Genomic DNA, 56,658 nt, shown 5'->3' on the forward strand with positions numbered 1-56,658 from the left:
CCAGCGCGGCGCATTCTACTCGAATCCGCCACCGATGCACCCCTTTTTTCTAGCTAACCACTTGATTTACAAGAGGTTTTGCTTGAGGACTGCGCCGGAAGTGGTGCGCATTATAGGCACCTGAAAACGGGCGTCAACCGTTTATTTTGGTTCTCGTTCGTCAAGGGAGTACCGGCCATACATTCTATGGCCCGACGAGCAAGCCATCCTTCATACGTGTGGCTTTCTTCAAACCAGTCCGGCCTGCCATTACACTATCGATCTTATCCATCCCTAGCTACGGCCTCCCATGCCCCATCCAAGTGACACCCCGTTCGACCTGCTTCTATTACCAACGTGGCTCGTTCCGGTAGAACCTGCAGGGGTCGTGCTTAGGGAGCACGGGCTCGGCATTAGAGATGGGCGCATAGTACTTATCGCTCCCCAAGCCGAAGCACTCAAATACGGGGCGAATGAGATCCGACATCTCCAAGGTATGCTGCTCGCCCCCGGCCTCATCAATGCACATGGTCACGCTGCCATGACCTTGTTTCGAGGGCTGGCCGATGATCTATCGCTGCAGCGCTGGCTGCGGGAGCATATTTGGCCGGCTGAGTCACGCTGGGTCGATGAAGACTTCGTGCGATGCGGCACCGAACTTGCGATCGCCGAGCAGCTGAAAAGCGGGGTCACGTGCTTTTCGGATATGTACTTTTACCCCAAGGTCATCAGCGAGCTTGTACACCGGCATGGGGTACGCGCGCAGATAACCATTCCCGTACTGGATTTCCCTGTTCCGGGCGCACGCGATGCAGACCAAGCACTGCGCACCGGTGTAGCTCTATTCGACGATCTCAAGCATCACCCGCGCATTTCGATCGCCTTCGGGCCACATGCCCCTTATTCGATTACGGACGACAAGCTTGAGGCGATCCGGATCCTGGTAGCGGAAATGGACGCCGGTATCCACATGCACATTCATGAAACGGCGCAAGAAGTTCAGGAAGCGTTGCGCAAGCATGGCGAGCGCCCGCTGGCGCGTCTCGCGAGGCTGCAGCTGCTCGGCCCTCGCTTTCAGGCCGTGCACATGACTCAGGTTGATGAGTCCGATATTGCACTGCTCACCGAGCACAACTGCAGTGTCATCCACTGCCCGGAATCCAACCTCAAGCTCGCTAGCGGTTTCTGCCCGATCGAGCGGTTATGGGAGGCGGGAATCAACGTAGCAGTGGGGACCGATGGCGCTGCGAGCAACAATGACCTGGACCTTCTCGGGGAAACCCGCACCGCGGCCTTGCTGGCGAAGGCTGTCGCGGGCTCCGCGACAGCTCTGGATGCCCATCGCGCGCTACGCATGGCTACCCTCAATGGCGCCCGAGCCCTGGGTATAGACGACCAGACCGGCTCTTTGGAGATCGGTAAGTTCGCAGACCTCGTTGCATTTGATCTTTCCGGTCTGAGCCAGCAACCGATATATGATCCAGTATCCCAGCTTATCTATTCCACCGGCAGAGACACGGTCCAACACGTATGGGTCGGAGGCAAGCAGCTGCTCGAGAAAGGACAACTGCTCCGAATGGATGAACAACGGATAATCACCGAGGCGTGTCGCTGGGGAGAACGCATCGCAAGTACGAACAATGGCTAAAGCCCTCGGACGGCCCCAGAGGCCAACCTACGCGACAACCTGACATAAGAATCCAGGCGGCAATTGCACCACCTTTCCAGCCGAAGCTGGCAACATGCGCATTTGCAGTTCGAACTTTTCCACAAGCCTTCTAACGGACCGGACCATGAGCAATGTCGACCACGCTGAAATCGCCAAATTCGAAGCCCTTGCCCATCGCTGGTGGGATCGTGAAAGCGAGTTCAAACCATTGCACGAGATCAATCCGCTTCGCGTGAATTGGATCGACGAACATATCTCGCTGGCAGGTAAAAAGGTCATCGACATCGGATGCGGAGGCGGCATCCTCAGCGAGGCCATGGCGCACCGTGGGGCCGAAGTCACGGGTATCGACATGGGCGAAGCCCCTCTGTCCGTTGCCCGTTTGCATCTTCTTGAGTCCGGACTCGAGATCGATTATCGGCAGATCACCGCCGAAGCCATGGCCGCAGAGGCGCCGGAGCAATTCGACGTGGTCACCTGTCTCGAGATGCTCGAACACGTACCGGACCCGGCCTCAGTCATCCGGGCCTGCGCCACACTGGTCAAACCGGGCGGCCAGGTGTTCTTCTCCACCATCAACCGCAACCCGAAAGCCTACGCGTTCGCCATCATCGGCGCGGAGTATGTGCTGCAGCTGCTTCCGCGCGGCACACATGATTTCAAGAAATTCATCCGCCCTTCCGAGCTCGGCGCCTGGAGCCGTGATGCCGGCTTGGCCGTGAAGGACATCATCGGCCTTACCTACAACCCGCTGACCAAGCACTACAAGCTGTCAGCGGACGTCGACGTAAACTACATGGTCCAGACCGTCAAGGAGTCCTGATGCGCCTGCGCGCTGTTCTGTTCGACATGGACGGTACCCTGCTCGACACCGCTCCCGATTTCATCGCCGTGGCCCAGGCCATGCGGATTGCACGCGGTCTCGAGCCCGTGCCGGATCACCAGATTCGTGACGTGGTGTCCGGTGGTGCCAGAGCCATGGTGCTCGGCGCCTTCGATGTGGACCCCATGTCGGACGAGTTCGAAGGATTGCGCCTGGAGTTTCTTGCGCGCTACCAGGAGCATTGCGCCGTGCATAGCCGCCTCTACGACGGCATGGCGGAACTACTGGACGAAATCGAGCGGTCCAACCTGCGCTGGGGTGTGGTAACCAACAAGCCGCTGCGTTTCGCCGAACCGATCATGCAGCAGCTGGGCCTCGCGTCCCGTTCCGCCGTGCTGATCTGTCCTGACCACGTCGCCAACAGCAAGCCCGACCCCGAGCCGATGCTCCTCGCGTGCAAGCAGCTCGACCTTGACCCGTCTACGGTGCTGTTCGTCGGCGATGACCTGCGCGATATCGAATCGGGCCGCGCGGCCGGCAGCAGGACCGCCGCGGTGCGCTATGGCTATATCCATCCACAAGACAACCCGAGCAACTGGGGCGCGGACGTAGTGGTGGATCACCCGCTGGATCTGCGCCAGGTCCTGGACAGCGCCCTGTGCAGCTGCTGAAGCAGCGATAGCGCCACCAACATAGAGTTATCGCTCGGCAACGGCTGCCGAGCACCCATCAATTTCGATCTACGAGGCAAACGATGTTCGAGTACTCCGCCCGCCCCGACCTCCTCGCAGGGCGCATCATTCTGGTCACCGGCGCTGGCCGTGGCATCGGCGAAGCTGCTGCCAAGGCCTACGCGGCCCACGGAGCAACCGTGCTGCTGTTGGGCAAGAATGAAGACAATCTGAATCGGGTGTACGACGAAATCGAAGCAGCCGGCCATCCGCGCCCCGCTGTCATCCCCTTCAATCTGGAGACAGCCCTGCCACATCAGTACGACGAGCTGGCAGCCATGATCGAAGGGGAGTTCGGACACCTCGACGGGCTGCTGCACAACGCTGCGATCGTTGGCCCTCGCACGCCGATCGAGCAGTTGTCCGGCGACAACTTCATGCGAGTCATGCAGGTCAATGTGAACGCGATGTTCATGCTGACCAGTACCCTGCTGCCGCTGCTCAAGCTCTCCAAGGACGCCTCAGTGATCTTCACCTCCAGCAGCGTCGGACGTAAAGGACGCGCCTATTGGGGTGCCTACGCCGTATCGAAGTTCGCCACGGAAGGACTGATGCAGGTCTTGGCCGACGAACTGGATAACACCGCACCGGTGCGTGCCAACAGCGTCAATCCGGGCGCTACCCGTACCGATATGCGCGCCAAGGCTTATCCAGGCGAGAACCCACTGGTCAATCCGTTGCCCGAAGAAATTATGCCGGTCTATCTGTACCTGATGGGCCCGGATAGCGCCGGTATCAACGGCCAGGCGCTGGACGCGCAGTGAAGCCGTGCAGCGCAGCCGGCCATCCGCTGCGCTGCAGACGGGCCGATCAGGGACGCTTGCTACGCTCGCGGCCGAACCCGGGCCGCTGACCCTCTCCGGCCGGCTTCCTCGCCGGGCCAGATGAGGGCCCGCTTCCTTCGCGGCGCTTGCCACCCTTGCGGTTATCCCCCGGACGCTCGGCGACCGGCGTTCCACGAGGCTTGTCGCTGCTCCGCGGCTTGCGCTCGCTCTTGTCGTCTCGAGCCACCCGCGTTTTTTCCGCTACAGGCGCGTCGGCCTCATGGGCCGGACGAAGGACGCGTGGCCGCCGCTCGCCCCGCCCCATTGGCTTGGCTACCTTGCGCTGCATACGGTCGATTTTCTCCTTGGCCTTGGCCTTCATGCTCGGCAGCGCGACCGGCTTGAGGCCGACCTCCTCGCTGAGAATGTCCACCTCGGCTTGCGACATCTCGCGCCAGCGCCCCATGGGCAGGTCTGACGTCATGAAAACTGGCCCGAAACGAACACGCTTCAGCCGACTGACGACCAGCCCCTGAGACTCCCAAAGCCGACGAACCTCACGGTTGCGGCCTTCCATGACCACGCAGTGATACCAATGGTTGAAGCCCTCGCCACCAGGCGCTTCCTGGATATCGGTGAAGCGCGCCGGGCCATCCTCCAGCATCACACCGGTTTTCAAGCGTTCGATCATCTCGTCGTCGACCTCGCCACGCACACGCACTGCATACTCGCGGTCCATTTCGTACGAGGGGTGCATCAGACGATTGGCAAGCTCACCGTCAGTAGTGAACAGCAGCAGCCCCGTCGTGTTGATGTCGAGCCGGCCGATATTGATCCAACGACCCTCTTTGGGACGTGGCAGGCGATCGAACACCGTAGGGCGGCCTTCGGGGTCGTTGCGGGTGCAAATCTCGCCGTCGGGCTTGTTGTAGATCAACACACGCCGCACCACCTGGCTGGCTTCGTCCCGCTTGAGCAGACGGCCATCGACCGCGATGGCGTCGTGGGAATCGACACGCTGGCCGAGTGTGGCAACCGCGCCATTGACCTTGACGCGGCCCTCGACGATCCACTTTTCGACGTCGCGACGCGACGCGATGCCCAGACGGGCAAGGACTTTCTGCAACTTCTCGCCGTGCGTGGCGTGGATCGTGGTTTCTTCGTGCTCGGTCATCTGGGCACCTCCCGGTGTGGCAATCCGATTGAAAGGGCGCGAATCATACGCGGATCGCGCCGGCTGCGCACCTCGCGGCGGCTGGACGGAGGCGCCAATTAGCACTAGGTCAGAGCGGCTAGCGCCTGCGCGGTACGCTGCTGGATGCCCGCCCAGTCCCCGCGCTCCAGCGTTGCGCTGTCGATCATCCAGGTGCCGCCGACGCACATGACGTTCGTCAGCGCCAGGTACTGAGCGGCATTGGCAGCGCTCACCCCGCCAGTCGGGCAGAACCGAACGTCCCCGAACGGTCCGCCGAGGGCCTTGAGCGCGGCGATGCCGCCACACACCTCGGCCGGGAACAGTTTGAAGCGGCGATAACCCAGCGCGTACCCTTCCATGACGTCGGACGCACTGCTCGTGCCCGGTAGCAAGGGTACCGAGCAGCTCACCCCGGCTTCGAGGATGTCGCGGGTAGAGCCCGGCGTGACGATGAACTGGGCGCCGGCCGCCTCCACTTCGTCCATCATGCGCCGGTCCAGGACGGTTCCGGCGCCGATGCAGAGGTCCGGTCGTTCCTGGCGCAACCGCTGAATAGCGGTCAGACCATGACGCGAGCGCAAGGTGATCTCCAGGGTACGGAGGCCACCCGCCGACAAGGCATCGGCAAGCCGCAGGATCTGCTCTTCGCTGCCAATGGTGATGACCGGCAGAATCCGCGCCGCAACGCAGATCTGTTCGATCAGGGCATTCTTCTGGTCCATGGTCATGCAGGAATCCTCGGGCCTCATGGGCACCAGTAGATTTCGAGCGGAGCGTGCAGGAATGCCCGGATGGGCATCTGCAATGGGTCGGCACTCAGCGCTACACGCAGGGTTTCAAGCTTTTCGCTGCCTTGAATGGCCAGACACTGCATCCTGGCGCAGGCCAGTAGAGGATAGGTCATCGTCAGGCGGGCCTCGGGTGCGACCGGCGCGTGCATAGCCACACAGCGCTCGGGACAATCCTCCCGCAGGGCGTGTGCCAAGTTGGCGCTGCCAGGGAACAGCGAAGCGGTATGGCCATCGTCGCCCATGCCGAGCACGAGCACATCGATCGGCTGATGCAATTGGTCGAGCGCCGCAGTGGCGAGGTCCGCAGCCTGCTCGAGCGAGTCGGCGGACTGGTAGAGACCGATCAACCGGGCGGCGTTCGCGGCATTCTGCAGCAGGTGGCGCCGCAGCAGGCCTTCGTTGCTGGCCGGATCGGTTGGCGAGACCCAGCGCTCGTCGGCCAGGCTGACCTGAATCTTCGCCCAGTCCAGCTCTCGCCGCGACAGGGACTCGAAGAACGCAACCGGGCTGCGCCCGCCGGATACCACCAGACTTGCGACGCCGTGTGTCTGCACCGCATAGCGCAGCGCCTTGGCCACGCTGTCGGCCATTAGTTCGGCCTGCCGCTGCGCGTCGGCCGAGCTGTGAGCGACCACTCCGGTGGGTAAATCGAGCTCAGAGATCGCCATACCACGCCCTCCCATCACGTGTAATGAGCGCTATCGAAGCGACCGGCCCCCAGGAGCCGGCTGGATAGAGCTTGAGCTCTGCACCGAGCCGACTCCAGCCTTCGATGAGCTGATCGCACCATTGCCAGGCATATTCGATTTCGTCCCTGCGCACAAACAGATTCTGGTTGCCCTGCATGACTTCGAGCAACAAACGCTCATAGGCGTCGGGAATGCGCGCGCTCTTATAAGTTTCAGAGAAATTCAACTGCAGCGGGCCGCTGCGCAAGTGCATTCCCTTGTCGAGCCCCTGCTCCTTGGTCATCACCTGCAGAGATATACCCTCGTCTGGCTGCAGGCGAATGATCAGGCGATTGCTGATCAACGAGCGCTGTTCGGGCGCAAAGATATAAAAAGGCGGCTCCTTGAAGTGGATGACGATCTGCGACAGCTTCTGCGCCATGCGCTTGCCGGTACGCAGGTAGAACGGCACGCCGGACCATCGCCAGTTGCAGATGTCTGCTCGCAACGCGACGAAGGTTTCCGTGCTGCTCTGGGCATTGGAATTCTCCTCGTCCAGATAACCCGGCACCCTCTCGCCGCCAACGTTACCGGCCGCATACTGTCCGCGCACTACTCGCTGATGAATCGCTTCGGCGGTGATGGGCGCGAGCGCCTTGAGCACCTTCACTTTCTCGTCACGGATGCTGTCAGCGGTGAGATTGCTCGGCGGGTCCATGGCAATCAGGCAGAGCAGCTGCAGCAAGTGGTTCTGCACCATGTCGCGCAGCTGACCGGCCTGATCGAAGTATCCCCAGCGCCCCTCAATGCCAACAGTTTCGGCGACAGTGATCTCCACATGGGAAATGTGGTGTTGGTCCCACTGCGTTTCGAACAGGCTGTTGGCAAATCGCAATGCGATCAGGTTCTGTACGGTTTCCTTGCCAAGATAATGATCGATTCGATAGATCCGGCTTTCGGGAAAGTGCTCGGCCACCGCGTCGTTGACGGTGCGCGAGGACTCGAGGTCATGCCCGATGGGCTTTTCCAGCACGACCCGCGTCTGCTCGGCAAGCCCGGCCGAGGCAAGGAACCGGCAGATATCGCCATAAACGGCAGCCGGCGTAGCGAAATAGGCAATGAGCGGCTGGCCGGCCGGTACGCTCTCAGCCAGCACCCTGTAGCCCTCGCCTTGGCGAAAGTCCATACCCAGGTAGCGCAAGCGCTGCCCGAAGCGTTCGAATGCTCGCTCATCGACTTCATTGGCTGGAATGCGCGCCCGCAGCGCCTGCTCTATACGCGACTTGTGCGCCGACGGGTCGGCGCTCTCGCGCGATAGCGCCACTATTTGCGTATCGGCGTGCAACAGACCGGCACGATCCAGCTGATACAACGCCGGAAATAACTTGCGCAGCGCCAGATCTCCCAGGGCGCCGAACAAAGCGAATGTGATGGGCTCGACGGTGATGCCAGGCATGATCCGCTCGCTTGAATGCAGGTGTCCGGTGAGCGCGGATTGCGCACTGCGTCGAACCGGCGGGCGCGCATGATGAACGCAGACCGCACCAGAATCAGACGCCATACTGAACAGACCACTGACACAAGCAAATGCTCAGCGCGAGACGTGTTTTCACCGTCTTATCGGACGTACTGCTCTGCAGGTTCCGATCTTCCGGACAATCAGCTGCGATTCAATCGTGCTCGAAACAGCGCCTGATGCTCGCGGCATTGCTGGGCTGCCAGCAGAAACACGCCATGCCCGCCACGAGCGAATTCCAGCCAGGTGAAATCCACTTCGGGATACAGCGCCTGGACATGAACCTGGCTGTTGCCGACCTCCGCGATAAGCACGCCGTCATCGGTCAGGTGGTCGGCGGCCTCAGCGAGCATACGGCGCACCAGATCCAAACCATCCTCCCCACAAGCCAAGCCGAGCGCAGGTTCATGCTGGAACTCAGCTGGCATGTCGGCGAAGTCTTCGGCATCGACATAGGGAGGATTCGAGACAATCAGATCGAAGCGCTGCTTGGGCAGACCGTCGAACCCGTCGCTCTGAACGGTATAAACCCTATCTTCGAGGCCATGCTGCTCAATGTTGCGGTTCGCCACTTCCAGCGCATCAAACGACAGATCAGCGAGAACCACCTCTGCCTCGAGAAATTCATAGGCGCAGGCGATGCCGATGCACCCCGATCCTGTACACAGGTCGAGTATCCGCGCAGGCGTCTTGGGCAACCATGGCTCGAAGCGATGCTCGATGAGTTCGCCAATGGGGGATCGTGGAATGAGCACGCGCTCATCCACGAAGAACGGCAGTCCGCAAAACCACGCCTGTTGCAACAGATAGGCAGTCGGCACGCGCTCATCGATCCGCCGACGCAGCAAGTTCTGTAGGTGTTCGCACTCATCCGCTTCCAGGCGACAGTCCAGATAGCTGTCAGACATCTCCCACGGCAGATGAAGTGCACCCAGAACCAGCTGACGCGCGTCGTCCCAGGCGTTGTCAGTGCCGTGACCGAAGAACAGTTGCTCCGCCTGGAATCGACTGACGGCCCAGCGGATGTAGTCGCGCAGGGTGCGCAAGCGGGAAAGCGAAGCGGTCAAGAGCGAATCTCCTGTAAAAGGACGCGAGTTTAACAGGCAACCGGAAATGCCAACCACGTGTGCGATCGTCTGCGGGGTGGCGACACCCAAACTTGCGCATTTGTAAATGCGCGATTCGTTTCATGCGCACACGGCCGGTGCGCATTACTCTGCCTGCCCACGTGAAGATGTACCGCGCCTCGGCAATCGACGCGCATGTATCGTCTCGTTCGGCTCGAGGCCAGCGAAACACGGCGCAGGCGGTTCACAACCGGCCATTCTGGCGCCACAATCACCCCCCTCACAGTACAAGGAGTCGACAATGACCAAGCCACAGACCATGCTCCAGCTCAGTGGCCGCAGCTATAATCCGGCGGCGCTGACAAACGCCACCGTGCTGGTCATCGACGTACAGGAGGAGTACCGCAGCGGCGTGCTCGCCCTGCCAGCCCTGAACCGGGCATTGCCGGAGATTACTCGCCTGCTGGCGGCCGCAAGGGAGGCCGGCGCACCGATCGTCCATGTACATCACCTGGGCATTAGCGGCGGCCTGTTCGATCCGCAGGGCTTTCGTGGGCAGATCATGCCCGAAGCCGCGCCCCAGCCCGGCGAATCCATCGTGGCAAAACGACTGCCCAATGCGTTCTCCGGCACCGAGCTGCACGAACTGCTGCAGAAGCTCGGGCGGCTCGATCTGATCGTGTGTGGATTCATGACTCACTCAAGCGTGAGTACCACTGTACGGGCGGCAAAGGACTATGGCTATCGCTGCACCTTGGTTGACAGTGCCTGCGCCACGCGTGATCTACCGATGGGCGATGGCAGCATCGATGCCGACCAGGTCCACCGCATCGAAATGACGATCCTTGCGGACAATTTCGCCGTTTGCGTTCCGAATGTCGACGCGCTGAAGCGCTGACTTGCATCGCTCGGTTCGGAGGCTCCATGCAAGACGACGACTTCTCTCTTTTCCAATCGGCGGTCCGCGGAGTCAGGCCGATCAAGCACGACCGTGCTGAAACAGGTAAAGCGCGCAGCAACCGCGAGCAAATTGCGACTCGTCGCAGCAATGCCACGACCAACAATGAAACGAATCGAGTCGACGGCCTTTCCGACCAGTTCGTCATAGACGTTGGCGCAGAGGATGAGCTGTACTGGGCTCGAGATGGCGTTCAGGACAGCCAGTTGCGCAAACTGAAGGCGGGCCAGATCCCGTTCGAAGGCAGCCTGGACCTGCATGGCATGAGCGTGGAAAAAGCCCGCGAACAGCTCTGGGATTTCATAGCCGAAGCCACGAAGCTCGAGGTTCGTTGCGTGCGCGTGACGCATGGTAAGGCGGCCAGACTCGACGGCAAACGTCCCCTGCTCAAGAGTCACGTCAACACCTGGCTTCGGCAGCACCCACAAGTGCTGGGCTTCACGTCCTGCCTGCCGCGCCACGGTGGGACTGGAGCACTTTACGTGATGCTCAAGCGCACCATGCTCGAAGGCCGCGACGAATAAAGCGTGCAGATCAGTCACCTGACTACGCGGCACACTTGCCAGCGGGGCGGGCGCACCCTACCCTTCGCCTTCGCTATGTACCCGACAGGTAGCTCAATGTCCCTGGAACAACACTACACCGCGATCCTTGGCCAGCTTGGCGAGGACGTTAACCGCGAAGGCCTGCTCGACACGCCCAAGCGCGCCGCCAAAGCCATGCAGTACCTGTGCAAGGGCTACCAGCAGACGCTGGAGGAAGTGACCAACGGCGCACTGTTCAGCTCCGATAACAGCGAAATGGTGCTGGTCAAGAACATCGAGCTGTATTCACTTTGCGAACATCACATGCTGCCGTTCATCGGCAAGGCGCATGTCGCGTATCTGCCCAATGGCAAAGTGCTCGGCCTGTCGAAGGTCGCGCGGATTGTCGAGATGTACGCGCGCAGGCTGCAGATTCAGGAAAACCTGACCCGCGAGATCGCCGAAGCGATGCAGCAGGTCACCGGAGCCTCCGGCGTTGCCGTGGTCATCGAGGCCCAGCACATGTGCATGATGATGCGCGGCGTCGAGAAGCAGAACTCGTCCATGGTCACCTCGGTGATGCTGGGCCAATTCCGCGACAATGCCGCTACTCGCAGCGAGTTTCTCGGGCTGGTGAAGTGACGCGATAAAGAGACAGGGCCTTCACGGCCCTGCTCTGTCTTCAGTCAATCGTACATGCCGACATGCCGTGGATGGCTCGCAACGCGCTGCAGCCACTGGCGAATCGCAGGATATCCGCCCAGATCAAAGCCGCCTTCTTCCGCGACATGGGTGTACGCGTAGAGCGCAACGTCGGCGATCGAATAGTGGTCTCCCACCAGATAAGGCGTGCGCAGCAGCTGCTGCTCCATCACGTTGAGTGCATGATAGCCGTCGAGTTGCTTGGCCTCGTATTCCTCGCGTCGCTCCTCCGGCATACCCAGATAGACCTTGATGTACCGCGCCACGGCGATGAACGGCTCGTGGCTGTACTGCTCGAAGAACTGCCACTGCAGCACCTGGGTGCGCAGGCGCGGATCGGTCGGCAGGAACTCGCTACCCTCTGCCAGGTAATTCAGGATGGCGTTGGACTCCCATAGACAGGAGCCATCCTCAAGCTCCAGCACTGGGATCTTGCCGTTCGGATTCTTCTTGAGGAAATCCTCCGAGCGCGTCTCGCCTCGAAGGATGTTAATCGGAACCCACTCGTACGGCTGGCTCAGCAGGTGCAGCATCAGCTTGATCTTGTAGCAATTACCTGACCGGTAATCGCCATAGACTTTCAACATGGTCTCCCCTCCCGATCGACCCGCGGCGCGGGTCAGCAATTACTCCTCAAGCAGCTTCCAGCGCACCGGCGTCGCGAATGACCTGCGCCAACCTGCGCAGCCCCTCGCCCATGCGCTCGGCCGCGACATGGCTGAAGTTCAGCCGCAGGTAACCGGGATTCGCATCCGGGTCGACGAAGAAGGGCTCGCCGGGCATGAAAACGACGTCTTCGGCCAGCGCCTGATTGAGCAGCGTCCGCGTGTCCAGCGGCTGCTTGAGGGTCAACCAGAAGAACAGCCCGCCCTGCGGCAGCTCCCAGGTCGCCAGATCACGGAAGTGCTCGTCCAGCGCCTCCTGCATGGCATCGCGGCGGACTCGGTAGAACTCGCGCAACCGTTCGAGATGCGCCAGGTAACGGTCGCTGCCCAGCCATTGCAGGGCCTGCCATTGCCCGACCCGATTGCTATGCAGGTCGGCCGACTGCTTCAGGCGCAGCAGATAAGGAAACAGGTCCGCAGATGCGATCAGGTAACCAACCCGCAGGCCGGGCAGCAGTGTCTTGGAAACCGTGCCTGTATATATCCAGCTGGCCCGCTTGAGGCGCGACACGATGGGCCTGGCGCTACCCTGATCGAACACCAGCTCACGGTACGGCTCGTCCTCCAGCAAGGTCACTCCGAACTCATCCAGCAAACCGGCAACCGCCTCACGTTTGGCTTCGCTGTAACGCACCGCAGAAGGATTCTGGAAAGTCGGAATCAGGTAAGCGAAAGCTGGCGCATGCTGCTCCAGGGTGTCACGCAATGCCGCGAGGTCCGGTCCATCAGCCTCTTGTGGAACGGCCAGGCACTGAGCGCCGAACAGCTGGAACGATTGCAGCGCGGCAAGGTAAGTCGGCGCCTCGACCAGAACCTCGGTGCCCGCGTCGATGAACAGCTTCGAGGCGAGATCCAGCGTCTGCTGCGACCCGCTGACGATCAGCACCTGGCTGGCCTCGCAAGGCACGCCCAAGGCCCGGGCCTGGGCGGCGATCGCTTCGCGAAGTGCAGGCTCGCCTTCGCTCATCCCGTACTGCCCCATGCTTGCAGGTAGTTCGGTCCAATCCACTGCAGGCAACATCGCCTCAGCCGGCAACCCACCGGCGAAGGACATCACTTCAGGACGCTGGGCTGCAGCGAGAATTTCACGAATCAGGGAGCTTTTCAGGCGAGTAATGCGTTCGGAGAAGGCCATTTCCATACCAGGTGCGAGGCGTTGCAAAATAAGTCAAACTTCTTGACCGAAATTACGCCTCTCATAATAAATACGTCAATATGCCTGACCTAAAAAAAAGCGCCGTGCAGCGCCAGATAATGGAAAGCTTCTTTCTCGGCTATCAGGCTTTCACGGCAAAGCCTGACGAGATGCTGGCCCGTCGCGGCCTGTCCCGCGTGCACCACCGCATCCTGTTCTTTATCGCCAGCTATCCCGACCTGAGCGTCAAGGAACTGCTGAGCTACCTGGGCGTTACCAAGCAGGCGCTGAACACACCGTTGCGCCAGCTGATCGAAATGCATCTGGTGGAAAGCCTCACGGCGGAGGACGACAAGCGCAAACGCATGCTGCGCTTCACCGCCGAGGGAGCGAAGCTCGAGCAAGCACTGCGCCGGGAACAGGTCAGACTGCTGCAACGCGCCTTCGATGATGCAGGGGAACAAGCGGTGGACGGCTGGCTCGCGGTCAACCAGGCGCTCGCTGTGGAAAAGGCCAGGGGCTGATAACCCTCGCAGCGCCGGGGGCTTCACTTCGCCAGAACCGCGGGCACAAAAAAGGGCGACCGAAGTCGCCCTTTTTTCATGAAGAACCCGAACTTAGTTCTGGTTTTCCATCTGAGCACGGATCAGATCACCAATGGTGGTCGGGCCGGTGCTTTCAACTTCCTGCTTAGTGCGCAGCTCTTTCATCGCGTCCTTCTCGTCTTCGACGTCTTTGGACTTGATGGACAGGCTGATCACGCGGGACTTGCGGTCGATGCTGATGATCTTGGCTTCAACTTCGTCGCCTTCCTTCAGCACGTTGCGCGCATCTTCAACACGGTCGCGGCTGATTTCGGACGCCTTCAGGGTCGCTTCGATATCGTTGCCCAGATCGATGATGGCGCCTTTGGCGTCAACTTCTTTCACGGTACCGCGAACGATGCTGCCCTTGTCATTGACGGCGGCGTAGTTGGAGAACGGATCGTCTTCCAGCTGCTTGATGCCCAGGGAGATACGCTCACGCTCCGGATCGACCGACAGGATGACGGTGTCCAGCTCATCGCCCTTCTTGAAGCGGCGAACGGCTTCTTCACCCGGCTCGTTCCAGGAGATGTCGGACAGGTGAACCAGACCGTCGATGCCGCCATCCAGACCGATGAAGATACCGAAATCGGTGATCGACTTGATGGTGCCGGAGATACGGTCGCCCTTGTTGAACTGGCTGGAGAAATCTTCCCACGGGTTGGATTTGCACTGCTTGATGCCCAGGGAGATACGACGACGCTCTTCGTCGATGTCCAGAACCATGACTTCCACTTCGTCGCCGACCTGAACGACCTTCGACGGGTGAATGTTCTTGTTGGTCCAGTCCATTTCGGAAACGTGCACCAGACCTTCGACACCTTCTTCCAGCTCGGCGAAGCAGCCGTAGTCGGTCAGATTGGTGACGCGGGCCTGCACGCGGGTGCCTTCCGGGTAACGAGCCTTGATGGCAACCCATGGGTCTTCGCCCAGTTGCTTCAGGCCCAGCGATACGCGGTTGCGCTCGCGGTCGAACTTCAGCACCTTGACATCGATCTCGTCGCCAACGTTGACGATCTCGGACGGATGCTTGATGCGCTTCCAGGCCATGTCGGTGATGTGCAGCAGACCATCGACGCCGCCCAGGTCAACGAACGCACCGTAGTCGGTGAGGTTCTTGACGATACCCTTGACCTGCTGGCCTTCCTGCAGGGATTCCAGCAGAGCTTCGCGCTCGGCGCTGTTCTCGGCTTCCAGCACGCTGCGACGGGAAACGACAACGTTGTTGCGCTTCTGATCGAGCTTGATGACCTTGAACTCGAGCTCTTTGCCTTCCAGGTGAGTGGTGTCGCGCACAGGGCGGACATCGACCAGCGAACCCGGCAGGAACGCGCGGATGCCGTTGACGTCGACGGTGAAGCCACCTTTGACCTTGCCGTTGATGACGCCCTTGACCACTTCTTCTGCAGCGAAAGCCGCTTCCAGAACAATCCAGGATTCCGCGCGCTTGGCCTTTTCACGGGACAGCTTGGTTTCGCCAAAGCCATCTTCAACCGCGTCCAGAGCAACGTGGACCTCGTCACCCACCTTGATGGTCAGCTCGCCCTGCTCGTTGTAGAACTGCTCGACCGGGATGACGCCCTCGGACTTGAGGCCGGCATGCACGGTGACCCAGTCACCGTCGATGTCGACCACGATGCCGGTGATGATGGCGCCCGGCTGCATGTCGAGGGATTTAAGGCTTTCTTCAAAAAGTTCTGCGAAGCTTTCGCTCATGTTGATTCCTGCTGTTTTCGGGCGAGGATCCGCCCAATCTCCACATTCCAGACAATGTGGGTTCATTCATATAAAAAAAGGCCTGCGGGACTGGATCTGGTCTCCCACATGCCTCCTTGTTAACGGCTCGAGGTGCGCAACCTACTGGCTGCGCTGACTTCGAAGTCCGTTTGGCCGCCTTTCGGCGTTCCGATCATCCAGCCAAGTCGCGATCGGCGACTTCGCTAAGAATCCTTTGCAGCACTTCTTCAATAGAGAGTGTAGTGGAATCCAGCTGAATGGCATCGTCTGCCGGCTTCAGTGGCGCTACCGCTCGCTGGGTATCGCGCTCGTCGCGCTCCCGGATCTCCTCAAGAAGACTCGCGAGATTAACATCATCACCGCGCGCCTTCAACTGCAAGTAGCGTCTGCGGGCACGCTCTTCAGCGCTGGCGGTAAGGAATATCTTCAGTGGCGCATCGGGGAACACGACGGTTCCCATGTCGCGTCCGTCAGCGACCAGGCCGGGCGCCTCGCGAAAGGCTTTCTGTCGCTGCAACAGCGCAGTCCGAACCACCGGCAATGCCGCGACCTGGGAAGCACCCGCACCGACGGTCTCGTTGCGAATGGCCTCGGTGACTTCCTCGCCCTCGAGGATGATGATCATACCGTGCCCATCGCGGGCAGCGCCGAACTGCACATCCAGATGCTCGGCAAGCACCTTCAGGGATTCCTCGTTGGTCAGGTCGACACCATGATTGCGCGCAGCGAAGGCCAGCAAACGGTACAGGGCGCCGGAATCGAGGAAATTCCAGCCGAGCTTGCCGGCGAGCAACGCGGCGACGGTTCCCTTGCCCGAGCCGCTGGGCCCGTCGATGGTGATGACTGGTACCGGCTTGATCATGAGGCGCCCTCCGCCTGAACCTGCATCCCGGCCCGCTGAGCCAGGTCGAGGAAATTGGGGAACGAGGTCGCCACGTTCGCGCAATCGTGGATGCGGATCGGACCGCTGGCGCGCAGCGCAGCGACGCTGAACGACATGGCGATACGATGATCACCGTGCGCCCAGACTTCACCGGAACCGATCATGCCACCCTCGATGACGATGCCATCGGGTGTCGGTTCCGCCTTGATACCCAGCGTCTGCAGGCCGTCAGCCATAACCTGGATACGATCCGACTCCTTGACGCGCAGCTCCTCGGCACCGCGTAGGGTCGTACGTCCCTGGGCACATGCCGCGGCAACGAAGAGCACGGGGAACTCGTCGATGGCCAGCGGCACCAGATCCTCGGGAATGTCGATGCCCTTGAGCTGCGCACCACGAACGCGAATATCAGCGACTGGCTCGCCGCCCACCTCGCGAAGATTTTCCAGGACGATATCGCCACCCATCAGCTTGAGGATGTCGACCACGCCGGTGCGAGTCGGGTTGATCCCCACGTGCTCGAGTACGATCTCGGAGCCCGGTGCAATGCTGGCCGCGACCATGAAGAAGGCTGCCGAGGAAATATCCGCCGGCACCTCGATATGGGTGCCATGCAGCTTGTGCCCGGGCTCGACGATCGCGGTGCGCCCCTCGACTGTCACCGGATAGCCGAAACCACGCAGCATGCGTTCGGTGTGGTCACGCGTCGGTGCGGGCTCGGTCACGGAGGTCTGGTCGGCCGCGTACAGGCCGGCCAGCAGCAGGCAGGACTTGACCTGCGCGCTGGCCATCGGCATGTCGTAATGCATTCCGGACAGACGCTGGCCGCCGCGAATGGTCAGCGGCGGACGCCCTTCCGGTGCAGTCTCGATGACCGCGCCCATCTCGCGCAGCGGCTTGGCGACGCGATTCATCGGGCGCTTGGACAGCGAGGCATCGCCGGTAAGGGTGGTATCGAACGGCTGCGCCGCGAGCAAGCCGGACAACAGGCGCATGGAGGTGCCAGAGTTACCCAGATAGATCGGGCCAGGCGGCGGCTTCAGACCATGCAGGCCAACGCCATGGACGGTCACCCGCCCCTGCTGCGGGCCTTCGATGACCACACCCATGTCACGGAACGCCTGAATCGTGGCGAGGGCGTCTTCACCTTCGAGAAAACCCTCGACTTCGGTGGTCCCTTCCGCCAGGGAACCCAGCATGATCGAACGATGCGAAATGGATTTGTCGCCTGGGACACGCAGATGGCCGGTCAGGCTGCCGCCAGGATTGGCGAGGAAAACGAGGTCATTGGAATGCATAACGTCCACATAGGCTCGGCGAGCCAGTATTTTGCTGAAATGTTCCCGGGCAGCCCGGGCGCGCGTGAACACGCCCAACAACCTGTGCCCGTCTCCTTCATCGACCGCGGCGCGCAGGGCGTCGAGGTCGGCACGAAAATCATCCAGGGTATGCAGCACCGCCTCGCGATTGGCGAGGAAGATGTCGTGCCACATCACCGGGTCGCTACCGGCAATACGGGTGAAATCACGAAACCCACCCGCCGCGTAACGGAAGATCTCGAGATTCTCATGGCGCTTGGCGAGCGAATCAACCAGACCGAAGGCCAACAGGTGCGGCAGGTGACTAGTGGCGGCCAGCACCTCGTCGTGGTGCGCCACGTCCATGTGCTCGACATCGGCACCGAGCGCCGCCCAAAGCCGGGTCACCAGCGCAAGCGCCTGCGGATCGGTGTTCTTCAGCGGAGTCAGTATGACCTTGTGGCGGCGGAACAGCGTGCTCTTGGCCGCCATGACACCACTGAGCTCCGACCCGGCGATGGGATGGCCGGGAACGAAACGCGACGGCATCTCGCCGAACACGTTGTGCGCGCAGCGCACCACATTGCCCTTGGCGCTGCCGACATCGGTGATCACGGCGGAGCCCAGGTCGAGCTTCGCCAGCTCGCCGAGCAGTCGTTCCAGGGCGAGGATGGGTGTGGCGAGCTGAATAACGTCGGCGTCACGGCAGGCTTCGGCCAGCGTGTCGGCACAGCGATCCACCACGCCCAGCTCGACCGCCAGTTCACGCGAGCGGGCGTCCAGATCGAAGCCGACCACGTCGCGGCAACGGCCGGACTCACGCAGCCCCTTGGCAAACGAACCGCCAATCAACCCGAGCCCGATCACCACCAGACGATCGATGACAGGTGTCGCACTTTTTTCCACGGGGGCTGGGCTCACTGTTGCAGCACCTGCGCCAGCACGTCCAGAAAGCGCGCGTTCTCACGCTCGGTACCAATGGAAACCCGCAGGAATGTCGGCATCCCGTACCCGGCGACCGGACGCACGATCACGCCCTCGCGCAAGAGTGCCTGATTGATCGGTGCAGCATCGCGGGCGAAATCTACCGCGATGAAATTGCCCCGCGAGGGAATCCACTCCAACCCCAACTGGCGGAAGCCGCGCTCCAGCTGAACCATCCCTGCATCGTTCGCCTTGCGACTGGCGGCCAGATAATCGACGTCATCCAGCGCCGCGCAGGCGGCGGCCAGCGCCAGACTGTTCACGTTGAAGGGCTGGCGAACACGGTTCAACACGTCGGCGATCACCGGCGAACTGATGGCGTAGCCGACGCGCAGGGCCGCCAGGCCATAGGCCTTGGAGAAGGTGCGCGAAACCAGCAGATTGGGATAGTCGGCGAGGAAGGCCAACCCATCAGGCAGCTCCTGACCTTCGGCGTATTCGATATAGGCCTCGTCCAGCACCACCAGTACATGGGCTGGCACGCGCGCGAGGAAAGCACCCAACGCAGCGGCATCGAACCAGGTCCCGGTGGGGTTGTTGGGATTGGCGACAAAGACGACCCGGGTGTTCTCGTCGATCGCAGCGGCCATCGCGTCGAGATCGTGCCCCCAGTTCTTCGCCGCGACAGCGCGCCCCTCGGCGCCGACAGCCTGGGTCGCGATCGGATAGACGGCGAAGGCATGTTCGCTGAACACGGCGTTGAGCCCCGGCGCCAGATAGGCACGGGCGACCAGCTCGAGGATGTCGTTGGAACCATTGCCTAGCGTGACCTGGTGAACACCCACCGAATAACGCTGGGCAAGGCGCTGCTTGAGCGCGAAGCCGTTACCGTCGGGGTAGCGGGTCAGCTCGGAAAGCTCGGCCTGGATCGCTGCCAGCGCCTTCGGGCTGGGCCCCAGAGGGTTCTCATTGCTGGCCAGCTTGACGATCCCGGCGGGATCCAGATTCAACTCGCGCGCCAGCTCATCGACCGGCTTGCCTGGTACGTAAGGCGACAGCTTCTGCACGCCCGGCTGCGCCAGGGCAAGGAAATCACAACTCATTGGTTAGGCCTCAGGCTGCAGGCTCAGGCCGCAGGCACAAGCCTGTCGCCTGCCGCCTGCTCCTGAAGCCCGGAGCCGCAATTAAAGTACTGCCTTGGGGTAGGAACCCAGCACCTTCAGCGCCACGGCTTCCTGGCCAATCTTCTCCAGCACGTCCTTGATCAGCGGATCCTGGTGGTGGCCGAGGAAGTCGATGAAGAACACATAAGTCCACTTGCCACTGCGCGACGGCCGCGTCTCGATCCGGGTAAGGTCGATGCCATTGGTGTGGAACGGCACCAGCAGCTCGTGCAGCGCACCCGGCTTGTTGCGCATCGAGACAATGATCGACGTCTTGTCATCGCCGGTCGGCGGCACTTCCTGGTTACCGATGATGAGGAAGCGGGTGGAGTTGTCCGGGCGGTCTTCGATCTTCTCCGCCAGCTTGGTCAGGCCGTACAGCTGGGCTGCCATGTCGCCGGCAATGGCGGCCGAGTTCCACTCGCTCTTGACCCGCTTGGCCGCATCCGCATTGCTGGAAACCGCCACCCGCTCGACGTTCGGATAATGCGCATCGAGCCACTTGCGACACTGCGCCAGCGATTGGGCATGGGAGTAGATGCGCGTAATGCGATCGGTCTTGGTGGTTTCGCCCACCAGCAGATGATGGTGGATGCGCAGCTCCACCTCGCCACAGATAACGATGTCGTGCTCGAGGAAGCTGTCCAGCGTGTGGTTGACCGCGCCTTCGGTGGAGTTCTCCACCGGCACCACGCCGAAGTTCACCGCACCGGCGACCACTTCGCGGAACACCTCATCGATCGCCGCCATCGGGGTGCTGATCACCGCATGGCCGAAATGCTTGAGCGCGGCGGCCTGAGAGAACGTCCCTTCCGGCCCCAGATAGGCCACGCGCAGCGGCTGCTCGAGCGCCAGGCAGGAGGACATGATCTCGCGGAACAGGCGGGCCATCTCTTCATTGTCGAGCGGCCCACGATTGAGTTCCATGATGTGCTTGAGCACCCAGGCTTCGCGTTCCGGGCGGTAGAACACCGCCGACTCACCCTCGGCCAGAGCAGCGGTCTTGACCCGGGCCACTTCCTGGGCGCAGCGGGCGCGCTCGCTGATCAGCTCGAGAATACGCTCGTCGAGACTGTCGATTCGAACCCGCAGCGCCTTCAGCTGATCGGCGTCGCTCATCAGCCGTGCTCCTTCTCGAACTCGGCCATGTAGGCCACCAGCGCCTCGACCGCATCCAGGTCGACAGCGTTGTAGATCGAGGCGCGCATGCCGCCCACGGAGCGATGACCTTTCAGGTTCAGCAGTCCACGCGCGTCGGCACCAGCCAGGAAGGCCTTGTCCAGGCGCTCATCGGCCAGGCGGAACGGCACGTTCATCCACGAGCGCGCGTTGACGGCGATCGGATTGGTGTAGAAATCGCTGGCATCGATGGCGCCGTAGAGCATGTCCTTCTTCGCGCGATTGCGCTTTTCCATCGCCTCGACGCCGCCCTGCTCCTTCAGCCACTCGAAAACCAGCCCCGAGAGATACCAGGAGAAGGTCGCCGGGGTGTTGTACATCGAGCCATTGTCGGCGGCGATCTTGTAATCGAGCATGGTCGGGCAGACGGAACGTGCGTGGCCGAGCAGGTCCTCACGGACGATGACCACCACCAGCCCGGACGGGCCGATGTTCTTCTGCGCCCCGGCATAGATCAGGCCGAACTTCGATACGTCGATCGGCCGCGAAAGGATGTCCGACGACATGTCGACGACCAGCGGAGTATCGCCCAGCTCCGGCACCCAATCGAACTGCAGGCCGCCGATGGTCTCATTGCTAGCGTAGTGCAGATAGGCTGCGCCATCGCTCAGCTGCCAGTCGTTCTGGCCGGGAATCGCGAAGTAGTCGTAAGGCTTGGCACTCGCAGCGACGTTGACGTTACCGAAGCGACGCGCTTCCTCGATCGCCTTGCGCGACCAGATGCCGGTGTCTACGTAATCGGCCACACCACCTTCAGGCAGCAGATTCAGCGGAATCTCGGCGAATTGCTGGCTGGCCCCACCCTGCAGGAACAGCACCTTGTAGTTCGACGGAATCGCCAGCAGATCGCGCAGATCCTGCTCCGCCTTTTCGGCGATGGCAGTGTAATCGTCGCTGCGATGGCTCATTTCCATGACCGACAGGCCCTTGCCATGCCAGTCCAGAAGCTCCGCCTGGGCGCGCTGAAGGACGGCTTCGGGAAGCGCAGCCGGACCGGCACAGAAGTTAAAGGCGCGTTTGCTCACTGCTGTTCTCTCGCTCTTGCTCGATATTGAATCCCGGGCTCGACGGCCGGCTTCGTTTACCGACCGCCTCGCTACCGTCTGCCCGGTGTGCTGCTTTCTAACGGATGGCGTTATCGCCAATCAGTCTTCGTCGTCGGTCGGCACCACGTCCGGCGACACGTCGCCGCCACCGCCTAGCAACTCGTCCTCACTCGGCTCGGTACTGACGACCGGCATCTCCTTCTCGAGGGCATCGTCATCGAGCAGCGCCTCGATTTCTTCCAGCACCTCTTCCTCGGACGGCTCCTGCACCCGCTCCAGACCGACCAGGTGTTCGCCTTTGCTCAGCTTGATCAGCGTGACGCCCTGGGTGTTGCGGCCCAGCGAGGAAACTTCGTCGACACGGGTCCGCACGAGCGTGCCCTGATCGGAGATCAGCATGATCTCTTCACCCTCGAGCACCTGCACAGCACCGACCAGCGGACCGTTGCGCTCGTTGGTCACCATGGCGATTACGCCCTGACCACCGCGACCGCGCCGGGGGAATTCTTCCATCGCGGTGCGCTTGCCGTAGCCGCGTACCGAGGCGGTTAGGATCTGCGCGTCGGGCTCTGGAATCAGCATCGAGATGATCCGCTGCCCTTCCGGCAGACGCATGCCACGTACACCGCGGGCATTGCGGCCCATGATGCGAACCTTGCTTTCCTTGAAGCGGATGACCTTGCCGCCGTCGGAGAACATCATCACTTCCTGGGCACCATCGGTCACGGCGGCGGCGATCAGGGTGTCGCCCTCCTCCAGCTTCAGTGCGATGAGACCGGAGGTACGAGGCCGACTGAACTGCACCAGCGGTGTCTTCTTGACCGTCCCCTTGGCCGTCGCCATGAAGATGTAGGCACCGGTGGGTTCGTCCTTCTCATCGCTGTCGTCGTCGCCCTCGACATCGTCGACGTCGACGTCGTCATGCTCGATCACCAGACCTTCGGCGTCGTCCAGCTCCTCGTCACCCTCGGCAGCCTGCTTGCGCAGGGCCTCGAGATCGACCTGAAGCATGGCGGTGATGCGCTCGCCCTCGTCCAGCGGCAGCAGGTTCACCAGCGGACGCCCACGCGAAGTGCGCGAGGCCTCGGGAATCTCATAGGTCTTCAGCCAATACACCTTGCCCTTGCTGGAGAACAGCAACAGCGTGGTATGGCTGTTGGCGACCAGCAGATGCTCGACGTAGTCCTCTTCCTTCACCCCGGTCGCGGCCTTGCCACGGCCGCCGCGGCGCTGCGCCTGATAGGCGGCCAGCGGCTGGGATTTGGCATAACCACCATGGGAAATGGTGACGACGCGCTCTTCTTCGGTGATCAGGTCGGCCAGAGTCAGGTCGAGACGGGACTCGAGGATCTCGGTGCGCCGCGCATCGCCAAAGTCGCGCTTCACGCCCTCCAGCTCCTCGCGGATGACTTCCATCAGCCGCACCGGGTTGGTCAGGATACGGATCAGCTCACCGATCTGGGTGAGGATTTCCTGGTATTCGGCGAGCAGCTTCTCGTGCTCGAGACCGGTCAGGCGGTGCAGACGCAGGTCGAGGATCGCCTGGGCCTGCTCCGGCGAGAGGAAATACTTGCCGTCGCGCAGACCGTATTGCGGGTCCAGATTCTCTGGACGGCAGGCGTCTGCCCCGGCGCGCTCGACCATCGCCTCGACCGCGCTCGACTCCCAGGCAGTGGAGATCAGCGCATCCTTGGCTTCGGCCGGCGTCGGCGAGGCCTTGATCAGGGCAATCACCGGATCGATGTTGGACAGCGCAACTGCCTGGCCTTCGAGGATGTGCCCGCGCTCGCGCGCCTTGCGCAGTTCGTACACGGTACGCCGGGTGACGACTTCGCGGCGGTGACGGACGAAGGCTTCCAGCAGTTCCTTGAGGTTCAGCGTGCGCGGCTGGCCATCGACCAGCGCCACCACGTTGATGCCGAACACGCTCTGCAGCTGGGTCTGGGCATAGAGGTTGTTGAGGATCACCTCCGGCACCTCGCCACGACGCAGCTCGATGACTACACGCATGCCGTCCTTGTCGGACTCGTCACGCAGCTCGGTGATGCCTTCGATCTTCTTCTCTTTCACCAGCTCGGCGATCTTCTCGATCAGCCGCGCCTTGTTCAGCTGATACGGCAGCTCGGTGATGACAATCTGCTGACGGCCGCCGACCTTGTCGATGTCCTCGATATCGGCGCGCGCACGGATATAAATGCGGCCACGACCGGTGCGATAGGCCTCGATGATGCCGGCGCGGCCGTTGATGATGCCCGCGGTGGGGAAATCGGGGCCGGGAATGAACTGCATCAGCTCATCGATGGTGATATCGGCGTTGTCGATCAGCGCCAGGCAGCCGTCGATGACTTCGCCCAGGTTGTGCGGCGGGATGTTGGTGGCCATACCGACCGCGATACCGCTGGAACCGTTGACCAACAGGTTGGGGATCTTGGTCGGCATGACTGCCGGAATCTGCTCGGTGCCATCGTAGTTGGGCACCCAGTCGACGGTTTCCTTGTCCAGGTCGGCCAGCAACTCGTGCGCCAGCTTGGCCATGCGCACTTCGGTGTAACGCATAGCCGCGGCACTGTCGCCATCGACCGAACCGAAGTTGCCTTGACCGTCGACCAGCATGTAGCGCAGCGAGAACGGCTGCGCCATACGCACGATAGTGTCGTACACCGCGGAGTCGCCGTGCGGGTGGTATTTACCGATCACGTCACCGACCACACGGGCGGATTTCTTGTACGGCTTGTTCCAGTCGTTGCCCAGCTCGCTCATGGCGTAGAGCACGCGACGGTGCACCGGTTTCAGGCCATCGCGCGCGTCCGGCAGCGCACGGCCGATGATCACACTCATGGCGTAATCAAGGTAGGACTGCTTGAGCTCGTCTTCGATATTGACCGGGAGGATTTCTTTGGCCAGTTCGCCCATGGAAGCCTGGTTCCTTATAGTCAGCAGGGTCCTGCGATAAGCGCGGGATGGTAACACAGACGGCGGCTATAAGCTGAGCCTTGCGCACGGCTGCGGCTTGTCTGCATGGCCCGCTCGCGGGCCGATCGATTCAGGTTCAATGCAAGCGTTTGCGGCTCATCAAATCGGCCATCTTCGCCGCGGTCGGGCGCTCGACCACCCCTTTCTCGGTGACGATGACATCAATGAGATCAGCCGGTGTTACATCGAACACTGGATTGAATGCCTCGACATCAGCTGCGAAACGCTGGCCATTGACCTCGAGCAGCTCGCTGCCGGCACGCTCTTCGAGGGGAATCTCATCGCCGCTTTCCAGCGTCATGTCGATAGATGAGCTCGGCGCCACCACCATGAAACGCACGCCGTGATGCATCGCTAGAACCGCGAGCTGGTAGGTACCGATCTTGTTCGCCACATCGCCATTGGCGGCGATGCGATCGGCTCCGACGACCACCCAGGAGATCCCCCGCGTCTTCATCAGATGGGCCGCGGCCGAATCGACGTTCAGCGTGGTCGGCACGCCATCGCCCAGCAATTCCCAGGCAGTCAGGCGGGAGCCTTGCAGCCAGGGACGGGTCTCGTCGACGTAGACGCGCTCCACCAACCCATCGAGATGCGCCGCGCGGATGACACCGAGCGCGGTACCGAAACCACCGGTCGCCAGGGCACCGGTGTTGCAGTGAGTAAGCAGGTTCTGCGGATTGCCCTGATGGCGACGAATGAGGTCGACACCGAACTGCGCCATGGCCAGATTGGCCTCCCGATCGCTCTCATGTATCGAGATGGCCTGGGCCTCCAGTGCCGCGCAAGGATCCTCGCCTGGCTTGAGGCGTTCGAGACGTTCGCGCATCTGCTTCAGCGCCCAGATCAGATTGACCGCCGTGGGACGCGATGCAGCAAGGAGCGCGACATCTTCCTCCAGCGCCTGCCGCCAATCACCACCGGCCGCCATGCGCGTACGGGCAGCCAGGACCAGCGCATAGGCCGCACTGATGCCGATGGCAGGCGCGCCGCGCACGACCATGTCGCGAATGGCGCCAGCGACCGCAGCGGCAGAATCGCAACTGTGCCAGACCTCTTCGGTCGGCAGCTTGCGCTGATCGAGCAGGCTCAGGCGATCGCCATGCCACTCGATCGACTTCACCTTTTCCGCAGCCAGCAGTCGCTCACGCACGGTATTTCCCTCGTTCAGCTTCGTCGAAGCAGGACCCATGATGCGCCCCGCACAGCAAAGAAAAAGCCCGGATCGCGGGCGAACCGGGCTTCTATATCAAATATGACCGGGAAACAGCGGTGCGACGCCTCGGCCGCCGCAACCCGGGCGCGAATGCTAATGCACTGATTTTCCAAGCACAAGCAACGCTATTGATACCTAGGTCATGTCAGTTCCCATCGAATAGCGGGGCGCGCCCTGCCGCCAGATCACCGGATGCGCGCGCCTATCCGGGTCAGCTTGACCAGTGCATGACAGCCTAATACTGTATCCATATACAGTAATTTTGGATGTTTCTTTCATGTCTTCCGTGGTCGCCCTAGACCGCCTGCTGGATGCTCGCTGCATCTGGCGTGGCCAGGCCGTTGCATCTCCCAAGGCCACCCAACCGACCGGGCATGCCATGCTGGATGCGCTCCTGCCCGCTGGCGGCTGGCCGGATTCGGCGCTCAGCGAGATCCTTTTCGCAGCCCCCGGTATCGGCGAACTGCGCCTGCTTTGGCCGACCCTCGCCAGGCTGACCCGCGCCGGTGAACGTGTCGTGCTGGTCGCCCCACCCCATCGCCCCTGCCCCCAGGCCTGGCTTGCGGCTGGAGTGGATCTGCGCCATCTGGTCATCGTCCAGGCCAAGGACCGTGATGTCTTGTGGAGCGCCGAACAGTGCCTGCGCTCCGGCAGTTGCGCCGCCGTGCTGTGCTGGCCGCGACGGGCCGACGACCGCGCCCTGCGGCGACTGCAGATAGCCGCCGAAACCGGCCAGACCCTGGCCTTTGCCTATCGCCCGCTGCGCGAAGCGGAAAATCCGTCGCCTGCGGCATTGCGCCTGACCCTCGAGGCACAACCGGTGCAGTTGCGTGTCATCAAGTGCCGCGGTGGCCTGGCTCCGGCCCGGTCGCTACCGGCCAGCGCCTGGCAATAGGTGCGACGATGCTCTGGGCCTGCATTCTGCTGCCGCAACTGGCCATGGACGGCATCCTGCGCCACCGCGACGATACCGCCGCGCCACTGGTTCTGCTCGCCGGCCCGCCACAGCGCCGCGTGCTGCAGGCCGTCAACGCGGCCGCCCGCAAACTCGGCCTCAAGCCAGGGCAATCGCTGGTCGCAGCCCAGGCATTGACCCACGACTTCGCCACCGCCGATTACGACCCGCTGATGATCGAACGCTGGCAGCAGTTCCTGGCGGCCTGGGGTTACGGCTACAGTGCCCAGGTCAGCCTGCACTACCCGCGCTGCTTGCTGCTGGAGGTGCATTCCAGCCTCGGCCTGTTCGGCCCCTGGCCACGATTCGAGACGCGCCTGCGCGACGAGCTCACGGCCCTGGGCTTCCGCCACCGCATCACCCTGGCACCCAACCCGGCGGCCGCGCGCATCCTTGCCAATGCCCACGACGGGCTGGCCGTGACCGATACAGCCACGCTGCATCAGGCGCTCGGGGTACTGCCGATAGAGCGCCTCGGCCTGCCCCGTGAAGTCAGCACATCGCTGGTACGCATGGGCCTGCGCCATCTTCATCAACTGCTCGCCCTGCCGCGCGACAGCCTGGCCAGACGCTTTCCGGCCGAAGTGCTGGCCCAGCTCGACACCCTGCTCGGGCATCGGCCGCTGCCTCTGGAGTTCTACCGCCCGCCGGATGTCTTCGACACCCGCATCGAACTGAATTTCGAGGTGGAGTCCCACCAGGCTCTGCTGTTTCCATTGCGCAGGCTGACCGCCGACCTGGCCGCCTTTCTCGCCGGGCGGGACAGCGGCGTCCAGCATTTCAGTCTGTACCTGGAACATCGCACCCTGCCCGACAGCGAGGTGCCGGTCGGCCTGCTCAGTACCGAACGCGAGCCCGCCATGCTGTTCGAACTGACCCGTGGCCGCCTCGAGCATCTGCAACTGCCTGCCCCCGTCCTGGCCGTGCGTCTGCTGGCTCGTGATTTGCCAGCCTTCACGCCGGCTCATCAGGCCTTGTTCGACGAGCGCCCGCAGCAGAATGTGCCCTGGGAGCAACTGCGCGAACGCCTCCGCGCCCGACTGGGTGACGACGCTGTAGTCTCGCTGAGCGCACGAGCGGACCACCGCCCGGAATGCGCCTGGCGGGAAAGCAGCCTCGCCCACACCGAACCCTTGCCTCAAGTAGGTTTGCGCCCCGGCTGGCTGCTGAACACCCCGCAGCCCTTGCGCGAAGAGGGTCTGCTCACCCTGGCTGGTCCCGAGCGCATCGAGTCCGGCTGGTGGGATGGTGCTGACGCGCGACGCGACTACTATCGGGTGCAAACCACTTCCGGCCAACAGGGTTGGGCGTTTCGCGCCCTTACCGGAGGGCCGCTGCTGCTGCACGGCTGGTTCGCATGAACGCCGAATATGCCGAGCTGCACTGCCTGTCCAACTTCAGCTTCCAGCGGGGAGCATCCAGCGCGCGCGAACTCTTCGAGCGCGCCAAGCGCCAGGGCTATCACGCTCTGGCGATCACCGACGAATGCAGCCTGGCCGGTATCGTGCGCGCCTGGCAGGCCTCGAAGGACACCGGTCTGCCGCTGATCATTGGCAGCGAGGTGCAGATCGAGGGCGGGCCCAAACTGGTCTTGCTGGTGGAAAACCTGACCGGCTACCAGGCCTTGTGCCAGCTGATCACCCGTGCCCGCCGAAGGGCCGAGAAAGGTCGTTACCAGGCACTGCGCGAAGACCTGAGCGAGGGGTCGCTAGAGGGACTGCTGGCGATCTGGCTGCCCGGTCACGCCGGCGCCGACACCGACGGTCGATGGCTGCTCGAATGTTTTCGCGAGCGGCTGTGGCTCGGCATCGAACTGCATCGGGGGCCGGACGACGCGCTGCATCTGCGGCAATCCCTGACCCAGGCTTCACGCCTGGGCATACCCGCCGTGGCCTGTGGCGACGTGCACATGCATGCCCGCGGTCGACGGGCATTGCAGGACTGCATGACCGCCATCCGCCACCATCTGCCGGTCGCCGAGGCCGGATGCCACCTCTTCCCCAATGGCGAACGCCACCTGCGGTCGCGCGAGGAGCTGGCCCAGCTCTATCCAGCCGCACTGCTCAGCGAAACCCTTCGCATCAGCCAGCGCTGTCATTTCCAGCTCGACCAGCTGAAATATCACTACCCCCACGAACTGGTCCCGCCTGGACATGACACCACCTCATGGTTGCGCAAGCTGGTCGAGGATGGCGCACGCTGGCGCTGGCCGGACGGCATCCCGGAAAAGGCACGCGCGCAGCTCGAACATGAACTGGAGCTGATCGGCGACCTGCATTACGAAAGCTATTTCCTGACCGTGCATGACATCGTTCGCTTCGCCCGCGAGCGGGGCATTCTCTGCCAGGGTCGGGGCTCGGCGGCCAACTCGAGCGTCTGCTTCGTACTGGGCATCACCGAACTCGACCCGGTGCGCAGCAAACTGTTGTTCGAGCGTTTCCTCTCCCGCGAGCGCAACGAGCCGCCCGATATCGACGTGGATTTCGAGCACGACCGCCGCGAGGAGGTCATCCAGTACGTCTTTCAGCGCTACGGGCGTAATCGCGCCGCCCTCACCGCCGTCGCCAGCAGCTACCGCGCCACCGGCGCCCTGCGGGATGTCGCCAAGGCGCTGGGCCTGCCGCCGGACCAGATCAACGCCCTGGCTGGCTGCTGTGGACGCTGGAGTGAGCACATACCCGACGACTCGCGACTGCGCGAGGCCGGCTTCGATCCGGACAATCCGGTTCTGCGCCGGGTCCTGGTGCTGACCGATGCGCTTATCGGCTTTCCCCGTCACCTGTCCCAGCACCCTGGCGGCTTCGTGATCTCCGAACAGCCGCTCGACACCCTGGTGCCGATCGAGAATGCCAGCATGGCCGACCGCACGGTGATCCAGTGGGACAAGGACGACCTCGATGCGGTCGGTCTGCTCAAGGTCGACGTGCTGGCACTGGGCATGCTCAGCGCGATACGTCGCTGTTTCGACCTAATCGAACACTATCGCGGCACGCGCTGGACCATCGCCACGCTGCCCGCGGAGGACAAGCCCACCTACGAGATGATCAGTCGGGCCGATACGATCGGCGTGTTCCAGATCGAATCACGTGCACAGATGGCCATGCTGCCACGTCTGCGCCCGAAGACCTTCTACGACCTGGTCATCCAGGTCGCCATCGTCCGCCCCGGACCGATCCAGGGCGACATGGTGCATCCCTACCTGCGTCGACGTAACGACGAAGAAAAAGTGGATTACCCGTCCGAAGAACTGAAACCGGTGTTCGAGCGCACCCTTGGCGTGCCCCTTTTTCAGGAACAGGTGATGGAACTGGCGATCGTGGCGGCTGAATACACTCCAGACGAGGCCGACAAGCTGCGCCGTGCCATGGCCGCCTGGAAGCGTCACGGCAGCCTGGAACCCCACCGCGTGCGACTGACCGAGCGAATGCTCGCCAAAGGCTACCAGCCCGACTTCATCGCGCGGATCTTCGAGCAGATCAAAGGGTTCGGCAGCTACGGTTTTCCCGAATCACACGCGGCGAGTTTTGCCCTGCTCACCTATGCCAGCTGCTGGCTGAAACGTCACGAGCCGGCTGCATTAGCCTGCGCCCTGATCAACAGCTGGCCGATGGGCTTCTACAACCCTGACCAGATTCTCCAGGACGCCCGTCGCCACCGGCTGGAAATCCGCCCGGTGGACGTTCGCCACAGCGGCTGGGATTGCAGCCTCGAGCCAAGCCGCCAGGCACAGCCGGCGATCCGCCTGGGGCTACGCATGGTGCGCGGCTTTCGGGAAACCGATGCCCAGCGTATCGAAGCCGCACGCCTACGCCAGCCATTTACGAACATCCATGACCTGTGCCTGCGCGCCGAGCTCGAACCGCGTGCGCGTGAGCAGCTCGCCGATGCCGGCGCCCTGCGCGGCCTGGCCGGCCATCGACATCGAGCGCGTTGGGCCGTCGCCGGAATCGAACCACAGCTGCCGCTGTTCGCCAGCCTGCCCGCACCGGAGGAAACCTCCATCAACCTGCCACTGCCTTCGGTGAGCGAAGACCTTTTCAACGACTACGCGACCCTCGGCACGACACTGGGACCGCATCCCCTGGCCTTGCTGCGGGAAGAATTGAAAGCCCGGCGCTGCCGAAGCTCGCGGGAACTGGCCACTATCGAGCATGGCCGGCCGGTCAGCGTCGCCGGCCTGGTGATCGGCCGGCAACGCCCACAGACAGCCAGCGGTGTCATCTTCGTCACCTTGGAAGACGAGTTCGGCATGGTCAATGTGGTGGTCTGGCGCGACCTGGCCGAGCGCCAGAGGCGGCCCTTGATCCAGTCGCAACTGCTTCGCGTGGATGGCCATCTGGAGTCAGCCAGCGGCGTACGACATCTGATCGCCGGCCGCTTGAGCGACCTCACGCCCCTGCTCACCGGGCTTGATGTGCGCAGCCGGGATTTTCAGTGATCGTGCGCAGAACGGTTTCGCCGGGATTGGAAGCCGGGCCGTGCACCAGCATACTTTCAAGCCATATGAATTGATGTCGATATGGCCTGAAAAAACTTTCACATTTTCAGATGCTTAATGTATAGTTCCATCCGCTTTCAGCAGTGCTGATAGCGACCGTCGGGGCGTAGCGCAGCCTGGTAGCGCACTTGCATGGGGTGCAAGGGGTCGAGTGTTCGAATCACTCCGTCCCGACCAAAACACATAAAAATCCAATCACCTAGCGGTGATTGGATTTTTTTTGGTCGCTCCGAACTCAACAGCGTGAGGACTATTTTATCCTCCCCAACTCCTTTTGAGCATAATCACCGCCAGATCTCGAATCCATTCAGATCGACTACTTCCTCAGCACCTGAAGCACTTCTTCCAACTCCGAGATCATCTGACGGATCAGTTGCTTGTACTGCGTCGTGTCTTCCCGTGCTTCCTCGCCTGACATACGCTGGCGGGCTCCTCCGATCGTGAAGCCCTGCTCGTAGAGAAGCGAACGAATCTGACGAATCATCAGGACGTCCTGACGCTGGTAGTAACGTCGGTTACCACGGCGCTTCACTGGGTTGAGCTGGGGAAATTCCTGCTCCCAATAACGCAAAACGTGAGGCTTCACCGCGCAGAGCTCGCTGACCTCTCCGATAGTGAAGTAACGTTTGCCCGGTATCGTCGGGAGTTCGTCGTTATGACTTGGTTCCAGCATATGCTTCGACCCTGGCTTTGAGCTTCTGCCCTGGACGGAACGTTACAACACGACGTGCCGTGATAGGAATTTCCTCTCCAGTTTTAGGATTACGTCCTGGGCGCTGTCGCTTGTCGCGCAGGTCGAAATTGCCGAAACCGGATAGCTTGACCTGTTCATTGTGCTCGAGCGCCTGACGAATCTCCTCGAAAAACAGCTCGACCAGTTCCTTGGCCTCGCGCTTATTCAAGCCCAGCTCTTCATATAGACGTTCCGCCATTTCAGCTTTCGTCAGAGCCCCCATACGCTATTTCCTTAACGTGGCATTGAACCTTTCTTCCAAGGAGGTGAGGATCTTCTGCATCGTTTCGTTCACCTCATCGTCGTTTAGAGTGCGCGAAGGGTGCTGCCAGGTCAAGCCGACTGCCACACTTTTGCTAAGAGGATCAATACCTTTTCCCTGATAGACGTCAAATAGCTTGAGGTCGGTCAGATTCGCGCCCGCGACGACGCGAATGCAGTCCAGCATGTCCTGAGCCATCACCTCGCGCCCGACCAGAACCGCAAGGTCCCGACGGACTTCCGGGAAGCGCGAAAGCTCGGCGAAGGATGGCATGCGCCCCTCGGCTATCTCGGCAAGCTTGAGCTCAAATAGATAGACAGGCTGATCGATACCCAACGCGCTCGCCAGCTCCGGGTGCAAACTGCCAACGAATCCGACCAACTGCCCATCACGCTCGACCCGAGCGGTTTGCCCTGGGTGCAATGCTGGATGCTCACCTGGCACGAAACGATAGGCGCCAGCGTTGCCGGCAAACGCGAGCAATGCTTCGACATCTGCCTTGACGTCGAAAAAGTCCACCGTTTCGCTGGTATTCGCCCAACCCTCGGGCTCACGAGTGCCCGTCACCACACCTGCCAACATGGCGTCCTGCTCGAGCCCGGGCAGCTGACCAACAAATCGCAGCCCCGCCTCGAACAGGCGAACGCGCGACTGCTGTCGATTGAGGTTGTATTGCAATGCCTTGACCAACCCTGGCCAGAGCGATGCGCGCATTGCAGCCATATCTGCCGAAATCGGATTGGCCAGCTCCAATGGTTTCACGCCAGGGCTGAACAGCTCGAACAGCTTGGGATCGATGAAGCTGTAGGTGATCGCTTCTTGATAACCACGCGCCACCAACAAACGTCGCAGCAATGGCAGTTCCGCACGCGCTTCGGGCTTCGCAACGGGCGCGAGACGGGCCTGCGGGTAACGTACGGGTAGACGGTCATAGCCGTACAGGCGTCCCAGCTCCTCGATCAGATCGACCTCCAGGCTGATGTCGAATCGATGACTCGGAACGGAAACCTGCCAACGCCCCTCAGCCTCGTGTGCAACGGTGAGTCCCAGCGAGGTCAGCAAGCGCACTACTTCGCCATGGTCCAGCTCCAACCCCAACATCTGGTTGATGCGCTCGGCACGTAGGGTTACCGGGGCAATGTTTGGCAGATCACCTTCGCTGACCGCCTCGACGATCGGGCCCGCCTCTCCACCAACGATTTCGAGGAGCAAATTGGTTGCCCGCTCCATTGCACGACGTGGAAGCTGCGAGTCGACGCCACGCTCGAAGCGATGCGAGGCATCCGTATGCAGGCCGTATGAGCGCGCCTTGCCGGCCAACGCGATGGTGTCGAAGAACGCACTTTCGAGAAAGATGCTGCGAGTGGAGGCGCTCACACCGCTGTGTTCCCCCCCCATTACCCCGGCGATAGCAAGCGGTCGCTCATGGTCGGCAATAACCAACGTATCGCTGCGCAAGACGATCTCCTGGCCGTCCAGCAGAACCAGCTTTTCGCCTTCGTCTGCCATACGGACCCGAATGCCGCCCTTGATCTCATCGAGATCGAATGCGTGCAACGGCTGACCCAGCTCAAGCATCACGTAGTTAGTGACATCGACAACCGCATCGATGCTGCGAATATCGGAGCGACGCAGGCGCTCTACCATCCAGAGGGGCGCCGGGCGCGACAGGTCGACATTGCGGATTACCCGTCCGAGATAGCGTGGGCATGCCTTCGGGGCTAGAACCTCGACCGGACGTACGTCTTGGTGCACAACCTTAGCCGCAGCAAAATCCACAGAACGCACTTCAGCTCCGTAGATCGCTCCGACCTCTCGAGCCAAACCGGCGAGCGACAGGCAATCGCCGCGGTTCGGCGTCAGACCAATTTCGATGCTTACATCGTCTAGATCAAGGTATTCGCGCAGATCGGCGCCAACCGGCGCACCAGCTGCCAGCTCCATCAGACCGCTGTCGTCGCTGCCTATCTGCAGCTCGGTTTCAGAACACAGCATGCCGTTGGATTCAACGCCACGCAGCTTGGCCTTTTTGATCTTGAAGTCACCCGGCAACTGGGCCCCGATCATGGCGAAAGGAATCTTCAGTCCAGGGCGCACGTTTGGCGCGCCGCACACCACCTGGAAAGTCTCCTTGCCGTTGCTGACCTGGCAAACTCTGAGCTTGTCGGCATCAGGGTGCTGCGCTGTTTCCAGCACCTCGCCGACGACCACACCACTGAAGCTGCCGGCAACCGGCGTCACGGCATCGACTTCAAGCCCAACCATGGACAGGCGGGCAACCAACTCTTCACGCGAAACCTGCGGATTGACCCAGCTCCGCAGCCACTGTTCACTGAATTTCATCCTGTTCTCCTAAATATGCGTTGACGGGCGGCGGCACTAGCGAAATTGCGCAAGGAACCGCAGGTCATTGTCGAAGAACAGACGCAAATCATTGACGCCGTAACGCAGCATGGCGAGGCGCTCGACGCCCATGCCAAAGGCGAAACCGGAATAGCGCTCCGGATCGATTCCCGACATCCGCAATACGTTTGGATGCACCATGCCGCAACCCATGACCTCGAGCCAGCCGGTCTGCTTGCAGACACGACAACCCTTGCCGCTACACATCACGCACTGCATGTCGACTTCCGCAGACGGCTCGGTGAAAGGGAAGAATGATGGACGGAAGCGCACGCCAAGTGGCTTCTCAAAGAACACGCGGAGGAACTCCTCAATAGTTCCCTTGAGGTCCGCAAAGCTGACACCTTCGTCGACCAGCAGACCTTCGACCTGATGAAACATCGGCGAGTGGGTGATATCCGAGTCGCAGCGATAGACGCGGCCTGGGCATACGATTCGAATCGGTGGCTGGCGAGATTCCATGGTGCGCACCTGCACGGGCGAAGTGTGTGTGCGCAGCAACATGTTGGCATTGAAGTAGAAAGTGTCGTGCATCGCCCGCGCGGGATGATGCCCCGGAATATTCAGCGCTTCGAAGTTGTGATAGTCGTCTTCAACCTCTGGGCCCTCCGCAACGCTGTAGCCGATATGACTGAAGAACTGTTCGACTCGCTCCAGCGTACGGGTCACCGGATGCAACCCGCCGGACGCCTCACCGCGGCCCGGCAAGGTTACATCGATTCGCTCAGCAGCCAGCTTGGCTTCTAGCTCAGCCTGTTCCAGATCGGCCTTGCGAGCATTGAGCACATCCTGCACCTGATTCTTGGCAGCGTTGATCAACGCGCCGGCCTGCGGACGCTCTTCGGCAGACAGCTTACCCAGCGTTTGCATCAGCTGAGTCAGCTCGCCCTTCTTGCCAAGGTACTGAACACGGACCTGCTCAAGGGCACCGATGTCTTCGCTTCGTTGCACGGCCTCTAGCGCTTGCGAGACCAGTGCATCCAGATTTTCCATGTACATAACCTCCAGAGGTTCTTGCAGAACCGCACTGGCTAGACGCCTCATGCAGGCTGTCGCCAAGCGCACTTTTGCAAAAGCCCCTTCCAGATACGAAATAGGGGAAGAGCACAAGGCTCTTCCCCTATCGATGACTTACAACGAATCCGAAGATCCGTGATTGCCGGGGCTTAAGCCAGAGAAGCTTTGGCTTTCTCGACAATCGCAGCAAAGGCTGCTTTTTCGTTCACTGCCAGATCGGCCAGAACCTTGCGATCGATCTCGATGGCCGCCTTCTTCAGACCGGCGATCAGACGGCTGTAGGACAGACCGTTGACACGAGCACCGGCGTTGATACGGGCGATCCACAGAGCGCGGAACTGACGCTTGCGCTGACGGCGGTCACGGTAGGCGTACTGGCCTGCCTTGATTACCGCCTGCTTGGCAACGCGGAATACGCGAGAACGCGCACCGTAGTAGCCTTTGGCGAGTTTCAGAATTTTCTTGTGACGGCGACGGGCAACGACGCCACGCTTAACACGAGCCATGAGTTATTCCTCTGAGTCTTGACCGGATCAACGAACGCGCAGCATGCGCTCCACTTTTGCGACGTCAGACGGATGCACTTGCGAGCAACCGCGCAGCTGACGCTTACGCTTGGTGGTCATCTTGGTCAGGATGTGGCTCTTGAAAGCGTGCTTGTGCTTGAAGCCGTTAGCAGTCTTCTTGAAGCGCTTCGCAGCACCACTTTTGGTTTTCATCTTTGGCATGTTCAGTACTCCACATTGTGGGTGATTACAAATAACCGCAAGGCCTGCCAGTGCCCTGGAGGTTACTTTTTCTTCTTGGGAGCGATGACCATGATCAGCTGGCGTCCTTCCATCTTCGGATGCTGCTCGACCGAACCGTATTCAGCGAGATCTGTCTCGACCCGCTTCAACAGTTCCATCCCCAGCTCCTGATGAGCCATCTCACGACCGCGGAATCGCAAGGATACCTTGGCCCTGTCCCCGTCACTCAGGAAACGCACCAGGTTACGTAGCTTGACCTGGTAGTCCCCCTCCTCCGTCCCTGGACGAAACTTTACTTCTTTGACCTGAACCTGCTTCTGGTTCTTCTTCGCCGCAGCGACCTGCTTTTTCTTCTCGAAAAGGTGCTTGCCGTAATCCATGATCCGGCACACCGGAGGATTCGCATCGGCAGAGATCTCAACCAGATCCAGTTTGGCCTCTTCTGCAACCTGCAGCGCTTCATCAATCGAGACGATGCCAATCTGCTCGCCATCAGCGCCAATCAAACGGACCTCACGAGCCGAGATATTCTCGTTGATCGGGGCCTTGGGTGCAGTTCGTTTATCCTGTCTCATTTCACGCTTAATAGTCATTACTCCAATTCTTGGCGACCACGCCGGGAAACCGCCTGTGCCAACAGCTGCGCGAATTGATCGAGGGGCATGGAGCCCAAATCGACGCCTTCACGGGTGCGCACAGCAACGGATCGAGTCTCAACCTCCCGATCCCCGATAACCAAGAGATAAGGAGTCTTGAGCAAAGTATGCTCGCGGATTTTAAAGCCGATCTTTTCGTTTCTCAAGTCACACTTGGCACGGAATCCGCTTTGGACAAGGCTTTTCTCGACTTCCATGGCAAATGCAGCCTGCTTGTCGGTGATATTCATGATCACCGCCTGAGTCGGAGCGAGCCAAGCAGGGAATGCGCCAGCGTAGTGCTCGATGAGCATACCGATGAAACGCTCGAACGAACCGAGAATGGCACGGTGCAGCATCACCGGCCGCTGGCGGCTATTATCTTCAGCGACGAAGCTGGCATCCAGGCGCTCAGGCAGGTTCGGATCGTACTGCAGGGTGCCGCATTGCCAATTACGCCCCAGGCAATCACGCAAGGTGAACTCGATCTTCGGTCCGTAGAATGCTCCTTCGCCCGGCTGATATTCCCATGCCAGCCCGGACTCGTTGAGCGCCTCGGCCAGCGCACCCTCTGCACGATCCCACAACTCATCGGAGCCGACACGCTTGGCTGGACGAGTGGAGAGCTTCATGGCGATGTCGCTGAAACCGAAATCGGCATAGACCTTGAGCGTCAACTTGATGAAGTCGGCAGCCTCCTTCTTCACCTGCTCTTCGGTGCAAAAGATGTGCGCATCATCCTGAGTGAAGCCGCGCACACGCATGATGCCGTGTAGCGCGCCGGAAGGCTCGTTACGGTGGCAGGCGCCGAACTCAGCCATGCGCAGCGGCAAATCACGATAGGACTTCAGGCCTTGGTTGAAGATCTGCACATGACACGGGCAGTTCATCGGCTTTACCGCATAATCGCGATTCTCCGACGAGGTGGTGAACATGTTCTCGGCGTAGTTGGACCAATGCCCGGACTTTTCCCACAGGATACGATCGACCACCTGCGGCGTACGCACCTCCTGATAGCCGTTCTCGCGCTGCACCTGACGCATGTACTGCTCGAGGTTCTGGTACAGGGTCCAGCCGGCCGGATGCCAGAAGACCATACCCGGCGCTTCCTCTTGCGTATGAAAGAGGTCGAGCTGCTTGCCGATGCGACGATGATCGCGCTTCTCGGCCTCCTCTATGCGCTGGATGTAAGCGGCCAGCTGCTTTTTGTCGGCCCAGGCAGTGCCATAGATGCGCTGCAGCTGTTCGTTCTTTGAGTCACCACGCCAGTAGGCCCCGGAAATGCGGGTCAGCTTGAACGCCTTGAGGAAACGGGTATTCGGCACATGCGGGCCTCGGCACATGTCGACATATTCTTCGTGGTAGTACAAACCCATCGCCTGCTCATCGGGCATATCCTCGATCAGACGCAGCTTGTAATCCTCGCCTCGGGACTTGAAGACCTCGACGACTTCGGCGCGCGGAGTCATCTTCTTGACGACATCGTAATCACGCTCGATCAGCTCACGCATCCGCTGCTCGATGGCCGCGACATCATCAGGCGTAAAGGGCCGCTCATAGGCGATATCGTAATAAAAGCCTTCATCGATGACCGGCCCGATAACCATGCGCGCAGTCGGATACAGCTGCTTTACTGCATGACCGATCAGGTGCGCACAGGAGTGGCGAATAATATCCAGCCCCTCCTCATCCTTAGGCGTAATGATCTGCAAGGAAGCATCCGCGTCGATCAGATCACAGGCATCGACCAATCTACCGTCGACTTTACCGGCGAGCGTCGCCTTCGCCAGGCCAGCACCAATGGACTGAGCCACCTCAGCCACGGTAACCGGGTGATCGAACGAACGCTGACTGCCATCGGGAAGAGTAATGGTGGGCATGGCGCCTCCTCTCCTAGTGGTGACCCGTACCAAAGGCCACATGGGTTGGGATGAGCCAGGAAAGCGACCCGGCGAGCATTCCCACCGCACAGTGGCAGGAGCCTGAAGGCTTACTCTCTACCGGACCGAAGTCACTGGGAAAACACGACTGGCGATACTTTCAGAATGCCGAGATCCTGACAAGCGAGCCAAAAAAAAGGGTCGCTTGCGCGACCCTTTTATTCGAATTGGTAGGCACAATTGGATTCGAACCAACGACCCCCACCATGTCAAGGTGGTGCTCTAACCAACTGAGCTATGTGCCTTCGATGGGGGCGCATTCTAAAGACTCGAAAAAAAAGGTCAAGCGGTTTTTTCAGCTAACTCACTGATATTTGGAAAATTTGAAAAAGCCCCTCTCAGCGCTCAGTCACTGGCGAGTCGTGCGGCTAAGCGCTAGCATCCGTAAAAGATTCAGAACAGAGATTCCAATATGCCGAACACCCCCTACCCGGCCTCCTATTACGCCGCCACCGCAAACATGACCAAGGAGCGCCCGGCACTGCAAGAAGCGAAGCAAACGGATGTATGTGTCATCGGCGCCGGGTATACCGGGCTTTCTACCGCCCTGTTCCTGCTCGAAAAGGGCTTCAGCGTAACTGTGCTGGAAGCGGCGAAGGTCGGTTTTGGCGCCTCTGGCCGCAACGGTGGGCAAATCGTCAACAGCTACAGCCGCGACCTCGACAGCATCGAACGAAGCGTCGATAGCTCGGCAGCCAAATTGATCGGTCAAATGGCCTTCGAGGGCGGCAGGATCATCCGCGAGCGGGTCGCACGCTACAACATCCAGTGCGATCTGAAGGACGGCGGCGTGTTTGCGGCGTTAAGCCAGAAACAGATGCATCACCTCGAAGCACAGAAGGCACTGTGGGAACGATATGGCTACCACCAGCTGGAGCTGCTCGATGAGCAGGGCATCAAGCGGGTCGTAGCCAGTGATCGGTACATCGGCGGCATGCTCGACAAGCAAGGCGGCCATATCCACCCGCTTAATCTGGCGCTCGGCGAAGCCGCTGCCGTCGAATCGTTAGGCGGCGTCGTATACGAAAACTCCCCCGCCGTACGAATCGAGCGAGGCGAACAGCCTTTGATACACACCCCCACCGGCAATGTCCGTGCAAAATTCGTGGTGGTCGCCGGCAACGCTTATCTGGGCGATCTGATACCGGAGCTAGCCGCCAAGTCCATGCCCTGCGGAACCCAGGTGATTGCCACTGAGCCACTCGATGACGAACTGGCGCGCAGCCTCCTCCCTCAGGACTACTGCGTGGAAGACTGCAACTACCTGCTCGATTACTACCGCCTCTCGGCCGACAAGCGCCTTATCTATGGCGGGGGGGTCGTCTACGGAGCTCGAGACCCTGCTGACATCGAATCGATTATCCACCCCAAAATGCTCAAGACGTTCCCGCAGCTGGCCAAGGTGAGAATCGACTATGCGTGGACCGGCAATTTCCTGCTCACGCTCTCCCGACTGCCTCAGGTGGGCCGCCTGGGCAACAATATCTATTATTCGCAGGGTTGCAGCGGGCATGGTGTCACTTACACCCATGTTGCCGGGAAGGTCATCGCCGAAGCATTGAGCGGCCAGGCCGAACGATTCGATGCATTCGCCAGCCTCCCCCACTATCCATTTCCTGGCGGGCAACGCTTCCAGGCGCCACTCAGCGCACTTGGAGCCCTCTATTACAGCCTGCGCGACAGACTGGGCTTCTGATGTTACCTAGCGAGCACCGCACGGCGGCACCGGCTGGCACGATGCTGCCGACTCCCGCGTGACTGCCGGCAGCGGCGCATCGAAACGAGGGTCGTCTGGCGCCAGACGCTTAGCGCAGGACCGCGCCTGCTGCGCACCGACATGGCATCCACGCTCGGCCAGCACATGCGAAAGATTGAACCAGCCAATGGCGAAGCCTGGGTCCGTAGCGATGCTATCCCGCAACGACCGCTCCGCCATTTCCTTCTGCCCGGCCGCGTACTGACTGTTGGCCAGCGCAAATAACCCGAGCGAAGATCTCCAACGAGCAACCGCCGCCTCGTAGGCGACTCTCGCCGGGCTTACCTGCCCAACCTGCTCGAGATCACTTGCACTACGCAACCAGACGGTTTCTCGTGCCGTCGCCGGAAGCTGATCCGGCTTAAGCGTCACGACGGCCCACCGCTCGGCCTTGGACCAGGTGCGTTCGAAGTCACGAAAGGAGGCGATCCAACGCTCGGTGGTACCAGAGCGCAACACGAGCCGTTGTTCGACAAGGTCGTAACCCACCACAACCGCGAAATGCCATTGCGGCCAACGATCGAACGCCAGGTTCTGCAGAACAAGAACTGGATTGCCGGCCGCCACTTCCGCCAGCACGTCCTCCAGGCGCGAGCGCAGCGGATAGACCAGAAGCCCCGCCGCCCGCGCTGCGGCGACCATTTCCACCTGAAGGCTGCCCCTTCGCTCCGGGATGTACACCTGATCCACGAGCACATCCGGATCAGCAGGAATGCCCCGCTGCGCCAGCATGGTAGCAAGCGCAGCCGGCCCGCACTGATAGGCTTCCTGAGGGTAGAACGGCACTTCGGTCAGCTCAGCCGCAGACGGAAGGTCTGCATCGTCGATGGAAATTCTCGACGATGCACAGCCTCCGACCAGTCCGGCCAACAGTAGTACCAGCAGCAGTCGACTCAACGGTTGATGCAATTGACGAAATTGAAGATGTTGGTCGCGCAAAGCATGTCAGTAATGATGAAGATGACTAGGAACAGAACGATCACGCCGACGACGCCGGCACCAGCAGGCGCCTGATCAAGCTGCTGATTGAATTGCGCCAGTTCGGCCGCAGTCAGGCTATTGATGCGCTTCTCGACCTGGTCACGCTCAACGCCCATCGATTCGAGCTTTTTCTGCACTTCTTGATCGTCCAGCATGGTCAGCAGTTGCTGCCGATCCACCTGCTGCTGTTGTTCCGTAACGACTTCCGGCGTACCGATCATGGCCGCTTGCGCCAATGGGATCTGAGCCACTAATAGCAGATGCAGGGCAGCGAGCATCGCCGCGATACGCTTGAGCAGTGGGGAATTGAACATCGTGGTCACTCCTTGTTTTCGTTGACTGCTGGATTGCACAACGCCATCAGACGCAATAACAGCGCTTCGGTTCCCGTCTGGCCGTACCGGCAGAACACCCGCAGGCCCGCATACTTCAGGTCACGTCCGTATCGGCACTATTCATAATAGTCGCGTTCCCAAACCCCAGAAGTGAAAGGAGATGTCATGTTCCGACTCAATCGCAATGCGCTGATCATCACCACCGCTGTGCTGCTATTGGCCGCGTGCAAGAGCGCCACGCAACCATCGGTCGCTGATACGCCGACTCAGAGGCAGGGGCATTGTAATTCCGATGTGGTACAGCACTTTGTAGGTAGAACAGCGACCCCTGAAGTCCTTGAGCAAGCGAGGCAACTTTCCAATGCCGAAAGAGCACGGATCCTGCGCCCCGACGATATCGTTACCCTGGAATACAATCCGCGGAGACTCAACATCAATACCGACGCAAGCATGAAGATCGAACGCGTCAGCTGCGGTTGACTATGCCGAGACTGCCACGGACCGCTCGGCAATGATGTCGAGCGGTCCGGAGCTCTATTACGCAAGGGCTTTGCGCATACGGAAGTGCGATGCCGAAATTCGCTTCGGCGGAGCAAGCAGAAAGTGCAGCCGGTACCGATTAATGATCAGCTGCGCCACCAACGGGGCGGCGGTACCGATCAGCGTACCGACCAACAAATGGACCGTAATCGAATCGATCCCCATGAACTTACTGAGTATCACGCGTACACCACTGCCCGCCAGGATATGCATCAGGTAGATGGTCATCGACGAAGCGCCGATGAACAGCAACCAGTCGACCCGGTACTGCCCAAGCCACATCGACAGCGCGACCATGAAGAAAATGGAGACAGTGGCCAAGGCCAAGACCGGCAAACCACCATCGGTGTAATTCATGCCAAACGTCACGTGAAACAGATACTGCCCAGCTATGAACATGGCTCCGAAGACTAGCGTGAGCGAAGAATATCGCGCCAGAAAGAAAGCCTTGACTTCGTTGAACCAGACACCCAACGCAAAAAACACTGTATTGCCCAGGATGAAGCGCGTCATGTTGTTGATGGTCAGGTCCTGCTGGAAAACGAACAACACACCAAACAGCACTACAAACGGCAGGAAGAACCGGCGATCTGCCTTCGCATAAAGAAAGGTGCAAACCACGAACACCAGGAACAGCGCATACAAAAACCAGAACTGCGCCCGAGGCATCCACAGCAGTGAGAAAACCTCGACCAAAGTCACCTGGCCATTGGTGTAGTTCGAGAGCGCGACTTCGAACAAACCCTGCAGCAGGGACCAGACGATAAACGGATACGCGATCGTATCGATCTTGTTGATGATCAACCCGCCCCTGCCCCGCTTCTGCAGCGAGTCAAAGAAGAACAACCCGGACAGAAAGAAGAACAGCGGCATGTGGAAGCTGTAGATGATGCTATCCACCAGCACGAACTCTGCCTCATCCATCGGCAGCCCCGCGTTGAATACCCCTCGCGCGACATGCCCGTACACAACGAGGATGATCCCTATCGCCTTGGCATAGTCAACCCAAACGTTTCTCTCCTGCATGGTGTTGTTCTCCTTGTATGTCAGCCAAATAAGCAGGCGGCATCCGCTACTCAGGAACAAGCGGATGGTGGAAATAGACAACAGCTTTTTCGGTTGGTTTAGCGCCCGGGCTTGCGGACTGTTATCGAGCATGCTCAACTCGCCCCAAATGCCCCTACAGCCGGCGCAGCTCACTCGGCGAGCGGCTTGTCATGCCGGATCAGCCCTCAACCTACTCGGATCCGAAGCGTGCCCGACTTGAGACTGCCATCCTGTTCGATTCTGCTGCTCGCCGGCGGTCGCGGGCAGCGCATGGGTGGACGGGACAAAGGCCTGATCGAATGGCGCGGGCGTCCGCTGATCGCCTGGCTACACGATCTGGTACGCCCCATGACGGAAGACCTGCTTGTTTCCTGCAACCGCAACCGATCGCGTTATGCGATCTACGCGGATCGACTGGTGCATGACGCCAGCGAAGATTACCCTGGGCCCCTTGCAGGTATACGAGCCGGCCTGGCAGCTGCGCGCGGCCAATGGCTGCTGCTGCTACCCTGCGATACGCCGTTGATCGACCAACAGTTGCTTCGATCACTTTGCTCCGCCGCAATCGCAGCACCGGGCAAACCGGTCATGCTGCGCCGCGGACAGCAGTGGGAACCATTGTTCAGCATCATCCCGACCTCGTTGACACCAGAGGTCGAAGCTCATTGGTTGGCCGGCGAGCGCAGCCCGCAGCGGCTTCTACTGAAGCTCGGAGCGCATGCCGTTCGGGTCGCCGAAGACGACATTCGCCTTGCCAATCTAAACACCCCGGAACTGCTTGCAGCCGCCGAGCTTGCGCTGGGAACTTCATCTGGGGGCGTTCCGTCCGATGTGTTAACCATACTTCAGAAGGAATAGCCTCATGCGCCAACGCTACTTCGCGACCCTGGTTCTTGCGCTGGGCTTCGGCATGCTCGCCGGCTGCGCCAACCCAAGCGTGATCACCCTGAACGACGGTCGGGAAATTCAAACTCTCGATCGGCCCGACTTCGACGATGAGTCCGGCTTCTACGAGTATGAACAGCTCGACGGCAAGCCCGGAAAAGTCAACAAGGATCAGGTGCGCACCGTACGAGAGTTATGAACCTCGGTCCCTGCGCCGCTCTAACGAGGCGGCGCAGGGACTGATGACACTCGCGTTGGGCAGCCCTCTCAATCAAAAAAACGTGCATAACGTCTTGTGCAGCCAAACTTTTTCTGTAGAATGCGCGCCATCTTCGGAGCGTAGCGCAGCTTGGTAGCGCGTCTCGTTCGGGACGAGAAGGTCGCTGGTTCGAATCCAGTCGCTCCGACCAAATCCCGCGTTCAGCATCAGTTGAACACATAAAAAACCGGCCTAAGCGCCGGTTTTTTTATGCTCGCCATTCACTCCCGCTGTGGTGCACCGAGAAAACTTACAACCTGATTGGCCTCGAACGGCCAATCGAGCTCGGCGCCTGTATCCACACGCCGCAACACCGGGATGCGCAGCCCGTAATAATCGACCCATTCCGGGCTGTCCGCGATATCCATCAGCTCGACCAGCAACCCGTGCTCGACAAGAGGCATAAGCACCTCTTCCGCCTGCTCGCACAGATGGCAGCCCAGCGTTCCGAAAAGTTGACATTCAGGCAGCATCTGTTGATCTCGAATCTGTTCGCAGCGCAAATTCTAGCAATGGATCCGCAGCCCGCCACGACTGTCCGTCCTGCCCAAACGGAGCAATCACTCAAAAACTGTGAAATCGCCCCCACTGATTAGGCGATCTTGAGCGAGCCGTTCGACTCAGCCCAAGTAAAACGCTAGGATGCGGCGACCCGAGGCAACGCAGATTGTCCGGCGACACCCCGTTAGTCTTTAACCGCCAGGCTCACGCAATGCGCGAAACCGATCGGCATTCGAACTGCCCATCAACTGATGGCACGAGTGCGACGCTCTAGCACGTTGACTCGCGAGACTTGACGACTAAAGTCTAAAGGTTGAAAACCCTCTGTAATGTTTTATTGCATGGCGCCGTAAAGAGCGACTTCAGAGCATCATCCAACGAGGAGAAATAAGAAATGCTCAAGACCCCCATCGCCCGGGGCGTGGCCCTCGCCACTCTGGGAGCAACACTGGCTATCCCAACCATGGCCCAAGCCGCCTTCATCGAAGACACCAAGGCTGGCCTGGAACTGCGTAACTTCTACTACAACTCTGACAATCGCACCAACGCCTCTACTGCACAGTCGAAGCAAGAGGAATGGGCTCAAGGTTTCATTCTGCGCGTTGAGTCCGGTTTTACCGAAGGCACGGTCGGATTTGGTGTTGATGCACTAGGCTTGCTCGGCGTCAAGCTGGATTCGAGTGGCGATCGCGTGGGCACCGGCCTTCTCCCAGGCGATTTCGCCACCGGCAGTGAAGCACCGGATGACTATTCCTCTCTTCACGCCACCGCGAAGATGAAAATCTCCAAGACTATTTTGAAGGTCGGCGCGATAGAGCCAAAAAACATGGCTATCGCCAGGAGTGACTCACGCCTCCTGCCGCAAACCTTCGAAGGTGCGCAGCTGATTTCGAAAGAAATCGATGGACTGACTCTAGACGTGGGTTACCTCACCGAGCAGAACAACCGTAACTCCTCCAATTACGAAGACATCACCTACGCAGGCAAAGGCGGCGTGGCGGCTGGCGAACCGGAGGACTTCAAGTTCGCAGGCGCCACCTACACGCTCATGAAGAATCTGACAGGTGCGTATTACTACAGCAACCTGGAAGAGGCGTATAAGCAGCATTCGTTCAACTTGATCCATGTGCTGCCAATCAGTGATAACCAGTCGCTGAAGACAGACCTTCGGTATGCGCGCTCGACCGACGATGGCTCTTCCACAGTTGATAACAAAGCTCTAGGAGCCATGGTCACTTACTCCGTAAGCGGCCACAGCTTTGGACTTGGTTATCAAAAAATGAGCGGAGATACAGGCTTCGCTTATGCCGGGGCCAGCACCGATCCTTACCTTGTCAACTATGTCATGCTTAGCGCCGACTTTGCCAACGCCGACGAGAAGTCCTGGCAAGCGCGTTATGACTACAACTTCGCCGCCATGGGCATTCCTGGCCTGACCTTCATGACTCGCTATGTTACTGGCGACGACTTCGGTCCTGGTGGTAATAGCAAAGAGTGGGAACGTAACACAGACATTGGTTACGTTTTCCAAGAAGGTGCACTGAAGAACCTTGGCGTGAAATGGCGTAATGGTACGTATCGCAGCAGCAACAACAGCGATCGTGACATCGATCAGAACCGCCTGATCGTCAGCTACACCATCCCGCTGATGTAATAGCGGCTACTGCATTCGCTGCTGTAGATAAGAAAACCCGCTTCGGCGGGTTTTCTTTTTTGCCCCTGCCGTTCGGCCTAAACCAAACGATTAAGCGCTGCCCACACCGCTCAACGAAGCGGGGAACCTTTGCCAAGACGCAACGCTCGAAACTTGAGGTAACGGGGCCTTCCGCCCCTAGATTCAAGAGGAGCTGCGCATGTCTACCGAGTCCACTTTCGGCACCAGCGATAACACCCCGATTCCTGAAGGTCCCGCTGGGAGCACCCGCCCCCTGATCGATACATCCGCCCATCGTCGCAACCTGCAGGCCGCCCAGAATGCGCTGATCGAGGAGTTTCATACACTCATCGGTGATACCGAACGCCTCCTTAAACACACGCAGGAATCTGCAGGCGGGCAGACCGAAGAGCTGCGTAACAAGATCAACGCAAACATCGCCAAGGCGCGTGAGATGCTCAAAGAGCGCGAGGGCTCCATGCGCGAGCAGGGCCAGGCTGCGATCCAGTGCACCGAGGAATATGTTCACACCCATCCCTGGCAATCGATCGGCATCGCTGCGGGCGTCGGATTTCTGCTCGGTCTGATCACACGTCGCTGATGGGAGTGCCGCCAATGGATGCGAAGCCTGGCACCGAAGCTCCCAAGCCATCGCTCAAGAAGCTGGGCGGCGCGTTTGTCGGCCTGTTGCAAGGTCATCTGGAGCTGATCGGCATCGAGGTCCAGGAGGAGAAAGCTCGCACGTTCCGGTTGTTTCTTCTCGCGGGAATCAGTCTGATTTTCGGCCTTCTGATTCTCGTCGGGCTCTCCGCGGCGATCGTAATCGCCTTCTGGGAAACCCATCGAATGGCAGCGATTCTCACGCTGTGTGCGGTTTATGCACTGGCGATGATTATCTGTATCAGCCGCGCGGTTTCGCTCGCTAAGCAATGTGCAGCGCCGTTCCAGGCGACACTTGAAGAGCTGGAACGCAATCGGGAGCGTTTACTGCCATGAGCCAGCCACTGAGCACTTCTAACGATCTGAACATGCGCAAGGATCTGGTACGCCTGCGCATGGAGATGCACCGCCAGCAGCTGCTTTATCATGCACAACCCTTGTCCCACCCTTTGCAGCAGGTGAGAAGCTTCATGACGTCTCGCCGCTCCGATGCCGAGACGTCATCTGGCAAGGGTCCGGTGATGATTGCGGCTACGGTTGCACTCGCGTTATTCGGCCGCCGTCTCGGAAAGGTCGGAAAACTGGCTCGTATCGCACTGACCCTCTACCCGTTGATCAAGGGCCAGCAGAAACTGCGCCAGAAACTGCATTGAGCGGCTTTCGCCCGCTCAATGCAGAACTCCCACAATCGCTACTCTGTAGCCTTACCCAGGGCCGGCCAGCCTGCGCTCCTGCGGCACCTTTCATGCGATAGTAGCGATCGGTCAATGGACGGTTATGGTAGTTTTGCACCAGCCCGCTGATGGCAATATGGAGATAGTCCTTGGACTGGCACACACTGCTTACCCGTGAACGACTCGGCAAGTCCGCCCATAGCAGCGACGAGCTGGGACGCAGCCCGTTTCACAAGGATCACGACCGAATCATTTTCTCGGGGGCGTTCCGCCGCCTCGGGCGCAAGACCCAGGTACACCCCGTTTCAAGCAACGACCATATCCATACACGCCTGACCCACTCGCTGGAGGTAAGCTGCGTCGGGCGGTCTCTCGGCATGCGTGTCGGCGAGGTGTTGCGCGATGAGCTGCCAGAATGGTGCAGCCCCGCCGATCTCGGGATGATCGTTCAATCCGCCTGCCTGGCCCACGACATAGGCAACCCACCGTTCGGTCACTCCGGTGAAGACGCCATTCGCTGCTGGTTCCAGCAGGCTGCCGGACGCGGCTGGCTTGACGAGATGACGGATTCGCAGCGAGCCGACTTCCTCAATTTCGAGGGCAACGCACAGGGCTTTCGCGTACTCACCCAGTTGGAATATCACCAGTTCGACGGTGGCACCCGCCTGACTTACGCCACCCTGGGCACCTACCTGAAGTACCCATGGACATCACGTCACGCCGAGGCGCTCGGCTACAAGAAGCACAAGTTCGGTTGCTATCAGAACGAGTTGTCACTGCTGGAACAGATCGCGCAGAAGCTAGACCTGCCCAAGGTTGCCGATCAACGCTGGGCTCGCCATCCCCTTGTTTATCTAATGGAGGCAGCCGACGACATCTGTTATGGGCTGATCGACCTGGAAGACGGCCTGGAGATGGAGCTGCTCGACTATGCCGAGGTGGAAGCCCTGCTGCTTGGGCTGGTGGGCGATGACATCCCAGAAACCTATCGCCAGCTGGGGCCACGCGATTCGCGACGGCGCAAGTTGGCGATTCTGCGCGGCAAGGCGATCGAGCACCTCACAAACGCCGCCGCCACCGCGTTCGTCGAGCAGCAGCACAACCTGCTGCGAGGCGAGCTTCATGGTGATCTGGTCGAGCACATGCACGGCCCGGCCAAGGCCTGCGTCGTGCAGGCAAAAGCAATGGCCCGTCAGAAGATATTCCAGGACAAGCGCAAGACGTTGCACGAGATCGGCGCCTACACAACGCTGGAAATCCTCCTCAACGCCTTCTGCGGTGCAGCACTGGAACAGCACCGCGGAGGCAATCCCTCTTTCAAGAATCAGCGCATTCTCGATCTGCTTGGCCGCAGCGCACCCGCGCCCGGCCTACCGCTGTATCAGTCATTCCTGCGCATGATCGATTTCATCGCCGGAATGACCGACAGTTACGCCACCGAAATGGCCGGCGAAATGACCGGCCGCTCCAGCCCGGTCTGACGTTCATGAAACGCCTGCTGCGACAGAGCCTCCATTGGCACCCCGGGCGCCCTGCCTGGGGCGCTGCGATGGTGGCCGGTTTCGGTTGCGCCTTACCGCTTCTACTAGGCTTGTTCAGCGGCCACCCTGGATTCCTCTGGGCGACAGTCGGGGCTTTCCAGGCGGCCAAGGCGAACCCCCTGCACCGCTTCGGCATGCTGCGCATGCTCCTGCTTATTGCACTGGGGGCCGGTAGCGCCGGCCTGGGCTACTGGTCCGCAACCCACCCGCTGATAAGCCTTGGACTGTTCGCCTTCTACGGGCTGCTCCTGGCCTGGCTTCAGCGCTTCGGCAGCGAGGCGGGCAAGCTGGGAATAGGCCTGGCGATCTGTCTGTGCCTTGGCCAGGGACAGCATGGCATTGCCGACTTCAACAACCCCTACGCAATTGCCTTTCTGTTCGCGCTTGGAGGGCTCTGGGTGACACTGCTGGCGTTCGGCCTGCGCGGCATGCATGGTCTTCGCATGTGGCCGTACATGCCGCGACTGCTGAGCATTCTGCGGGTGCTGCGCCGGCACGCTCGGCGAACGCCGATCCGGCAGTGGCGAGTGCACGCACTGACCTACATGCTGGCCGGCGCGCTGGGCGGTGTGATTGTGAATATGGCGCAGCTGCCGAGAGGCTACTGGCTGACGCTGGCGGTGTTCACAACGTTGCAGATGGACCTGGAACGCAGCCTGGTCCGTGCCCTGCAGGCCAGCCTCGGAATCCTGGCCGCCGCAGCCATCCTCATCTACATCGGTCATGGCCTGGCCGACCCACCGCTGATGGTGATGATCCTGCTGCCGCTGGTGGTACTCGGCAGGGCCTTCCAGGCGAATCACTACGGGCTGTTCGTACTGCAGACCACCCTGCTCTTCCTGCTGCTGGCGGAAACTCTGGCGCAGGACTGGAATCTGCCGCAGATACGCCTGGTCAATGCCAGCATCGGCGTAGGCGTAGCATTGTTCATCGCAGCGCTTATGCATCTGTTGCATCTGCTGCTGGCCAGGCGCTCACGAAGGAAAGCCCGGCTGGCAGCAGCGCAACGAACCGACGAGCAGACTACTTCTCGGTCCTGATCGGGTTTTCCGGATACCACACATCCATCAGCGGGCTGACGCTGTACTCGGCAAGCTCGCTGCGGCCTTTCAGCCAGGCATCCACCTTGGCGCGCTGCTCCTCGGTAACCGAGCCACGGCGCGCCAGGCAGACGAACCCGTAGTCTTCACCGCCGATATAGCCAAGGTCGTTGGCTTCCATCGCCTCGCTGATGAACGCTTCCAAGAAGTCATCCACGGCCTTGCTTTCGATACCGTCGCGATAGGTGAGATTGATCTCGAAGCCCAGCTCCTGGAACTCATCGACACAGAGTTTCTTACGCAGGCGGCGCGAACGATTGGTAGCCATTGGATCGATCCTTTTTTCTACGTGATGACGGCGCGCACTCTAACAGCAACCCAATGCCAAGGCGATGACCGAAGACCGGCTTCGCAACGGCTCGCCATCTTGTTTTGCAGTAATCCGTGTGACGCAGCTACGCTTATCGGATAGAGGCACAGCGCCTCTACGGGCCGGGCATAATGGCTCGCAATCGTTCCCTTGGTGCAGTGGGAAATCGCATGCCGAATCGAATCACCAGCAGCCCCCTGTGTGCGCTCAGAGGCGCTCGCAAATGAACAGAATCCTTCGTGGTATCTCCTTGGCCGTTCTGGCCTTGCCCATTGCGCTACCGATTCATGCGGCCGGCGTGAACCAGGCGCTGCCTGCCCGTGTAGAGCAGGCATTGAAGGCCAACAAGATCAACAGCGATGCGCTGTCGGTGGTCATGCTGCCGCTCACCGGCGACGCCGCACCGACGTACGTCAATGCGGACGTCTCGGTCAATCCGGCTTCGACGATGAAGCTGGTGACGACCTATGCTGCGCTCGAACTGCTCGGCCCCAACCACCAATGGAAAACCGAGTTCTATTCCGATGGTCCGCTAGTGGACGGCGTGCTTAACGGCAATCTTTATCTGAAAGGTGGCGGCGACCCAAAGCTGAACATGGAAAAGCTCTGGCTGCTGCTGCGCGATCTGCGCGCCAACGGCGTGAGCAAAGTCACTGGCGATCTGGTGCTGGATCGCAGCCACTTCGTCCAACCCGACCTGCCGGTATTCGACGATGACGGCGGTGACCAGAACAAGCCGTTCCTGGTCGGGCCGGATTCATTGCTGGTCAACCTCAAGGCCCTGCGCTTCATCGTCCGCAACGATGGCGGCAAGGTGAACGTGGCGGTCGAGCCGCCCATCGCCAGCGTACGCGTCGACAACCGCGTTAAGGCGCTGCCGGCGGCCAAGTGTCCAGGCTGGCCGGACGTGCTGTACAACCCGATAACCAACGGCGACGGCGTCACCGTGGTGGTCACCGGCAAGCTCGCCGCTGGCTGCAGCGCGCAGACCTATCTGTCCCTGTTGGATCACCAACGCTATGCCGCCGGCGCGGTACGCGCCATCTGGGGCGAACTGGGCGGCAGCATCCTCGGCACTGACCGTGTCGCCCAGGTACCAAGCAGTGCCCGCCTGCTAGCCAGAGCCTACTCGCCGGACCTCACCGAGATCATTCGTGACGTCAACAAGTACAGCAACAACACCATGGCCAAACAGCTGTTCCTGAGCCTTGGTGCGGCATTCCGCAACGAAGCGGATGCCGATGATGCGAAGGCGGCCCAGCGAGTAATCCGCCAGTGGCTGGCAAAGAAGGGACTGATCTCCCCACATCTGGTGATCGAGAACGGCTCCGGCCTTTCCCGTGCCGAGCGGGTCAGCGCGCGCGAGCTGGCGAGCCTGCTGCAGGCTGCCTGGCGCAGCCCCTACTCGGCCGAGTTCATCTCGTCGATGCCCCTGGCAGCAGTCGACGGCACCATGCGCAAGCGCCTGCGCAACACACCGGTCGCCGGCAAGGCACATGTGAAGACGGGCACACTGAACACGGTGCGCGCGATCGCGGGCTACAGCCGAGACGGCGACGGCAATGTCTGGGCTGTAGTGGCGATCCTCAACCACCCGCGCCCATGGGGTGCCTCATCGATTCTCGATCAGGTGCTGGTCAGCCTGTACAACCAGCGCGGCGAAAGCACCGCTCAGCGCTGATCGCTCCAGGCAGACCTGATCATCACCGTGCCTGGAGTTTCCAGGCGCGGTGGATGCGCGGATTACGGCGGAAGTCCTCATCCAGCGTTGAAGCGGTGATTTCCTCTACCGCGTAACGATCCGCCAAGCTTGCGTCCAGCACGAATTTGCGGAAGTTGTTGGAGAAGTACAGCGTCCCGCCGGTAGCAAGGCGCGCCATGGCCAGGTCGAGCAAGGCGACGTGGTCACGCTGCACGTCGAACACACCTTCCATGCGTTTGGAGTTCGAGAAGGTCGGCGGGTCGATGAAGATCAGGTCATATTCGCCGCGATCCGCTTCCAGCCAGGCCATCACGTCTCCCTGCTCCAGCCGCTGGCGGTCCGAGAAGCCATTGAGCGAAAGGTTGCGCCTCGCCCAATCCAGGTAGGTCTTGGACAAATCGACACTGGTGGTACTGCGCGCTCCGCCCTTGGCCGCGTGCACGGTCGCCGTAGCGGTATAGCAGAACAGGTTGAGAAAGCGCTTGCCGGCCGCTTCGCGCTGGATGCGCAGGCGCAGCGGGCGATGATCGAGGAACAGGCCGGTATCCAGGTAGTCGGTCAGGTTGACCAGCAGCTTGACGCCACCCTCGCTGACCTCGAGGAATTGACCCTGAGCGGCCTGGCGCTCGTACTGACGCGTGCCGGTCTGTCGCTCACGACGTTTGACCACGACCTTCTCACGCGCAATGCCCAGCGCCGGCGGAATGGCCGCCAGAGCATCCAGCAGGCGAGCCTGGGCCTTGTCCGGATCGATGGAGCGCGGCGGTGCATATTCCTGCACATGCACCCAATCGCGGTACAGGTCGACCGCGAGAGCGTATTCCGGCATATCGGCATCGTACAGCCGATAACATTCGATGCCCTCGCGGCGCGCCCATTTGCCGAGCTGACGCAGGTTCTTCTGCAAGCGGTTGGCAAACATCTGCCCGCCTTCGCTCAGTCGCGCCTGCTCCACCGGAGCCTGCTGAGGCTGTGACTCGGTGGATGTAGCGCGTTGACCGGTAACGAACTGGTCCAGCTCGACCTTGATCAGCAGCAGCTTGCACGGCAGCGCGCCGTTCCAGAATGCATACTGCTTGTGGCTGCGGATGCCCATGCGCTTGCCAAGGTCCGGGGCGGCCGTGAACACCGCGGCCTCCCAGCCGAGGCAAGCCTGGCGCAGGCGCTCGCCGAGGTTCTGATAGAGATAAAGAAGGCTCGCCTCGTCACCCAGCCGCTCGCCGTAGGGCGGGTTGCAGATAACAAGCCCCTTCTGGTTCTGGTCCGGGCGCGGCTCGAAAGTCCCGACGTCGCCCTGATAGATGCGGATCCAGTTCGACAGCCCGGCGCGCTCGATATTGTTGCGCCCAGGCTGGATCAGGCGTGGATCGGCTTCGTAGCCACGAATCCACAGCGGCGTTCTGGCCAGACCGGATTGTGCACGCGAGCGCGCCTCATCATGCAAGCGGTTCCATAGCGCCGGCACATGGCCAAGCCAGGCGCTGAATCCCCAGCGCTCGCGCTTGAGGTTCGGCGCGATATCGGCCGCCATCATCGCGCCCTCGACGAGAAAGGTACCCACGCCGCACATGGGATCGGTCAGCGCACCACCCGCAGCGGCGATACGCGGCCAGCCGGCACGGATGAGGATCGCCGCTGCCAGGTTTTCCTTCAGCGGGGCCGCGCCCTGCTGCAACCTGTAGCCACGCTGATGCAGGCTGTGCCCTGACAGATCCAGCGACAGGACCGCCTGTCCCTTGTCGAGCCGCAGGTGTACCCGCAGATCGGGATCGAGCTTATCGATCCTTGGGCGCTCGCCCGAGGCAGTACGCAGCCGATCGACGATCGCGTCCTTGACCTTCAGCGCACCGAAATGCGTGTTGTCGATGCCCGAGCCACGCCCACTGAACTCCACTGCGAGGCTGCCGGACGGCAACATGTGCTCCGCCCAATCGACTGCATGCACCCCCTGGTAGAGCGTTTCGGCATCCGTCGTCGAGAAGCGGCTCAGTACCAGCAGCACACGGTTTGCCAGACGCGACCACAGGCATAGGCGGTACGCCACGTCCAGCGCTCCGTAGCCGCGGACCGCTGCCGTCTGCTCACGGGGTTCTTCCAGGCCGAGCAGGGTGGCTTCCTCAAGTAGCAGGCCTTCGAGCCCCTTGGGGCAGGTCAGTATCAGTTCATGGCGATCGGTCATGGTGGTTCCAGAAAGAGTGCTTCGGACCGCCACGACCCTTTCGTCGGAACAAGCCCAGCAGGAATGAATTACAGATGATTCGAAAAATTGCCGGTGTGCATCGCGACCGCGCTCAGTACTGCAGGTTACGCACAACGGTCGGCCGGCTTATGGGTAGATCCACAGATTCGTTACCTACTTATGACAAAACGATCGTTCCAGCGTATCAAGCATTGGGTTAGAACTCGTCTTAGGCCGGCATCGCAACGATGCCGGCGAGGCGCGCCACGCCGGCAGCGCGCTTCAATTGGCAGTCTATCTGCCCGGTCTCGCCATGAGGCCACAGGAACACCAGTCAACCACTGAGGGCAATACCCAATGAGAAGACTCAAGCGTGATCCGATGGAACGAGCATTTCTGCGCGGTTATCAACATGGCATACATGGCAAATCTCGCGACCTCTGTCCTTTCTCCCATCCCCAAGTTCGCCAAGCCTGGATCAACGGCTGGCGGGAGGGTCGCGGCGACAACTGGGATGGTCTGACCGGCACGGCCGGTCTGCATAGACTCAACGAACTTCACGCGGTCGGCTGATTCACCGATCCACCCGACTTGATACGGCACGCCCTACCCGGGCGGCGGGCTAGAAGCCCAGGGGCTCCGACAGGAGCCCCTTCCCGGCAAATCAACGTGCCTGCGAGCGCAGGGCCGCAATGGCATCCACCGCCTCGCCGATCAGCGCCGGTCCCTTGTAGATGAACCCCGAGTAGAGCTGGACCAGACTGGCACCCGCCTCGATCTTCTCCGCCGCATGCCTGCCCTCGGTGATGCCACCCACGGCGATGATCGGCAAGCGCCCGCCGAGCGTCTGCGCCAGCACCCGAACGGTATGCGTGCTCTTGTCACGCACCGGCGCACCGGACAGCCCACCGGCCTCGTCCGCATGAGCCAAACCGGCAACCCCCTCCCGCCCCAGCGTTGTGTTGGTTGCGATGATCGCATCCATACCGGCCTGGAACACCGCCTCACCTACCAGCGCGATTTCCTCGTCGGTCATGTCAGGGGCGATCTTGATCGCCAGCGGTACGCGCTTGCCATGCATGAGCTCAAGGTCTTCGCGGCGCAGACGCAGCGCTTCGAGCAACTGCTTGAGCGAATCACCGAACTGCAGGC

General features: G+C 60.8%; 53 protein-coding genes and 3 tRNA genes (1 of these 56 only partly in view). 25 read left to right on the forward strand and 31 right to left on the reverse strand.

The genetic code is table 11. The features are described 5' to 3' along the window. The first annotated feature begins 289 nt into the window (after positions 1-289). From NAO55_RS20160 to NAO55_RS20175, 4 genes are all read left to right on the forward strand, one after another. Complete coding sequence (locus NAO55_RS20160) at positions 290-1,627, forward strand: TRZ/ATZ family hydrolase (RefSeq protein ID WP_102840379.1); 1,338 nt, start codon at positions 290-292, stop codon at positions 1,625-1,627. 145 nt (positions 1,628-1,772) lie between these two features. Next, positions 1,773-2,471, forward strand: a complete 699-nt coding sequence (gene ubiG / locus NAO55_RS20165) for a bifunctional 2-polyprenyl-6-hydroxyphenol methylase/3-demethylubiquinol 3-O-methyltransferase UbiG (RefSeq protein WP_102840378.1) — start codon at positions 1,773-1,775, stop codon at positions 2,469-2,471. After that, positions 2,471-3,142, forward strand: a complete 672-nt coding sequence (gene mupP / locus NAO55_RS20170; protein ID WP_102840377.1) for an N-acetylmuramic acid 6-phosphate phosphatase MupP — start codon at positions 2,471-2,473, stop codon at positions 3,140-3,142. The genes ubiG and mupP overlap by 1 nt, the downstream gene beginning before the upstream one ends. Before the next feature lie 83 nt (positions 3,143-3,225). Next, the gene (locus tag NAO55_RS20175) at positions 3,226-3,966 is read left to right on the forward strand and encodes a YciK family oxidoreductase (RefSeq protein WP_102840376.1); all 741 of its coding nucleotides are present in this window, start codon (positions 3,226-3,228) and stop codon (positions 3,964-3,966) included. Positions 3,967-4,012: 46 nt separating this feature from the next. On the opposite strand, the gene rluB is transcribed toward NAO55_RS20175, so the two are convergent. The 5 genes from rluB to prmB form a co-directional block, all read right to left on the reverse strand. Continuing rightward, a complete protein-coding gene (gene rluB, locus NAO55_RS20180) occupies positions 4,013-5,140 on the reverse strand; it encodes a 23S rRNA pseudouridine(2605) synthase RluB (protein ID WP_102840375.1) in 1,128 nt (375 codons plus the stop codon). 104 nt (positions 5,141-5,244) lie between these two features. Then, entirely contained in the window at positions 5,245-5,889 is a 645-nt protein-coding gene (locus NAO55_RS20185; protein WP_102840374.1) for a bifunctional 4-hydroxy-2-oxoglutarate aldolase/2-dehydro-3-deoxy-phosphogluconate aldolase, read from the reverse strand. 17 nt (positions 5,890-5,906) lie between these two features. Further along, the gene (gene pgl, locus NAO55_RS20190) at positions 5,907-6,620 is read right to left on the reverse strand and encodes a 6-phosphogluconolactonase (protein ID WP_102840373.1); all 714 of its coding nucleotides are present in this window, start codon (positions 6,618-6,620) and stop codon (positions 5,907-5,909) included. Then, on the reverse strand, positions 6,607-8,076 hold the full coding sequence (gene zwf, locus NAO55_RS20195; RefSeq protein WP_102840372.1) for a glucose-6-phosphate dehydrogenase: 1,470 nt from the start codon (positions 8,074-8,076) through the stop codon (positions 6,607-6,609). Before zwf ends, pgl begins: the two co-directional genes overlap by 14 nt. A gap of 203 nt (positions 8,077-8,279) precedes the next feature. Continuing rightward, positions 8,280-9,203: a 50S ribosomal protein L3 N(5)-glutamine methyltransferase gene (gene prmB, locus NAO55_RS20200; protein WP_102840371.1), complete on the reverse strand. Its 924-nt coding sequence runs from the start codon at positions 9,201-9,203 to the stop codon at positions 8,280-8,282. 301 nt (positions 9,204-9,504) lie between these two features. On the opposite strand from prmB, the gene NAO55_RS20205 reads away from it, so the two are divergent. The 3 genes from NAO55_RS20205 (at position 9,505) to folE (ending at position 11,327) form a co-directional block, all read left to right on the forward strand. Next, on the forward strand, positions 9,505-10,101 hold the full coding sequence (locus NAO55_RS20205) for a cysteine hydrolase family protein (protein ID WP_063541061.1): 597 nt from the start codon (positions 9,505-9,507) through the stop codon (positions 10,099-10,101). A gap of 26 nt (positions 10,102-10,127) precedes the next feature. Further along, positions 10,128-10,685, forward strand: coding sequence for a Smr/MutS family protein (locus tag NAO55_RS20210; RefSeq protein ID WP_102840370.1), 558 nt, complete (start codon positions 10,128-10,130; stop codon positions 10,683-10,685). Positions 10,686-10,781: 96 nt separating this feature from the next. Then, positions 10,782-11,327, forward strand: coding sequence for a GTP cyclohydrolase I FolE (gene folE, locus NAO55_RS20215; protein WP_063541059.1), 546 nt, complete (start codon positions 10,782-10,784; stop codon positions 11,325-11,327). Positions 11,328-11,371: 44 nt separating this feature from the next. On the opposite strand, the gene NAO55_RS20220 is transcribed toward folE, so the two are convergent. Together NAO55_RS20220 and NAO55_RS20225 are read right to left on the reverse strand one after the other, a co-directional pair. Next, positions 11,372-11,974 (reverse strand): glutathione S-transferase family protein, encoded by a 603-nt coding sequence (locus NAO55_RS20220; protein WP_063541058.1) that lies wholly within the window; start codon positions 11,972-11,974, stop codon positions 11,372-11,374. 46 nt (positions 11,975-12,020) lie between these two features. Next, positions 12,021-13,187, reverse strand: a complete 1,167-nt coding sequence (locus NAO55_RS20225) for an aminotransferase-like domain-containing protein (protein ID WP_102840413.1) — start codon at positions 13,185-13,187, stop codon at positions 12,021-12,023. A gap of 80 nt (positions 13,188-13,267) precedes the next feature. On the opposite strand from NAO55_RS20225, the gene NAO55_RS20230 reads away from it, so the two are divergent. After that, positions 13,268-13,711, forward strand: coding sequence for a MarR family winged helix-turn-helix transcriptional regulator (locus tag NAO55_RS20230; protein WP_063541057.1), 444 nt, complete (start codon positions 13,268-13,270; stop codon positions 13,709-13,711). A gap of 93 nt (positions 13,712-13,804) precedes the next feature. On the opposite strand, the gene rpsA is transcribed toward NAO55_RS20230, so the two are convergent. From rpsA to mtnA, 8 genes are all read right to left on the reverse strand, one after another. Continuing rightward, a complete protein-coding gene (gene rpsA / locus NAO55_RS20235) occupies positions 13,805-15,487 on the reverse strand; it encodes a 30S ribosomal protein S1 (protein ID WP_063541056.1) in 1,683 nt (560 codons plus the stop codon). 193 nt (positions 15,488-15,680) lie between these two features. Beyond that, positions 15,681-16,370 (reverse strand): (d)CMP kinase, encoded by a 690-nt coding sequence (gene cmk / locus NAO55_RS20240; protein ID WP_102840369.1) that lies wholly within the window; start codon positions 16,368-16,370, stop codon positions 15,681-15,683. Then, entirely contained in the window at positions 16,367-18,595 is a 2,229-nt protein-coding gene (locus tag NAO55_RS20245; protein ID WP_102840368.1) for a bifunctional prephenate dehydrogenase/3-phosphoshikimate 1-carboxyvinyltransferase, read from the reverse strand. Before NAO55_RS20245 ends, cmk begins: the two co-directional genes overlap by 4 nt. Before the next feature lie 11 nt (positions 18,596-18,606). Further along, on the reverse strand, positions 18,607-19,716 hold the full coding sequence (gene hisC, locus NAO55_RS20250; protein ID WP_102840367.1) for a histidinol-phosphate transaminase: 1,110 nt from the start codon (positions 19,714-19,716) through the stop codon (positions 18,607-18,609). Between the two features lie 81 nt (positions 19,717-19,797). After that, positions 19,798-20,895 carry a prephenate dehydratase gene (pheA, locus tag NAO55_RS20255; protein ID WP_011913461.1) on the reverse strand — a complete coding sequence of 366 codons (1,098 nt, stop codon included), beginning with the start codon at positions 20,893-20,895 and terminating at the stop codon, positions 19,798-19,800. Further along, complete coding sequence (gene serC / locus NAO55_RS20260; RefSeq protein WP_102840366.1) at positions 20,895-21,980, reverse strand: 3-phosphoserine/phosphohydroxythreonine transaminase; 1,086 nt, start codon at positions 21,978-21,980, stop codon at positions 20,895-20,897. The genes pheA and serC overlap by 1 nt, the downstream gene beginning before the upstream one ends. 120 nt (positions 21,981-22,100) lie before the next feature. After that, positions 22,101-24,914 carry a DNA gyrase subunit A gene (gene gyrA / locus NAO55_RS20265; protein ID WP_256070302.1) on the reverse strand — a complete coding sequence of 938 codons (2,814 nt, stop codon included), beginning with the start codon at positions 24,912-24,914 and terminating at the stop codon, positions 22,101-22,103. Between the two features lie 136 nt (positions 24,915-25,050). Continuing rightward, a complete protein-coding gene (gene mtnA, locus NAO55_RS20270; RefSeq protein WP_102840364.1) occupies positions 25,051-26,127 on the reverse strand; it encodes an S-methyl-5-thioribose-1-phosphate isomerase in 1,077 nt (358 codons plus the stop codon). Between the two features lie 340 nt (positions 26,128-26,467). On the opposite strand from mtnA, the gene imuA reads away from it, so the two are divergent. The 4 genes from imuA (at position 26,468) to NAO55_RS20290 (ending at position 31,820) form a co-directional block, all read left to right on the forward strand. After that, positions 26,468-27,085, forward strand: coding sequence for a translesion DNA synthesis-associated protein ImuA (gene imuA, locus NAO55_RS20275; RefSeq protein ID WP_102840363.1), 618 nt, complete (start codon positions 26,468-26,470; stop codon positions 27,083-27,085). A gap of 8 nt (positions 27,086-27,093) precedes the next feature. Then, positions 27,094-28,506: a Y-family DNA polymerase gene (locus tag NAO55_RS20280; protein ID WP_102840362.1), complete on the forward strand. Its 1,413-nt coding sequence runs from the start codon at positions 27,094-27,096 to the stop codon at positions 28,504-28,506. Next, positions 28,503-31,583, forward strand: coding sequence for an error-prone DNA polymerase (locus NAO55_RS20285; RefSeq protein WP_102840361.1), 3,081 nt, complete (start codon positions 28,503-28,505; stop codon positions 31,581-31,583). The genes NAO55_RS20280 and NAO55_RS20285 overlap by 4 nt, the downstream gene beginning before the upstream one ends. Positions 31,584-31,743: 160 nt before the next feature. Next, positions 31,744-31,820, forward strand: a tRNA-Pro gene (locus tag NAO55_RS20290). A gap of 139 nt (positions 31,821-31,959) precedes the next feature. Here the strand turns inward: NAO55_RS20290 and NAO55_RS20295 are convergent. The 9 genes from NAO55_RS20295 to NAO55_RS20335 form a co-directional block, all read right to left on the reverse strand. Next, on the reverse strand, positions 31,960-32,316 hold the full coding sequence (locus tag NAO55_RS20295; RefSeq protein WP_063541047.1) for a MerR family transcriptional regulator: 357 nt from the start codon (positions 32,314-32,316) through the stop codon (positions 31,960-31,962). After that, positions 32,297-32,599: an integration host factor subunit alpha gene (ihfA, locus tag NAO55_RS20300; protein ID WP_003282572.1), complete on the reverse strand. Its 303-nt coding sequence runs from the start codon at positions 32,597-32,599 to the stop codon at positions 32,297-32,299. The genes NAO55_RS20295 and ihfA overlap by 20 nt, the downstream gene beginning before the upstream one ends. A gap of 3 nt (positions 32,600-32,602) precedes the next feature. After that, complete coding sequence (pheT, locus tag NAO55_RS20305; protein ID WP_102840360.1) at positions 32,603-34,981, reverse strand: phenylalanine--tRNA ligase subunit beta; 2,379 nt, start codon at positions 34,979-34,981, stop codon at positions 32,603-32,605. 36 nt (positions 34,982-35,017) lie between these two features. Next, complete coding sequence (pheS, locus tag NAO55_RS20310) at positions 35,018-36,034, reverse strand: phenylalanine--tRNA ligase subunit alpha (protein WP_063541073.1); 1,017 nt, start codon at positions 36,032-36,034, stop codon at positions 35,018-35,020. A 173-nt stretch (positions 36,035-36,207) separates the two neighbouring features. Continuing rightward, positions 36,208-36,564 (reverse strand): 50S ribosomal protein L20, encoded by a 357-nt coding sequence (gene rplT, locus NAO55_RS20315; RefSeq protein ID WP_003282569.1) that lies wholly within the window; start codon positions 36,562-36,564, stop codon positions 36,208-36,210. Positions 36,565-36,591: 27 nt separating this feature from the next. After that, entirely contained in the window at positions 36,592-36,786 is a 195-nt protein-coding gene (gene rpmI, locus NAO55_RS20320) for a 50S ribosomal protein L35 (protein WP_003298367.1), read from the reverse strand. A gap of 62 nt (positions 36,787-36,848) precedes the next feature. Further along, a complete protein-coding gene (gene infC, locus NAO55_RS20325; protein ID WP_172974169.1) occupies positions 36,849-37,400 on the reverse strand; it encodes a translation initiation factor IF-3 in 552 nt (183 codons plus the stop codon). Further along, positions 37,400-39,322: a threonine--tRNA ligase gene (thrS, locus tag NAO55_RS20330; RefSeq protein WP_102840359.1), complete on the reverse strand. Its 1,923-nt coding sequence runs from the start codon at positions 39,320-39,322 to the stop codon at positions 37,400-37,402. The genes infC and thrS overlap by 1 nt, the downstream gene beginning before the upstream one ends. A gap of 228 nt (positions 39,323-39,550) precedes the next feature. Then, positions 39,551-39,627: transfer RNA gene (locus tag NAO55_RS20335), tRNA-Val, on the reverse strand. A gap of 167 nt (positions 39,628-39,794) precedes the next feature. Between NAO55_RS20335 and NAO55_RS20340 the strand changes: the two genes are divergently transcribed. Next, positions 39,795-41,078 carry an NAD(P)/FAD-dependent oxidoreductase gene (locus NAO55_RS20340; protein WP_102840358.1) on the forward strand — a complete coding sequence of 428 codons (1,284 nt, stop codon included), beginning with the start codon at positions 39,795-39,797 and terminating at the stop codon, positions 41,076-41,078. A gap of 6 nt (positions 41,079-41,084) precedes the next feature. Here NAO55_RS20340 and NAO55_RS20345 read toward each other — a convergent pair whose 3' ends face one another. Further along, positions 41,085-42,035 (reverse strand): PA2778 family cysteine peptidase, encoded by a 951-nt coding sequence (locus tag NAO55_RS20345; RefSeq protein WP_102840357.1) that lies wholly within the window; start codon positions 42,033-42,035, stop codon positions 41,085-41,087. After that, entirely contained in the window at positions 42,032-42,433 is a 402-nt protein-coding gene (locus NAO55_RS20350; protein ID WP_102840356.1) for a PA2779 family protein, read from the reverse strand. Before NAO55_RS20350 ends, NAO55_RS20345 begins: the two co-directional genes overlap by 4 nt. Positions 42,434-42,619: 186 nt before the next feature. Here NAO55_RS20350 and NAO55_RS20355 point away from each other — a divergent pair, with 186 nt between their 5' ends. Beyond that, the gene (locus NAO55_RS20355) at positions 42,620-42,934 is read left to right on the forward strand and encodes an I78 family peptidase inhibitor (protein WP_102840355.1); all 315 of its coding nucleotides are present in this window, start codon (positions 42,620-42,622) and stop codon (positions 42,932-42,934) included. A 57-nt stretch (positions 42,935-42,991) separates the two neighbouring features. On the opposite strand, the gene NAO55_RS20360 is transcribed toward NAO55_RS20355, so the two are convergent. After that, positions 42,992-44,020, reverse strand: coding sequence for an acyltransferase family protein (locus tag NAO55_RS20360; protein WP_102840412.1), 1,029 nt, complete (start codon positions 44,018-44,020; stop codon positions 42,992-42,994). 228 nt (positions 44,021-44,248) lie between these two features. On the opposite strand from NAO55_RS20360, the gene mobA reads away from it, so the two are divergent. From mobA to NAO55_RS20375, 3 genes are all read left to right on the forward strand, one after another. Next, positions 44,249-44,899: a molybdenum cofactor guanylyltransferase MobA gene (gene mobA / locus NAO55_RS20365; RefSeq protein ID WP_102840354.1), complete on the forward strand. Its 651-nt coding sequence runs from the start codon at positions 44,249-44,251 to the stop codon at positions 44,897-44,899. Positions 44,900-44,903: 4 nt separating this feature from the next. After that, positions 44,904-45,125 carry a YgdI/YgdR family lipoprotein gene (locus NAO55_RS20370; RefSeq protein WP_102840353.1) on the forward strand — a complete coding sequence of 74 codons (222 nt, stop codon included), beginning with the start codon at positions 44,904-44,906 and terminating at the stop codon, positions 45,123-45,125. Positions 45,126-45,259: 134 nt separating this feature from the next. Continuing rightward, a tRNA-Pro gene (locus tag NAO55_RS20375) sits at positions 45,260-45,336 on the forward strand. Between the two features lie 70 nt (positions 45,337-45,406). Here the strand turns inward: NAO55_RS20375 and NAO55_RS20380 are convergent. Continuing rightward, entirely contained in the window at positions 45,407-45,658 is a 252-nt protein-coding gene (locus NAO55_RS20380) for a glutaredoxin family protein (RefSeq protein WP_102840352.1), read from the reverse strand. Between the two features lie 422 nt (positions 45,659-46,080). On the opposite strand from NAO55_RS20380, the gene NAO55_RS20385 reads away from it, so the two are divergent. The 6 genes from NAO55_RS20385 to NAO55_RS20410 all read left to right on the forward strand — a co-directional run bounded on the left by NAO55_RS20385 (position 46,081) and on the right by NAO55_RS20410 (position 51,255). Further along, entirely contained in the window at positions 46,081-47,340 is a 1,260-nt protein-coding gene (locus NAO55_RS20385) for an OprD family porin (RefSeq protein ID WP_102840351.1), read from the forward strand. 199 nt (positions 47,341-47,539) lie between these two features. Further along, a complete protein-coding gene (locus NAO55_RS20390; RefSeq protein ID WP_102840350.1) occupies positions 47,540-47,941 on the forward strand; it encodes an ElaB/YgaM/YqjD family protein in 402 nt (133 codons plus the stop codon). Positions 47,942-47,955: 14 nt separating this feature from the next. Continuing rightward, positions 47,956-48,336 (forward strand): phage holin family protein, encoded by a 381-nt coding sequence (locus tag NAO55_RS20395; protein ID WP_102840349.1) that lies wholly within the window; start codon positions 47,956-47,958, stop codon positions 48,334-48,336. Next, complete coding sequence (locus NAO55_RS20400; RefSeq protein WP_102840348.1) at positions 48,333-48,653, forward strand: hypothetical protein; 321 nt, start codon at positions 48,333-48,335, stop codon at positions 48,651-48,653. The genes NAO55_RS20395 and NAO55_RS20400 overlap by 4 nt, the downstream gene beginning before the upstream one ends. 170 nt (positions 48,654-48,823) lie before the next feature. After that, positions 48,824-50,155 carry a deoxyguanosinetriphosphate triphosphohydrolase gene (locus NAO55_RS20405; RefSeq protein ID WP_102840347.1) on the forward strand — a complete coding sequence of 444 codons (1,332 nt, stop codon included), beginning with the start codon at positions 48,824-48,826 and terminating at the stop codon, positions 50,153-50,155. 110 nt (positions 50,156-50,265) lie between these two features. Next, positions 50,266-51,255 (forward strand): FUSC family protein, encoded by a 990-nt coding sequence (locus NAO55_RS20410; RefSeq protein WP_369806275.1) that lies wholly within the window; start codon positions 50,266-50,268, stop codon positions 51,253-51,255. Here the strand turns inward: NAO55_RS20410 and NAO55_RS20415 are convergent. Continuing rightward, positions 51,239-51,583 (reverse strand): YggL 50S ribosome-binding family protein, encoded by a 345-nt coding sequence (locus tag NAO55_RS20415; protein ID WP_102840345.1) that lies wholly within the window; start codon positions 51,581-51,583, stop codon positions 51,239-51,241. The genes NAO55_RS20410 and NAO55_RS20415 overlap by 17 nt on opposite strands. A 265-nt stretch (positions 51,584-51,848) precedes the next feature. On the opposite strand from NAO55_RS20415, the gene dacB reads away from it, so the two are divergent. Then, complete coding sequence (dacB, locus tag NAO55_RS20420; RefSeq protein ID WP_102840344.1) at positions 51,849-53,306, forward strand: D-alanyl-D-alanine carboxypeptidase/D-alanyl-D-alanine endopeptidase; 1,458 nt, start codon at positions 51,849-51,851, stop codon at positions 53,304-53,306. Positions 53,307-53,328: 22 nt separating this feature from the next. On the opposite strand, the gene rlmKL is transcribed toward dacB, so the two are convergent. Further along, positions 53,329-55,506, reverse strand: a complete 2,178-nt coding sequence (rlmKL, locus tag NAO55_RS20425) for a bifunctional 23S rRNA (guanine(2069)-N(7))-methyltransferase RlmK/23S rRNA (guanine(2445)-N(2))-methyltransferase RlmL (RefSeq protein WP_102840343.1) — start codon at positions 55,504-55,506, stop codon at positions 53,329-53,331. 357 nt (positions 55,507-55,863) lie between these two features. On the opposite strand from rlmKL, the gene rmf reads away from it, so the two are divergent. Next, positions 55,864-56,079, forward strand: coding sequence for a ribosome modulation factor (gene rmf, locus NAO55_RS20430; protein ID WP_011913504.1), 216 nt, complete (start codon positions 55,864-55,866; stop codon positions 56,077-56,079). A 91-nt stretch (positions 56,080-56,170) separates the two neighbouring features. Here the strand turns inward: rmf and NAO55_RS20435 are convergent, their stop codons facing one another. Further along, positions 56,171-56,658 carry the end of a quinone-dependent dihydroorotate dehydrogenase gene (locus NAO55_RS20435; RefSeq protein WP_063541031.1) on the reverse strand. It continues 544 nt past the right edge of the window, so the window shows 488 of its 1,032 coding nt (coding positions 545-1,032); its start codon lies beyond the right edge, outside the window — the gene reads right to left on this strand; its stop codon occupies positions 56,171-56,173.

Source organism: Stutzerimonas frequens, assembly GCF_024448335.1.
Lineage (GTDB): Bacteria > Pseudomonadota > Gammaproteobacteria > Pseudomonadales > Pseudomonadaceae > Stutzerimonas > Stutzerimonas frequens.

What these genes read in the sequence shown, in the direction of transcription:
- pgl (WP_102840373.1), bottom strand. Translation starts at nt 6,620, where the DNA reads ATGGCGATCTCTGAGCTCGATTTACCCACCGGAGTGGTCGCTCACAGC.
- NAO55_RS20230 (WP_063541057.1), top strand. Translation starts at nt 13,268, where the DNA reads ATGCCTGACCTAAAAAAAAGCGCCGTGCAGCGCCAGATAATGGAAAGC.
- ubiG (WP_102840378.1), top strand. Translation starts at nt 1,773, where the DNA reads ATGAGCAATGTCGACCACGCTGAAATCGCCAAATTCGAAGCCCTTGCC.
- pheT (WP_102840360.1), bottom strand. Translation starts at nt 34,981, where the DNA reads ATGAAATTCAGTGAACAGTGGCTGCGGAGCTGGGTCAATCCGCAGGTT.
- NAO55_RS20390 (WP_102840350.1), top strand. Translation starts at nt 47,540, where the DNA reads ATGTCTACCGAGTCCACTTTCGGCACCAGCGATAACACCCCGATTCCT.
- rplT (WP_003282569.1), bottom strand. Translation starts at nt 36,564, where the DNA reads ATGGCTCGTGTTAAGCGTGGCGTCGTTGCCCGTCGCCGTCACAAGAAA.
- NAO55_RS20280 (WP_102840362.1), top strand. Translation starts at nt 27,094, where the DNA reads ATGCTCTGGGCCTGCATTCTGCTGCCGCAACTGGCCATGGACGGCATC.
- zwf (WP_102840372.1), bottom strand. Translation starts at nt 8,076, where the DNA reads ATGCCTGGCATCACCGTCGAGCCCATCACATTCGCTTTGTTCGGCGCC.
- NAO55_RS20220 (WP_063541058.1), bottom strand. Translation starts at nt 11,974, where the DNA reads ATGTTGAAAGTCTATGGCGATTACCGGTCAGGTAATTGCTACAAGATC.
- folE (WP_063541059.1), top strand. Translation starts at nt 10,782, where the DNA reads ATGTCCCTGGAACAACACTACACCGCGATCCTTGGCCAGCTTGGCGAG.
- mupP (WP_102840377.1), top strand. Translation starts at nt 2,471, where the DNA reads ATGCGCCTGCGCGCTGTTCTGTTCGACATGGACGGTACCCTGCTCGAC.
- rlmKL (WP_102840343.1), bottom strand. Translation starts at nt 55,506, where the DNA reads ATGACCGATCGCCATGAACTGATACTGACCTGCCCCAAGGGGCTCGAA.
- ihfA (WP_003282572.1), bottom strand. Translation starts at nt 32,599, where the DNA reads ATGGGGGCTCTGACGAAAGCTGAAATGGCGGAACGTCTATATGAAGAG.
- NAO55_RS20395 (WP_102840349.1), top strand. Translation starts at nt 47,956, where the DNA reads ATGGATGCGAAGCCTGGCACCGAAGCTCCCAAGCCATCGCTCAAGAAG.
- NAO55_RS20210 (WP_102840370.1), top strand. Translation starts at nt 10,128, where the DNA reads ATGCAAGACGACGACTTCTCTCTTTTCCAATCGGCGGTCCGCGGAGTC.
- dacB (WP_102840344.1), top strand. Translation starts at nt 51,849, where the DNA reads ATGAACAGAATCCTTCGTGGTATCTCCTTGGCCGTTCTGGCCTTGCCC.
- NAO55_RS20360 (WP_102840412.1), bottom strand. Translation starts at nt 44,020, where the DNA reads ATGCAGGAGAGAAACGTTTGGGTTGACTATGCCAAGGCGATAGGGATC.
- pheA (WP_011913461.1), bottom strand. Translation starts at nt 20,895, where the DNA reads ATGAGCGACGCCGATCAGCTGAAGGCGCTGCGGGTTCGAATCGACAGT.
- NAO55_RS20205 (WP_063541061.1), top strand. Translation starts at nt 9,505, where the DNA reads ATGACCAAGCCACAGACCATGCTCCAGCTCAGTGGCCGCAGCTATAAT.
- NAO55_RS20185 (WP_102840374.1), bottom strand. Translation starts at nt 5,889, where the DNA reads ATGACCATGGACCAGAAGAATGCCCTGATCGAACAGATCTGCGTTGCG.
- pheS (WP_063541073.1), bottom strand. Translation starts at nt 36,034, where the DNA reads ATGGAAAATCTGGATGCACTGGTCTCGCAAGCGCTAGAGGCCGTGCAA.
- NAO55_RS20350 (WP_102840356.1), bottom strand. Translation starts at nt 42,433, where the DNA reads ATGTTCAATTCCCCACTGCTCAAGCGTATCGCGGCGATGCTCGCTGCC.
- hisC (WP_102840367.1), bottom strand. Translation starts at nt 19,716, where the DNA reads ATGAGTTGTGATTTCCTTGCCCTGGCGCAGCCGGGCGTGCAGAAGCTG.
- NAO55_RS20285 (WP_102840361.1), top strand. Translation starts at nt 28,503, where the DNA reads ATGAACGCCGAATATGCCGAGCTGCACTGCCTGTCCAACTTCAGCTTC.
- NAO55_RS20340 (WP_102840358.1), top strand. Translation starts at nt 39,795, where the DNA reads ATGCCGAACACCCCCTACCCGGCCTCCTATTACGCCGCCACCGCAAAC.
- cmk (WP_102840369.1), bottom strand. Translation starts at nt 16,370, where the DNA reads ATGATCAAGCCGGTACCAGTCATCACCATCGACGGGCCCAGCGGCTCG.
- NAO55_RS20415 (WP_102840345.1), bottom strand. Translation starts at nt 51,583, where the DNA reads ATGGCTACCAATCGTTCGCGCCGCCTGCGTAAGAAACTCTGTGTCGAT.
- rpsA (WP_063541056.1), bottom strand. Translation starts at nt 15,487, where the DNA reads ATGAGCGAAAGCTTCGCAGAACTTTTTGAAGAAAGCCTTAAATCCCTC.
- NAO55_RS20370 (WP_102840353.1), top strand. Translation starts at nt 44,904, where the DNA reads ATGCGCCAACGCTACTTCGCGACCCTGGTTCTTGCGCTGGGCTTCGGC.
- infC (WP_172974169.1), bottom strand. Translation starts at nt 37,400, where the DNA reads ATGACTATTAAGCGTGAAATGAGACAGGATAAACGAACTGCACCCAAG.
- thrS (WP_102840359.1), bottom strand. Translation starts at nt 39,322, where the DNA reads ATGCCCACCATTACTCTTCCCGATGGCAGTCAGCGTTCGTTCGATCAC.
- NAO55_RS20380 (WP_102840352.1), bottom strand. Translation starts at nt 45,658, where the DNA reads ATGCTGCCTGAATGTCAACTTTTCGGAACGCTGGGCTGCCATCTGTGC.
- NAO55_RS20160 (WP_102840379.1), top strand. Translation starts at nt 290, where the DNA reads ATGCCCCATCCAAGTGACACCCCGTTCGACCTGCTTCTATTACCAACG.
- NAO55_RS20385 (WP_102840351.1), top strand. Translation starts at nt 46,081, where the DNA reads ATGCTCAAGACCCCCATCGCCCGGGGCGTGGCCCTCGCCACTCTGGGA.
- NAO55_RS20295 (WP_063541047.1), bottom strand. Translation starts at nt 32,316, where the DNA reads ATGCTGGAACCAAGTCATAACGACGAACTCCCGACGATACCGGGCAAA.
- imuA (WP_102840363.1), top strand. Translation starts at nt 26,468, where the DNA reads ATGTCTTCCGTGGTCGCCCTAGACCGCCTGCTGGATGCTCGCTGCATC.
- NAO55_RS20400 (WP_102840348.1), top strand. Translation starts at nt 48,333, where the DNA reads ATGAGCCAGCCACTGAGCACTTCTAACGATCTGAACATGCGCAAGGAT.
- NAO55_RS20225 (WP_102840413.1), bottom strand. Translation starts at nt 13,187, where the DNA reads ATGGCCTTCTCCGAACGCATTACTCGCCTGAAAAGCTCCCTGATTCGT.
- gyrA (WP_256070302.1), bottom strand. Translation starts at nt 24,914, where the DNA reads ATGGGCGAACTGGCCAAAGAAATCCTCCCGGTCAATATCGAAGACGAG.
- rmf (WP_011913504.1), top strand. Translation starts at nt 55,864, where the DNA reads ATGAGAAGACTCAAGCGTGATCCGATGGAACGAGCATTTCTGCGCGGT.
- rpmI (WP_003298367.1), bottom strand. Translation starts at nt 36,786, where the DNA reads ATGCCAAAGATGAAAACCAAAAGTGGTGCTGCGAAGCGCTTCAAGAAG.
- NAO55_RS20355 (WP_102840355.1), top strand. Translation starts at nt 42,620, where the DNA reads ATGTTCCGACTCAATCGCAATGCGCTGATCATCACCACCGCTGTGCTG.
- rluB (WP_102840375.1), bottom strand. Translation starts at nt 5,140, where the DNA reads ATGACCGAGCACGAAGAAACCACGATCCACGCCACGCACGGCGAGAAG.
- NAO55_RS20175 (WP_102840376.1), top strand. Translation starts at nt 3,226, where the DNA reads ATGTTCGAGTACTCCGCCCGCCCCGACCTCCTCGCAGGGCGCATCATT.